The sequence below is a fragment of the Williamsia sp. genome (genome assembly GCF_016462415.1).
In the GTDB taxonomy this organism is placed as follows: domain Bacteria; phylum Actinomycetota; class Actinomycetes; order Mycobacteriales; family Mycobacteriaceae; genus Williamsia_A.
In genome coordinates this window covers 57,672-108,402 of record NZ_JAEMTF010000003.1, presented here as the reverse complement: position 1 = coordinate 108,402, position 50,731 = coordinate 57,672, and the positions used below count along the sequence as shown (strand labels likewise).

The following is a 50,731-nucleotide window of genomic DNA, read 5'->3' as shown; positions in this document are numbered from 1 at the left end:
CGGAGTCCTGACGCTGGTGCCCCCAGTAGGGCTCGAACCTACGACCTGCGGATTAAAAGTCCGTAGCTCTACCAACTGAGCTATAGGGGCATGTGCTCGCGGATCGACCGCGGCACCGCAGAGAAGTTTACAGACGCGTACGCCGTCGGCCGACACGGCTCGACGGCTGTGTCGCGCCGGATGTCAGCGGGTCTGGCAGCGTGCGGCCTGCGCCTGACGGATCTGCGCGTCGGTGAGCGCCGGGGTCGCGAGCGGCTGCCGGTGACCGTCGGCGCGGATGCTGTCGAGCATGAGTTCGAGGTAACGACGCCACGTGCCGGGCGCCGTCGACTGCGTGACGTCGGCGATGGCCGAGAGCATGGTGAAGAACGCGAAGAAGTCGGTGCGCTCGATCTCCGGGCGCAGCACGCCCTCGTCCACCCCGCGCCGGTGTACCTGCTCGATCAGTGAGGTCATCGCCAGCTTGGCGGTCTCGATGGCCGGGGCCGTGTGGTCGATACGCATCATCACCGACGCCAGGCCGCGGTCGCCGGCCATCGATTCGCCGACGTAAGTGAACAGCGTGACCACGCCGTTCCAGGTGTCGGGGGACTCCAGGGCGGCGGTGAGGCGGGTCGTCACGTCGTGCAGATGTTCCACGAAGACGCCCTCGATGAGCTGGTCGCGGTTGTCGAAACGGCGGTAGACCGTGCCTATGCCGACGCCCGCGTGGGCGGCCACATCATCGAGCGTCACCTCGAGTCCACGGCCGGCGAACAGCTCGCGAGCTGCGGCGATGATGCGCAGACGGTTGCGTTCGGCGTCTGCGCGAAGAGGCCGGATCGCGGCCTTCTCGTCAGTCGTATCGGTAGTGGTCATACTCACACCCTATCAACTGGAGCCCAAACCTCCACTTAGTGCTACCGTGATCTTCGTAACCGGAGGTCGTTCCTCCGCTAGATTTCAGAACACGGAGAATCTCATGACCACACTGAGCACAGAGCTCGACCCGCAGGGAGTCGGAGAGAGCGCAGGGGACCGGCACCACCGGCTCCGCTGGGTGATCCTCGGCGTCCTCGCACTCGCACAGCTGATGGTGGTGCTCGACGCCACCATCGTGAACATCGCTCTGCCGCACGCCCAGGCGTCGCTCGGCTTCGACAATGCCGACCGCCAATGGATCGTCACCGCCTACGCACTCGCCTTCGGCAGCCTGCTGCTGCTCGGTGGCCGTCTCTCCGACATCTTCGGTCGGCGCACCACCCTGATGGTCGGTCTCGTCGGCTTCGCCGTGATGTCCGCTGTCGGCGGCGCCGCAGTGAACTTCGAGATGCTGGTGTTCGCTCGTGCCGGCCAGGGCGTCTTCGGCGCGCTGCTCGCACCCGCGGCGCTGTCGCTGCTGACCACCACCTTCACCGACCCCAAGGAGCGCGGTAAGGCGTTCGGCATCTTCGGAGCCATCGCCGGCGGTGGCGGAGCCATCGGCCTGCTGCTCGGCGGGATGCTCACCGAGTGGGCCGACTGGCGCTGGTGCCTCTACGTGAACCTGGCGATCGCCGCGATCGCCCTCGTCGGCGCGCTGCTGTTCATCGGCTCGCAGAAGGCCGCCGTCCGGCCCCGTCTGGACATGCCCGGCGTCGTGACCGTCTCGGCCGCGCTGTTCTCGATCGTCTACGGCTTTTCCAACGCCGAGACCAACGGCTGGGGCGACTGGGCCACGATCACCTGGCTCGTCGCCGGTGCTGCATTGCTCGCGGTGTTCGTCTACCTGCAGTCACGCACCGCACACGCGCTGCTGCCGCTGCGCATCGTCCTCGACCGCACCCGCGGCGGGTCGTACCTGGTGGTGTTCATCGCCGGTATCGGGATGTTCGGGATCTTCCTGTTCCTCACCTACTACCTGCAGCAGAACCTCGGCTTCAGTCCCATCAGCACCGGACTCGCGTTCCTGCCGATGATCGGTGCCCTGGTGCTCACGGCGACCATCTCGACGTCGGTGCTGCTGCCCCGCTTCGGTCCTCGCTGGTTGATGACGGTCGGCATGCTCGTCGCCGCAGCCGGCATGCTCTACCTGACACAGCTCACCGAGACCAGCACCTACGCGGCGCACATCCTGCCCGGCCTGATCGTCATGGGCCTCGGTATCGGTTCGTCGATGGCCCCGGCCATGCAGGGCGCCATCTCCGGTGTGTCCGCCGAGGACGCCGGTGTCGCGTCGGCCACGGTCAACACGATGCAGCAGGTCGGCGGATCCGTCGGTACCGCGTTGCTCAGCACGATCGCCTCGAGTGCCGTCGCGTCGTACATCACCGACCACGCGTCTGAGGTGGCGGCGAACCCGCAGTACGCCGGCCAGCTGGCCGCCGTGCACAGCTACACCACGGCGTTCGGATGGGCCGCGGGGATCTTCGCCATCGGCGGACTGCTCGCAGCCGCACTGGTCCGCAGCGGCAAGCTGCCGGCCACGCCGGAGGACGCGGTCGTCGTCCACGCCTGATCACAGTGGTTCCCGGGGTCGTCGAAGTCGACGGCCCCGGGCCTGTGTCCAGCTGATTTGAGAAATAAACGGGGAGTGTCCTAAGCTCATCTAGCTCCCCACGGAGATACTGGCCCCCTTCGTTTAGCGGCCTAGGACGCCGCCCTTTCAAGGCGGTAGCGCGGGTTCGAATCCCGTAGGGGGTACGCTGACCCGGCGTTCGAGGTGACAACTCGAGATACGCCGGAGCACGTGTTGTACAAGCAAGGCCCTGTGGCGCAGTTGGTTAGCGCGCCGCCCTGTCACGGCGGAGGTCGCGGGTTCGAGTCCCGTCAGGGTCGCTTTGGTCTTCTCTCGAGAAGGCCGCAAGCGGCGAAGTAGCCCCGGTTTGCGGGTTTGCAAGCCGTACGGCCAGGTAGCTCAGTTGGTACGAGCGTCCGCCTGAAAAGCGGAAGGTCGTCGGTTCGATCCCGACTCTGGCCACACACTGTTTCTGCAGGTCAGCGGTTTGCGCTCACCTTCGCTCGCTCCCCCGAGATGCCGCACTAGGCCAAATATGGGGCAGATATGGGGCAAAACCTGATGAGGGTCCGTCGTCAGGCGGAAGGTCGTCGGCATGTGGCGTATCGGGCTTGCTGTCCGCATACCACCTCCCCGCTGTATGCGTGCTCAAAGAAGCTGTCGCAGCCTCGGCGTACTTTGCCGAAATGGACCCCCCGCAATACTTGCTTCAAACGATTGCGTTCTTGGCTCGGGTTCAGGCGGTATCTTGGTCGTCCGTGAGGCGCGTCAGACCTTCGGGAATCTTCGGCTGCTGAAGGCTGGTCTCGACTCCGCAGAGGAGCCGAAGGATGTGCATCGCGTCGCCCTCCGGTCGCAGAGTCCGCAAAATGCTCCCGGCGGCTGGGGCCGACGCACTACCTTGCCGAGGATCGGCCTGCCGCGTTCGAAGGAGTGGTGCAGCAGGTCGGTCCGGGTGTAGCAGCAGAGCGTATGGCGTTACGCGATTTCCTCGAAGAGCAGTTTTCGAGCAAGCGGGGGCGACCTGGTTCGGTGTTGCACTGCTCTTCGTCGGAGTTGTGATTAGCTACGTCGCAAACCTTGTAAACGTTGCTGCGTAGGACGGCGACGCAGCAACGAGAGTTGAACTAACGTCAAGGCGCGCTCCTGAATGACGAGGCGATAAGGGCCATCCGCGTGGAACCACCCGAAGAGACCGAGCAGCACCCATTTTCAGTATATGGCTGTGGCGTGCACTACTCCTTCGTTCTTGACTTTGGGCCAGGATTCGATATCAGGAAGGCCACGCGGCGGCTACTAGGGCGCAACCTCGCGGTCGTCGCGTCTGTTGCTGGATCTGACGAGCTGCGGGTCAACCGTGGGATTGTGAAGATAATCGGTTTTCGAGATTCAACAGATCGACTTGTACGCTTTCTTGCGGAGCTGAACTCCGAAAATCCATCCTGGGCGAATCTTCTTCGGATAGATCCATGGCACACGATGCGGATCATCCTCATATTTTCTAGATCGGTCCTGAGGCGAAAAAGTGGCGATCGGAATGGCATTAGCCCTCCAGGAAGCTCTATGAGCGATATCAAAAATCTGATCGATCACATCCCGGACGATATGAGCCGAGTCGTGATCGACAGGATGATAATGCTAGGTGCTCGGTTGCGGCCTGAAGAAGCGCTTCACTTTCCGTCCTATTTTCGGTCCGAACCGTACATTCGCGTATCGCTTCAGCGCTGCTTTTTCAAGTCAGAGGTCGACGAGGAATGTCACGAGGGCGCAATTGAGGTGTCACTCATGTTGAATCACTCGGGAATCGGTATCCTGACTCTCTCCGTGGACCTTGCGGAGGAGCTCTCTTTCGAAATGGCACAGAAGGCTATGTCTCCGAAATGGCTGCTACTCGGTGACGTGAGCCTGTCACAACCGCTTGTAGAGGCGGGCCTGACCTGGCGGCAGCGGAGGCGTGGCCGGTTCAAATGGGAAGAGTCCTCACGAGCTGAAGGGGTTCTATGGCGAACCTTTGCAGCAGCAGACGGTCAGAATGGGTTCTTTGTTTCTGACGTCTTCAAGACTTATGTTGATGCGGTGTGCGGTGCTGTCGGTCAATCACTCCGCCACGAATGGCATGTTCACCCCATTCTTTCCCTAGGAAAGCCGCTATGCGCGTGCTCAGAAAATGAATTTACGGTCACGCATCGTGACCATTTAACTGCGCTGGTGCGTAGAACTGCGTCGGACGGAAAATACGCTCCAGCGGTGCACGACACCGCTCTGCTAAATGTGCTCCCGACTACTGATGTAGCTTTGTATATATCCTCTGCCACGGCAATTCTTATAGACTACGAAGCGGAGTCCGCGGATTTTATGCGCGATATGGTACACGCTGTGACCCCCATTGAGTCTGCATTATCGCAGCATGCGCAATTACGTCAGATCGATATCTTGACCAACGCGACACAGATTCGCGATCGAAATTTATTTACAGCCCAGCGGCTGTTGACTACAGGCCTTACCGAATATCAACGTGACATATACGCAAACGAGACGATGCAACTCGTTGTAGACGCTGTGTTGGAACGCCGACGCACAGCGCAACTTTATTCGCGGTTGCTTGACCGCGTGCGATCCCTCGAGGCGTTAGTGACCTCAAACTATTCCCGTACGCAAAATCGGCGCTCGCTCGGTCTCTCGATTGCCGGATTCTGCGTGGTGCTCTTGCTACTTTTGCCTCGAATAGCGGAAGCATACGACGCTTTTGGGAGGATGGGCCGTTGGCCGTCCAACGTGGTCAGCGACGTGAACGGCTTCACCGGTGGTCGCGAAGCAACCATCTTGATTTTGTATTTGCTCGTTGCCGTTTCTGCCGTGGCGGCCCTCGCGTCGATCTCGGTTCGATGGCGGCGGCCGCGGAGGCGCCGGAGGTTCGGCCACTCACTAGAGGGCAAATTCTCTCTGGAATTAGCCGACGGTCGTGCAAACCCGCCAACTCGGCGCGATCAGATTGCAAGCCTGGCTGACGGCTCGAATCAGGATCAATAGGTGCCTAGCTGCATCCGAAGCCGTAGGGTTGCGACGTGTTTTCGGCTACGACTCGCGCTTAGGGGTCACCTTCTGATGGAAGGTCATCGAGTGAGTCAAGCGCAGCCGCGACAGAATCGAGCTCGTCATCGTAGAGGTCTGCGTAGGTATGCGCCGTGATGGTGATCGAGGCGTGTCCCATCGTCTTCTGTAGGAGCCGTAAATCTGCACCCGCTCGGCGAGCGAGCGACGCGTAGGTGTGGCGGAGATCGTGAACTCGCATGGTGGGCCGCAAGATCGCGGCGATCGATTCCTTCCAGTGCGCGTCTCGCTTCCAGTTTTCGAGGCTGAGTCGCGAGCCGCGGGGAGCTGTGATCGCCGGCGCGCCGTGCGGCCTACCCTCGATGCGCGCAGCGAGCAGCGGAAGGACGCGCTGTGGGATCGGAACCGAACGCCGACCGGCGGCTGATTTGGTGTTCCCCTCGACGAGCCGACCACCGACCTGCGACATGGAGCGGCGCACTCGGAGACGGCGTGCGGCGAGATCGACGTCCTCAACGTTCAATCCGATGAGTTCGCCGTACCGCAATCCCGTGTAAGCGAGGATGAGGACGATGTCGCCCTGATGGCCGCAGAGTTCTGCCAGTCGGTTCACCTCGGACGACGTGAGGTAGACGTGGGTGGTCGGACGCATCGGCGGGAATCGAGTCTTTGCGGCCGGGTTCTTGCCGATGAGTTGACCAGAGTCGATCGCGTGGTCCAGGCACATCTTCAGCACTGAATGGGTCCAGCGAACGGTGCGAGGTCCAAGCCCTGACTCGGTCATGTCGTTCACCCACTCCTGCAGTGACTCCTGGTCGATCCGGGAGATTGGCCACTCCCCGAACTTGGGCTCGATGCGCAGGCGCCAGTTGTCGGTGTAACCGCGGCGCACCTTCGCGCTCAGATCCGGACGCGAAGCCAGCCACGATTTGTAGACCGCCTTCAATCGCGACTTGCCGCCGCGTGGATCGGTGACCTCGCCGGCAGCGGTACTCGTTGCGACGGTTGCGTCGAACTGCCGAGCCTCCCGCTCGGTACGGAATGTCTTCTTACGCTTGGAACCGTCGGGCAATCGCCATTGGACGTCGAAGCGGACGCCGCCACCGACCTCCCTGCGTTTGATGGTCATTTGTCACTTCCTGCTCGTGTAGTGCCGGAGGATCATTCGGTACGTGGGTTACGAGTGCGCTCGGACTGCGGACTGCAGCGAGGGCAGAAAGCTGCGGTCTCACAACCGCTCTCGTCGACGACCGTCATCGTTCGCGACTGCTCGTCCTCGCAATCACCGCACCACGGGAGACGCCGGGCGGATTCGCGACCACCACTGGGCGGCGAAGGAAGATCCGCGAGCCGCTTCTCCAGGACGCGGACCGGTGATCGCACGCCGTGGGGGTTGCGACTGAGGTGTTCGGTGAGAGCGGAAGCGGTCCAGCCGCTCTCCAATGCACCGTCGATCGCCGGCCCTAGTCGTCTTCGATCAGCCCGACCGACCGTCCACGGGGCTGGGAGCGCATCGAAGAGCTTCGCTGACCGGGTGGAGGGTTCGGATGGTGGTTCTTTTGGGGGGTTCAAGGGGTCCACCTGCGGATCTCCCGGGGGGTGTCGAATTGGGACCCCCTCCGTCCTCCTTCGGGATAGGCCCCGTCCCGATTCGGGACGGGGGAGTGTCGTATCGACACCCTCTGGGGATAACTGCACGTCAGGATGATTTAGGTAGTAGCGAGATGAGCGCTGCGCACCTGATGCGTGGAACTGGGCGCGCCGCGTGATCAGCCCATCCGTTTCCAGCGTCTTCAAGGCCCGCAAGACCGTGCTGCGGCCGGCACCCGATTCGGCCATCAGGGTTCGGACCGATGGGAAGCAGGAGAACTGCTCGTCGGCCTTATTGGCGAGGAGGATGAGGATCAGTTTGAGGACGGGTGATCCGACTTTGGCGTCGGTGGCCCAGTCAACTGCCTTCCAACTCATTGGGTGTGAGTGTCAGACTCGCGTCGAGTCGAGCCACTCGACGACGTCGGAGCGTGTCCAGCGGCGGTGCCTGTCGCTGAGTCGCAGGTGATGCGGCCCCGGCGCTTCGACGCCGCGCTCGCGCTTGGCCGCCCAGTCGTGAAGCGTCGATACGGGGACACCGGTCAGTTCCCGGACCTCGTTGGCCGTAAGCATTTCCCGCTCACCGATCGAATTACGCATGGCACTTCCTGCTTTCCTGTTGAGAGTCGTCGGCAGAGGACTCCACCGACGTAGGTGTAGGGGGAGGGCACGGTGCGGCATCCAGCTGAGTCGGCTCCGCGGCCTTTGCGAGCAGCCGTCCGACCGTCTTGTGGTGGACGCCGAGCTCGACTGCGATTCGGCGGTTTGACCACCCCGAGTCCTTCAAGTTGACGGCGATGTCACCACGGTCGGCCTCGGCCGTGGCCTCCCGCGCCGGCGCATCTTTAGCCGTACGCTCCGGATCGTCTAGATCAATCGACGGCTTTTCACCGCGGGGCGCCGTTTCTGTCGCCGCATCGGTGGCGCTCGCGGTGCTGTCTTCGCCACGTCGCGCCGATCGGAGCAAGAGCGTCAACCCGTGGGTGGCCGCCAGGAGGCTCACCGGGGCGACAGTGGCGACGCCGGCGCCAACGAGTGGCGCGAGGGTCCGGGTGGTGGATACCGCCGCATGCAGGGCGTTTCCGGCGATCGACACGCTTGCGGCGACCGCGAGCACCGTCCAGAAAAACCCGCGCGCCGACCTCGTCTCGGCACTCGGCGCCAGCGCCACGACACTGATGGTTGCTTGGAGAATGGCGCCGTCGACGATCACCGGCCAGATCCAGGCGAGCGTTTTGGGCTGACCGGCCTTCACGGCCAGGTCGCTCAATGCCGCGAAGGACAGCAGGAATGCGCCGCTCGCGATTGCGACTGTGATGCAGATGGCGCACCCGGTCGCCACCTTCAGCGAGCTCGTGATGGCGACATCCTCTTCGTTCACGACTTAGCGCCGCGAACACAGTCCTCGGGCCCATCGACGTAGAGAGCCCCGAGCGCAGTCCGCGCGGCACCGAGGACTGCGCCGACAGCTTGCTCTCGGTGTGCGATGTCTCGAAGAGCGTCGGCCAGGTCGTCTGCGGACTCGGTGGCGCACATACGACTGAGGGCGTCCTCCGCCTCGACGTAGGTGCGGTCGCGAAGCCGGGGCTCGCGTGCCAACCGTGATGCCCAATCAGCCAGCTCACGCAACATCTGTGTCCGCGCCGTGATCTGCTCGATGAAGGTCTGAAGGAGAACAAGCGTGTCGGCTGTCTCCCTCGTGCATCGTTCGCTACAAGTTTCGGTTGGATCGAGTCCGACTCCGCTGAGCGCACGCTGTTCCATTAGTTGTGTACTGGCCGATCGTGTTTCGCTCAACGACTTCTCCTTGGTATCCGCCCGAACCTCCGACGGCGTCTTCTGAGTGGCAGGCCCTGGGCTAGCTGGACCATCCGCCGGTGCTGTACGAAGCATCTCCGCAGCCAGCGGACATTAGAAGGACGTAGGAGGGGACACCAAACGGCCATTGTCGTCCAAATAGGACTTGATCTCGACGGATTGCTCGCTATTATGGGCACATGACGACCACTGGGAACGCTCGTCTGCGTGCCGCCCGGCAAGGCCTTGGCCTGAGGTCACAGACGGCGCTTGCGGACGCGGTCACAGCTGCTGCGCGCGACGCCGGTCTCCGAATTGCTGTTACACCGCGAACGGTTCGGCGATGGGAGTCTGACACGCCTCCGTGGCCGCAGCCCGAACACGCGACAGCACTCGAATTACTGTTTCATCGCCCCGTCGTAGAGCTCGGTTTCACGCCGCCCTGGGGTGATGACCTGCGCGAGCCAGCGCCTGACGAAAATCCCCCTCGGCGCCGCGGAGGCGCGACGCACCCGCGGTCTCGACCATTGGGCCAGCTCCTGCCAGCATCAGTCGCGACCGACTACGCGGCGGCGACGGTTGCTTACCGCCGCCTGTACTGGTCAGTTCCTGCCCCGAAGCTTCATCGCGCAGTGTCTGAGCACGCCGACCTCGGCGTCGATTTGATAGATCAGCTTTCGGGTTCGGCTCGATCACTCCTTGCGGCGGCAGTCGCGGAGTCGAGTTTGCTTTCGGGTCGACTCGAATTCTTCGATCTGCAGAAGGCCGACCTCGCGCAGGCCAGCTACGTCCAGGCGCTTCAGGCCGCTCATGAGGCGCACGACTCGTTACTCGGTGCCGCGGCACTGGCACACATGGCGTTTGCGCCGGCTTTCTCGGGGGACTCATCACGCGCTGAGGAATCGCGTGACCGGGTGCGAGCAGCCCGTGCGTTCGCGCGTCGCGCTGACGCGAACGACCTTGTCACCGCTTGGCTCGATGCCGTCGAAGCAGAAGTCGAGACGCGGTTCGGCGATACGCGGAGAGCGCTGCAGCTCATCCACGAGGCGGAACAGCGCCTCATGGACTCTGACGACGTGGATACGCCAGCGTGGTTCGACTGGTTCTCGCCCGAACGGCTCGCAGGTTTCAAGGGCAACACGCTGATGGCGTCGGGGCAGGGTAGGGAGTCCCGCGAGACGCTGGAAGCTGCTCTGCGAACGCTTCCCGATAACGCAGTCAAGCAACGATCGATCCTGCTGGCGGATCTCGCGGCAACTGCCGTCATCGAGAACGATCCGGAGCGTGCATGCGAGCATCTGTCCGCTGCCCTCGATCAGCTCGGCGAGACCTGGTACGCGACGGCGATGGACCGTGTGAAGGCAGTGAGGCAATCGCTCCGCGAATGGGATTCGCTACCCTCGGTACGCGACCTGGATGGACGCCTTTACGACTGGCGTACGACGGTCAATTCCCTTGTTGGTTAACGGACTTACCCGTTCTCTGCTGAAACGATCTCGGTCAGCTCTGTCAGGCTCTGAATCTTCCAATCCGAAAGCTCAGAAACCTCGGGCTCGTTCCGGTGAATCCAACCCCACGGGCCGCGCTGGATGTACGCGGTCCGCACGCCGGCCTTCTTGGCTGGCGCAATATCGTTGTCGATTCGATCTCCTACGTAAATGATCTCGTTGGCCGGACACGGCGCGGCCTCGATCACATGGTGGAAGAACTCGACCTCGGGCTTCTGGACGCCCCAATCGTCCGACGTCGCAATGAAGTCCGTCGGCAGGTCGAGCCCGCGCAGCAACCCGCCGGCACGCACGGTCTGGTTGCCGGCGATCCCCACCCAGACACCCTGCTCTTGCAGTTGCGTGAGCGCTGGACGGACATCTGAATAGAGGTCCTCTTCGCCGAACCACTCGGGCAGGCCGGCGTCCGCCCGCGCTTGACGCTGGCTCGCGAGGTCGAAACCGGGCTGAAAAACCTGGAAGGTCTCGCGGTAGTCGAGCCCGTTCGCGATGGTTGCGCCGAAGACGGAGACGAACGTATGTCGAGGAACCCCAAGCCAATCGGCCCAGGTCCCGTACTCGCGCGTCTCGTCGACAAGAGTCTCACCAACGTCAAAAACGACAGCTCCGATCATGTCGGTAACCGTACATGTCCGGTGCGACCCTGATCGCGGCGCGATTGGTTGATTCAAGTCAGCCACGATAGATCGCAGCGTCGCACACTCGACACACGTAGACCCTGCAGAGCACGTCACGGGTGTTGTCCCACCCCACGAGGTAGGTGCGCGGTTTGAAGATGTGACCATTGGGACACTGTGCGGGTGGCCGTTCGATCAATGGCGCCATGCGAACTCCTCGGCCCGCGACGAGTAGCGCAACTGTACGAGACGGGGCCGACAGCCTGTGTCCCTCGTCCACTCCGAAGCCGCGCGAGAGGCTCGCACTTAGCTCGACGCTTGGGCGGACTGCTGACGTTCTTCCGCTACTTCGCGTGACGACATTGTCTCGATCATCGTCGGACTCCGACTGGGATTCACGACTCGACGATCGTGTAGGAACGCTAGCTCTAGATGGTGAAACCATCTGTTGTGCAGACGAATATGACTCCAACTGGTTCGATCAGTCCAGTGAGTGCGAGGTTGCTGCTTTGTCTTGCGTAGTCCTACCGACGCTTCCACAATCGGCTGTGGAGCCGTTGGCACGGGCTCGAGTCGTCGTCACGAAAGGGCCTGCATTGGACGGACCGCATCTCACCTCTCGACGTCTCCGCCAGAAGAATGTCGCGGGAGGGCGCGCCGTCATCCACAAGGTCAAGGTGACCCCCGAACAAGAGGCGCGGCTGGCCGCGCGTGCGTCGACGATCCGGGTGACGGTGTCGCGCCTACTTGTCGAATCGGCGCTTGCCGACAAAGGCGAGACTGCAAGCGATCGAGCGCACCTGGCGACGTCCATGTTCGGCGCATACCGAATGCTGGCTGCGCTGAGCAACAACATCAACCAAATCGCACGAGCTACCAACGCCAGCCACGAGGTTCAGAGTGACTGTGCCAGCGCACTTGTCGCGGTGAGGACGTCGGCAGTACGGATTAATGCCCTCTTGGAGAGATACGATGCCCACTGAACAAGGGCAGCCGCGGAATGTCGACGCCGATCTCGCTGCCGACCGAACTGCCAGGCGAACCCTTGCCGAGGCGCGCGAAGCCATTCACGACTCGGTCGAGCTTCGCGCGTCTGACCCCGACCGCAGCCGACAGTGGGCGGCGACAGCTAAGTCGCTGGCGGTCGAGGTCGCTTTGAACTCTGCGGCGCGGCCGACGACACGGGACAAAGCCCGCCTGCTTCTTGACGAAGCTGTTGGGCTGTGCGACTTGGCGAACGAAACACTCCTGGCGGAAGAGTCAAGACCAGGCGCCGGAGACTTCCCTGGACCCGCGTCGAACGCAGTTAGCATGTCGGAAACTGCGACAGTATCGGCGAGGCGGACGCGAGATCCCGCGCAGAAATGCTGGACGGCGGAACGCTTTTAGGGACCGCATGGTCGGGTTGTGGTTTCGGATGGTGTTCAGCAAGTTTCTCAGTTGCGCGCGGGCAACGGCAGTACGGTGCGAGAGTTTTTCGTCAACAACCGACCGCGTCGAGGAGAATCGCTCGAGCCTACTCAACGCCCCCGCACCGTTCGTCGAGCGCTGATCGCCTGCTGTCTGCCCGGTATAGTCCCGGTGATGGCCGACAAGGAAGCGTTGCTGGCGAAGGTCGCTGCGTCGACCGCTGCCCTCGACGCCAAGCAGGCCGAGATCACCGATCTGATTACCGAGCGTGATGACAACATTGTCGCCGCGAAGTCGGCTGGTGCGACCTGGCCCGAATTGCAGGAACAGGCTCACCTTACGCCGGGGGGATTGCGAAAAGTGTTCCAACGCAAAGGGCTACTTCGCAAGTAGATGGAACGGTCAGCCACTTGGCACGAGCGACATTCGTGATTAGGGTTTCTCTTCTCGAGGAGTATTCGGCGGAAGTGTTCGCCTGGCTTTCGTTCGACATGCGGGCGACAGCAAGCGGGAGTTCCTCCGGGCGCGCCTGCCGACGTTTGTCGGGTCCGGTCTGTGCAGATCAGACCTCTTGGTCGTGGTGACCGCGTAAACGCTTTCTGACCTAAGACCCGCGAGTGCTTCCTGCGACCCGCGACGATATCCGCCTCTGATGGATAGGGCCCGCGGTGGCGGCCTCACCAATCGCCACCGGCCACATCAACCTAGTCGCGAAACCAAGTAACGCGCGATGATCGCGAAGGGCCCGGGGCCGCGGCCACTCTGCAGGTATCTGCCGCTGAGGAGGGGCGGGAAACTCACGCTTACGCCACCAATGTCGGGCGGCCTTGGGTTCTCGCTACCGCTTCATTGACGCGCACTCGCTGCCGAACCGCCAACGGAATCACCCGGCAGTGCTACTTCAGCCAGGGCGACCGGCGGGCGCGGTCCGCGTTATCCGATACTCAAAGGAAATGTCGCATTCGTGCCGCGTCGGCGAGGTCGTCACAAGGCTGGCTAAGGACTGCGGGACCGAGGGCGGGCCGGGTGTGGTGAGCAGATGCCGCGTAGGAGAGGAAACAAGCAGCATGGACATCGACGTATCCGCTGTCGTCGCAATCGTAGGTGCGGTGATCGCAGCTGCTGCCCTCTACCTCACCTGGCGCCAGGTACAGCTGTCCAACGAGCAAACCAAACTCCAGCAGCAGCTGCGGCGAGATGCCGCGCAACCTTATGTGTGGGCCGACATTAGGCTCCACGAGCAGCATGGGTGGTCTCTGATGCTCGTACTCAAGAACGAGGGGCCAACTGTCGCCAGCAGCGTGGCGATGACGTTCGATCCGCCACTCCCCGGGGGGTGGCGACAAGGCCGCTCCGTCGGTCCTACCGCTTCGGACCACCCGGGAACGGCACGGTTCGAAGCTCTGCCGCCCGGTCGAGTGATGCAATGGAACCTGGGGGCGAACATGGACGTTTTCGCCCCAAACGATCCGTCTAATCCCGCGCAGTTCACCGTCACGATCGATGCGCACGGCCCTTTCGGACCGGTCGATACTCTGAAATACGTCATCGACGTCGGCGACTATAACGGTGCCGCAGCGACCGTTCCCGGTACGCCGTTGTCGATCGCGAAGGCCATCAAAGACGGAACTGCTGTCCTGAACACGGGTCTGAAGTCCGTCGCCAAGCGGTTACCAGATCCCGCCGGGGAGTAGTCAGAGGTCGTTGGTACGACGCGAGGTCGGTGACCCTCGCCGGTGGTGGTCAGGCGAGGTGAGCCAGCAAGCGTGGATCTAGATGGTGTCCGCGCCACGGCTGATGGAGGTGCCGGAGAGGCGCACGGTGACGTAGCCGTCTGGAGTGGGTCCACTGCCGGGTCGACTTCGCCGTTGGGGTGGGTCATTCGGCCCATGAGCCGGACGACGCGGCGGCGTTCGTACTCGTCCCACACGTGCGGGTCGCACACGATTATGGCGACAAGGTATTTGCAGTCGTCATTGGTTTCCAGGGACCAGCCGTAGGGCATCTGGTGCCCAACCCAGGCGGGGACGTTGTCGCCGTGACCACCCATCAGTGCGCGTGCCCGCCGGTAGGCGCGAGCGAACGCGACTGTTGGATCAGCGGCTTCGAACTGCTCGTCGATGAAGTGGCGGGTGGTGTAGCCGGGAGCCTGGTTGAGGACCAGTCGTACGGTGATCGAGGTTGTGTCAGACATGTCTACTTCTCCTGGGTGTAAGTGGCGTAGTGGGTGTTCAGGGCGCGGTGGCGAGCACGATTGGTTGGGCCATGTCGTATCCGCCGAACGGCGAGCGGCAGGGGACCGAGCGGTTGCCGCCGCCGGGGCGGGGACTGATGATCGGCCAGCCGTTGGGGCGATCGCCGCCGTAGAGGTCAATGACCTTCGCCTGCCATTTCGCGAGAGGTTTCGGGTTCATCGGTTGCGGGTCGAGGACCAGCGGGGACTCGCGCCATCCTGGGAAGGCATGGTCGTGAGCATCGGCGATGGCGTGGTCGCTGTTGAGGTAGTCGGTATCGGCTTCCCAGTCGCAGCCCCGGCACATCGCCCGGTTTAGCCGCAGGTTCACGCACTGGCAGTTCGGGTCTCGGTGGTGGTGGCAGTACAGGTTGGCCGACATGTAGGCCGGTTGGCAGGTGTCGGACGGGTCAAACGGGTCCATGATCCCGGGGTGCCAGGTGTGTGAGACGCGGATGCAGTCGAAGTTGCCCCACGCCTGCTTCCACGCGTCGAGCACCTCGAGGCGGGCCATCAACCCCCGCGCGGGAGTGTTGAACGCTGACGGGATGCCGTAGCGGGCGATGTGGTCCTCACGCTTGCGGAGGATCCGATCGGCATCGGACTCGATGTCGAACAACGCGAACTGATCGAGCTGAGCGGCAACGTTTCCCATACCTAAAGACTATACCCGGTATAGAATCGGATGTCACGAACTGTGTTGCCGTGCAACATGTTTAGCACTTTGAGGGGGCGCAGCGGGAAACGGTCCAGGGCCACGCTGGTGTGTCACCGAGACCGATTGCCGCCGCGCCCTCAGGTCGCAATGATGCCTCAGGAACCGCTACACCGGGTATAGTGCTCGCTGTCGTCGGTGTGTTCGGCGATACTGGTGGATGCACTCGGTATTTGCGGTAGGCGGACTGTGAATCCCGGTTAGGAGCCAGGCGGCTCGTGTGGCGCGTTGTCGTAATGCGCGGGTCGTCTGGTGCATTTACCAGGGAGACACGACCAGTGGCTACATCACGTGATGATGACCAGTTCGATCTATTCGCTCTTGACCAGGAGGAGACCGCCGATGATCCGCGAGCAGATAGTGCAGCGTTACGCCCAAGAGCTGGCCGAGATGGATCGGGCCAGCTTCGAGGATTGGGTGGCCGCGAAGACGCAGGAGCTGGAAGTACAGGCGTCGCAATTCCAGACCGACAACCAGGGACCGACGATCGCGGCCTGGACATCGGCGATGGGTCGAGAACCGGATTACATGGAACGGCTGGGGTTGATCAACCAGACACGGTTGGCGGCGATCGAGTGGGTGACCCATCAGCTGTGGGAGGGCTACCAGGATCCGGACGACGCGGAGCCCGAGCCCTCGAGCGAGACACCGATACCGGTGGCGGCGATGGACCGGTGGACGACCGAGGCCGGGACCGAGCCGGACCGCGAGACCGAGCAGGTGGTGGAGATGGTGTGGCCGGATCGGACGCCGGCCTTTCAGGTGACCGCGGAGCTGCTTCTCGCGGCGCGCGCGGAGGACGGCCTGGCGCTGCCGGTCGGCCCGGACGATCCACTGGCGGGGGAGTTGGCGGTGGCGGTCGAGCAGGAGATGGCCCGCAGCAACGCCGCTCTCGCCGAGCACGGACTCAAGCCGAGCCTCTAGCCGAGCAGGGACTGCTGTTCGAGTCGGTCGACGAGCTGCGTCTGCCGACCGATCCAGCGGTCATCGACCCCGGTGGCACGGTACTGCCGCCGTTGCCTGCCGACCGCGACACTCTGCCGAAGGTCGATCAATCGGAGCGGGGTGTCCCGCTATCGCAGTGGTCGAGCGTGCGCACCACCCCGGCAATCCGCCCGGACGGGTCGATCGTAAACGTCAAGGCCGACAACGTCGTGGCGGGCCTGGAGCCCGACCCGATCGACGACGTCGCTGACGAGTCAACCGCCGCTGCGCACACGGTTGATGTGGCACCGCCGACACCGTTAGCTCCGGTTCCGGCGGTGCCGTTCGTCCATTCGGGGCAGGTACTGGTGCCCTCAGGGGCCAAAGCTCGCGCGCAGGCGAACATGTCGGCGATCGACGTGGTGCTGCGCTGCGACACCCTCAACCGCGCTGCCCTGCCTGATGAGCAGCGGGTGTTGTCCCAGTGGTCGGGGTGGGGCGCGGTGTCCGACATCTTCGATGAGTCCAAGCAGGAGTGGGACACTCCGCGCCGCGCGTTGCGTGAGGAGTACTTGACCGCCGAGCAGTACCGGGATGCGAAAGCATCGACACTCAACGCCCACTACACCGATCCCGCGATCGCGGCCGCGATGTGGGACACCCTCGTCGAGGCAGGGTTCGACGGTGGCTACGTGCTGGAACCGGGTTGTGGCAGCGGCACATTCATGGGGGTGGCGCCCGCCTCGGCGACGATGATCGGCGTCGAGAACGATCCGATGACCGCCCAGATCGCGCACCTGCTCTACCCAAACGCCCAGGTCCGCAACGAGGGGTTCGAGTCGACCCGTGTCCCGGAGAACACGTTTTCGGCGACGATCGGCAACGTCCCGTTCGGCGGGTTCTCGGTGCACGACCCGATCCACAACCCGGCGCAGCACAACATCCACAATCACTTCCTGATCAAGGCGCTCCGGCTGACCGCGCCCGGTGGCTACGTCATGGCCGTCACCACCTCGGGCACCTTGGATGCCGCGAACGATAAAGCGCGCCGCGACATGCACGCGCTCGGCGATCTGGTCGGCGCGGTCCGGTTGCCGTCGAACGCCTTCAGTCGGGTCGCGGGCACCCAGGTCGTCACCGACATCCTGGTGCTGCGCAAACGTGAACTCGGTGCCCCGTTGCCTGAGCAGAACCCGAATTGGTTGCGCACGGTGAAAGTGGAGGTCGCCGATCGTCAGAACGGGGGCACTCGGACGGTGGATGTCAACGGCTACTTCGAGCGCACCCCTCGGCACGTGTTGGGCACGACCGTCGCCGATCACGGCATGTACCGGGGTGGACAGATGCGCGTCGAGGTCGATCCGGACCGCGACACGGCGACTGCGGTGCGGGAATCCCTCGCCTCGATCATCGCGTCGGCACGCAAAGCCGAGGCGATCTCGGAGATGCTCGTGGACCGTCCCACGATCCGGCTGACCTACAGTCCGCACCCTGTGCAGGCCGAGTCTGTCGCGGCGACGCTGGAGGCGGGCGTGGCCACCGCGGCGGGCCTCTACGGCGAGGACGTCCCGATCGGACGCGTGGAGTGGGATGAGGACTCACAGGGGTTCGTGCGCAAGGGAATCGACGGGGTCGACCCGATCAAGGTCCCCAAGACCCGGACCACTGAGACCCGGCATCTGCTGCGGCTGCGCAACCTGACCGAACAGGTCATCGCATCTCAGCGCACCGACGACACCACCGCGGCGCACCGCGAAGGCCTGCGTCGCGACCTGGGCACGACCTACGACGCCTACGTCGCCGCCTACGGACCGATCAATCGGATGAAGTGGTCGGGCGGCAAGGAACGCAGCGAACACGAAGCGATGGCCCGCCTGGCGGTCGCGGAGACGAAGTGGCGCGAGGACAACCGCGACGATGATGGTGTCTCGTTCCTCGGCGAGCTACCGGAAAAGGTTCTCGGCGAGCTGGAAGAGAAGGCGTGGCAGTCCTCGCCGAGAGTGAAACGCCAAACCCACCTCGAGGCGGTCACCAGTGATCCGGGGATCGCCGGGGTGATGGCGCTGGAGCGGTTCGACGAGGAAACCGGGGCGGTGTCGAAGACCGCAGTGTTCGCCCGCGACGTCGTTGTCGCCCCGGTCCCGGTGCTGTCGGCCGACACACCGGAAGACGCGGTCGCGATCTGCATGGGAGAACGCGGCCGCATCGACCTCGACCGAATTGCCAGTCTCTTGGGCCAAGACAGCGACACCACGCGGGAATCGGTGCGCGGGTTGGTGTTCATCGACGTCGACAACCCGAGTGAGTTGCTGCCGTGCTCGACGGCCCTGTCGGGCAATGTGCGCGCCAAACACGCCACGGCCGTCACTCAGGTGCAGGACACCCCGACCCAGGACTGGCGGGAGGTGGAGGCGGCACTGGCCGAGGTGGTGCCGCCACTCAAACAGCCGTCGCAGATGGGTCCGGTGGCGTTGGGTGCGACCTGGATCGCGCCGCATGACTACGCACAGTTCGTCCGCGAGACCTTCGATGCGCAGCAGGCGACGGTGGAACGTGCCGCCGGTACGTGGATGGTGTCGGTGCCCGCGGGTCAGCTCAACACCCAATCGATGCGGGTGGACTACGGCGCCGACAACGCGGACAGCCACAAGTCGATGTCAGCAGTCGAGCTGCTCGACAGGTTGATGAACCAACGCCCCATCGAGGTCCGCAACTCCAAGGGCGCGGTCGAGGAGGGAGCCCCGGCAGTCGACACAAAGGCCACCGTCTACGCCCAGGTCCAGGCGGAGAAGATTGCCGGCGAGTTCCGGACGTGGGTGTGGTCCGACGACGACCGCCGAGAACGGCTGGTGACCGAGTGGAACAACAGGTTCAACACGTGGGTCAAACCGTCACATGACGGCAGCCGCCTGGACCTGCCCGGTCTGTCTCCGGTGTTCACCCCACACCGGTATCAGCGCGATGCGGTGGCCCGGGTGACCGCCGAGCCGACTGTGCTCCTGGACCACGTCGTGGGCGCGGGCAAGACCGGAACAATGTTCATGGCCGCGATGGAACTTAAACGCCGCGGCCTGGTCTCGCAGCCTTGGATTGTCGTGCCGACGCATCTGATCGAGCAGTTCGGCCGGGAGCTCAAGCAGTGGTATCCGGCGGCGAATGTGTTGGTCGGGGCCAAGGGGATGGACGCCGAGGATCGGCGGGTGTTCGCGGCGCAGACCGCGACGTCGGACTGGGACATGGTGATCATCCCGTCGTCGGTGTTCGAAAAGATCCGGGTGCATCCTGATCAGCGGGTCGCCTATATCCGCGCCCAGGTTGCCGAATTGGACGAGGAGATGACGGCAGGGCGTGCGGCCGGCGGGCAGAGTGACGCCACGGTCAAGCGGATCGAGAAGGCGAAGAAGGCGCTGAGCAAGAAGTTGGAGGCGGCGACCGAGCAGGCGAAAAAGGACGCGGGGGTGACGTTCGAGCAGACCGGCGCGGACTACCTGTTCATCGACGAGGCGCACGACTTCAAAAACAAGTCACGGCAGTGCGCGGTGGCGACGTTGGCGTTGCCCAAGGGGTCGGACAAGGCGGAGGACCTGTCCATGAAGCTCGATTATCTGCGCAGCCGACGACAGAACGAAGCCCGCGCTGCGGGCCGGGTGATCACCCCGGGCGCGGAGCGAGTGGCGACGTTCGCGACCGGTACGCCGATCGCGAACTCGTTGGCCGAGGCGTGGGTGATGCAGCAGTACCTGCGTCCTGATGTGTTGGAGGTGGCGGGAGTTCGCTCGATCACCGACTGGGCGGCGTCGTTCACCGCGACGAAGTCGGAGACGGTCACCAACGCGACCGGCACCCGGATCATGGTGGTGTCGAAGGTGGCGGCGTTCTCGAACCCGAAAGAGATGTTCGCGATGGCCGCGCAGTACACCGACGTCGTCACCCGCGACCAGGTGCCCGCGGCGTTGCCGAGTTTCGAAGGCCGCCAGGTCATAACTTCCACTCCGGGGCAGGAGCGTCGCGATTTCATCACCGACCTCGAATACCGGATGTCGAACTTTGATCCGCGGGAGATGGCGACCGACAACATCTTGAAAGTCATCAACGACGGCCGCAACGTCGCGATCGATCCGATGCTGGCCAACCTCGCACCCGATCCGGGCAACACCCGCGCCGACGCCGTCGCCGAGCAGGTCGCGACGATTTATCACGACACCAAAGACAACCGGTACCGCACCGAGGACGGCACTCCGTCGCCGCGCCGTGGCGGGTTGCAGTTGGTGTTTTGCGATCGCGGCACACCGAAACCCGGAGCGCGGTCGGTCTATCAGAACCTCAAGGACATGGTGGTCGATGCCGGGGTCCCCGCCGAGGCGGTCGTGTTCATCCATGACGCGAAATCGCCATCGCAGAAATTGGCGATGCAGGCCGACTGCCGGTCGGGCAAGATTGCGGTCCTGGTCGGGTCGACTCCGAAAATGGGCACCGGGCTCAACGTGCAGGCGCGGATGGTCGCGCTGCACCACATGGACGTGCCTTGGCGCCCGGCGGACCTGGAACAGCGTGAGGGTCGAATGTTGCGCCAGGGCAATCAGAACCCCGAGGTCCAGATCTTCAACTACGTCACCGAGTCGACCACCGACACCGTGATGTGGGCGACGGTGGAGTCGAAAGCGGCGTTCATCCAGCAGGCCAAGACCGGGCAACTCGGCGACGAGGTGACCCAGGTCGCCGACATCGCCGATGACAACCTCGCCGACGCGGCAGCCGCGACGAAGGCAGCCGCGACCGGCGACCCCCGCTACATGCGGATGGCGCAGCTTGACTCCGACGTCGCGAGCCTATCGGCGTTGTCAGATGCGCACACCGACGGCCGCAACCACGCGCGCTCTGTTGTCCGCAACAACGACCGCGAGATCGAGAAGACCGAGGCAATGCAGGGCACCGCTTCGGACTTGGCCGACAAGGTGGCGCAGTGGCTCGACGCCGGCAAGACATTCTCCATCGAAGGGTGTTGCGCACTCGAGCGCAAGGACCGCTCGGCCGACCTGCTCGAGCGAGCGCGAGCCTCTTTCGTGGAGTTGAAGGGCCGGGGTATGTCCATCTCGGTGACTCTCGCGGAGTTCGACACCGGTGTCGTGGCGAAGGCGGCGCGCGCGTCGCTCAACGACGAGCTGTACGTGTGGCTTGACGTTCCGGGCCGTCCTCAGTTCTATGTCACCCGCGAACAGCTGTGGGGCAAGGTCGATGACGCCGGTCAGCGTGCCGATACCGGGCAGTCGAAGGCGGCGCTGGCCAACGGTCTGGCGACGCGGTTGGAGAACTCCCACGAATCACTGATCGATGTGCCGGCGCGTCTGGAGACCAAGCTCAACGGATGGCGACGTGAAGTGGCGCTGCAGGCGCCGCGCATGGATACACCGTTTTCGCGCGCCGATGAGCTGGCGCATATCAAGGTCGAGCTGGCGTCGCTGTGCCTCGAGATTCAGCAGGCCGAGAACTCTGCTGGCGCGGTCGCCAAGCGCGCCGAAGCAGCGGCGCGCATGGGTGAGCAAGGTCGCCAACCCGGGTGGAGCCTGGATCTCAACCCGACCGAGTTCACTGCGGCATCGGAGGGGATGAGCAAAGACGAGTACGTGACCGTTATGCGTCGCAAGCACGAGCACCAGGCGCGGGAATGGGCGGAAGAGCATTCAGAGACTATCGCCCTCGTTGGCGACTTCCCGGCGCCGGCCACCGGCGCACTCACACGCCGTGTTTCCACCGACGAGGGACGCGGACTTGGATGTGGCAAAGACCGGGGTCGGCGCCTCGACGCCGGCCTGGACCGGTAATTCTGCGGGGCGCCACGCGCCGTGTGTTCAGCTCCCGTAGCTCTCGACGACTACGGGGTGATTGGCCTATCGCTGACGTACGCCTGATTCAGCCATGCAGTTGCGCGAGCAGATAGGTCGTCCATTTCTAGTAGCAGTGCTCGGAGGTTGACAGTGTTCCCAGCGACCGACACCTCCCAGGTCGACACGTTGCAGCTCCGCATCGCGGCCGGGGGGGCCGTCCCAAGAGTCCGAGCCGACATAGTGGTCGAGTACGAGGCCGTTGTGTTCGAGGTGGTCCTCGATGCGCTCGTCGAAATGCTCGAAGGCGTTACGCACTTGTCGGCTTCGCAATAATGGGAACTCGTCCTCGTCGAGGGCCAACAGCTCGCGCAGCCGTCGGCCTCGCTCTTTTGACCCCGATGATGTACGCGGGCTCCATAAGCATTTCGATGCCAAGGCGCCGGCGGTCAAGATCGACTGCACGGTGATGAAGCATTGATCTGCTAAATCGGCGTCGTCATCACGATGCTCGAGCATGTCGTCGTGCAGGGCCTCGCCGTCGTCGTCTGCTGCGTCGGCCCGCGCCTGTCGGCGATCAACCGTCTGAATTAGAGAGCTGAGTTCGTCGAGTCGCGCTGAGACGCCGCGCGCTGTGCGGGCTGGGTGCGCAGCTCACGCATGAAAAACGAAATCGCTAGGGAGTCCATCGCCGGCTACGTCTTTTGACCGAGCTCGGGGACGCCTAGCGCTGCGGCCGCCAGGACGGCGAAGCCGAAGTACAGGTGGCCCAGCGAGGCCATTGTTGTGGTGCAACAGAACTTGTAGAAGTTGGCGTGAAGGGATCATTTGTGAGCTCCGCCAGCTGCTCACGTGTGTTGCCCCAGTGCAGAGTGTCGCCGTAGTTGAAGTTCTTGATCAGCTTTCTCCTTGAGCCTGGCGCGCGCTTTCTTCCATGCCTTGAGCGTTTCATGTGCATCTGCGAGAGCAGTCGCATCGAGTCCAGCGTCGTTGAGGGCACGGTTGATGATGTTCCAGACTTTGACGAAGCTGGCCTCCTCGCCATCGTTATGGAGCTGCCGGAACGTTGCAGAGAATCCGGTGAATTCCTGGTGGCTGGGTAGGTCCGCTCGGACCGTAGCGCTACCCCTGCGCTTCCACGAGAGGTGGAAGCCGGGCTTGTCGTTGAGGATGGTGTAGCCGGCCAGGTTTCGACATGTTGTGACGTAGCGGAGGAGGAGCGCTCTCTCCTCGTCAATCAGCGCATCCACGACACTCACGAATGTTGCTGGGTCGTCAAAGTTGAACAGATACGTGAGTTGTTGCCACTGATAATCGAAGCACGTTGGGTCCGTCCCGTCGGACTGCAGCGGTGGGTTGAACTTCATGGGGACCGGGCGAATGGTGTCCTCGACGGGGATGCTTTTGACCGTCAGCGTTTTGCCGCCATCACTCGTGAACGTGCCGGTGATCTTGTTGAAGAAGCACAGGGGGCCGGTGTCCACGGAGATGAATTTGTCCTCTTGCGACGGGATGAATGGGCCCCGCTCCTTGGCTTTCCGGTGTTGGCGTCGTTGGCGCTTGTTGCCTTTGGTCACGGGTCCTCCTGTCGTAGAGCCTTGCGCGCGAAGCGCGTGCATAACGGAGTTCGCAACGCTCACACTGAATTGGACAGTATCCCGCTATGCCGAGGGAGCAAGCTATGGACTTAGGTGCCCTAAGTCGAGATGCCACTTGCGCTGCGCTGGGGCATCTTTCACACTTTTGGTGTGAGTCCCCACGATGTGGGGTCGCTGCGCTGGGCCGAAGAGGGGACGAGGATGGCACCGATCGACGTCCACCCACCGCCAGCGAGCGCACGGCGCCGAGTAGCCAATCGGATCGCCGCGCAATGATCCCGAACGTGACGCGTGGCGCAACGATGGCCGGCTTACTGCGCTACCTCGTCGGACCGGGCAAGGCCAACGAACACGAGACTCCGCACCTCGTTGGCGGTGATCCCGCGATCATGGCGTGGCACGACGACGCAGAACTCTCGGCGCTCGAGGCTCGCGACATCGCGCGGAAGTTGGAACATCCTCGACGCGTTTTCGGCACCGAGGTGACCGTGCCGAAACGAGTTATGGGCGACGACTTAAAGTGGCTCACCGATGGCGTGCGAGATGCACACGTGTGGCACTGCTCGTTGTCCCTGAGAGCCGACGACCGGGTTGTTTCCGATACCGAGTGGGGCGAGATCGCTACCGACTTCATGCGCGAGATGGGCTTCGCCGAGGAAGGGCTGTCGCCCGCGCGGTGGGTTGCGATTCATCACGGAAAGTCGGCCGCCGGGAATGACCACATCCACATCGCCGCGACCTGTGTGCGTGAGGATGGCACCAAGGTGGCGCTGTGGAACGACTGGAAGAAGACTCAGTCAGTCGCGGCGGAGTTGGAACTCAAGTACGGCCTGACGATCACCGAGGGCCGCGCAGCCGGAATCGTTTCGCGTGGCTTCTCCCGCGCGGATGCGGAGAAGGCCGCCCGCGTGGCGACTACCGAAGGCCGCAACGACAGCGAGCCGTCGCGGGTCGCGTTGGCTCGCAGTGTGCGGGCGTGCGCGACGTCCGCGCGAACCGAGGTCGACTTTGTGCGCCGGGTGCGCGCCGAAGGCCTGTTAATCCGGCCGCGGTACGCCGCCGGTCGCGAAGACGTCGTCACTGGCTACTCCGTTGCCCAGGCCCCAAGGAACAGTGACGGGTCGCGCGACTTCGACGCCAAACCCATCTGGTTTGGTGGAGGACAGCTCGGTAAGGATCTGTCGCTGCCGCGTCTGCGCGCCGAGTGGGACGATACCCCGCAGCAGTCGCTGGAGGCCGCAGCCGAGTGGCGGCGCGCGAAGCGCGGACGACCGGCGATGCGCGGCGCGAACCGGCGCAAGGGCACCCAACCCGATCTGCTGCGCGCCGCGCACGCCGACCTGGAGAAGTGGACCGCGTACCTGCGGACCATCCCCGCCGACGATCGCGCCGCGTGGGCACGCGCTGCCGGACAGACCGCCGGGGTATTCGCCGCATGGTCGGCGCGCACCGAGCCGGTACCCGGCCCGCTCGCGGCCGCGTCAGACGCGCTGTCGCGGTCGGCGGGCATCCAGGCGCACCGTGCGTTGCCGAAGAAGGCAGGCCGGGTCTCGGCCGGTGGGGTCGCGATGATCCTGATGACCGCCACCGCCCACGCCAACAGCACCCTGGCCTACACCGTCCTGATCCGTCAGCTCCTCGCCGCAGTCGACGCCATCGCAGCGTCCCACAGCGCGGCCGGCGACCTCCAGCGCGCGCAAGCACTGACGGCAATGGCGCGGTCGGAACTGGACCGCGTCAACGCGATCCCCGCCGTCGCAGCCACACCTGTCTCGGCGCAACAGTCCCCGGTCGAGCGCGCTCGTGGAGACTTCCCGATCGCTCCGACCGCGCCGCGCCGCGAACCCGGATCGGCGGTATCCAACACACTCACCCCCGCCGAACCAGCCCGCCGCCGTGGCGGCACCGAACGCGAGATCGGACCGCGCTCATGAGCCCGTTCGGTGGGGGCTCGGAGCTCGGCAACCATCTGCACTCGCATCTCAACACTGCGATTACTGAGGTCGATCGAATGGACCCAGATGCACTCCTGGCAGAAGACGCGGACGTGCTCGTGTCGAGGTTGCTCGACGAGCACATGCCCGTCGAGGTCTCGTTCGACTGGGGGAACGCGACCAGGAGTCCGACGAAGGAAACCACCCTCCATCTGCCCGACCGACATACGCGAGAGATGCGCCAAGTGCGGGCCAGCCAGTTCGTTGTCTCGTATCCGATCCTCGGCACCGTCTCGCTACTGACACACCGCGCGCGGACCATCGACTTCTCGGGCGAGCCTCAGATCGGCACCGTCAACGGGCGCGAGTTCGATGTTCGGGTAGTCGCACCGATACTCACGAGCGAGATCATTACTGACCGCCTCAAAGATGCGCGGGCCGACATGATCCGACGAGCTGAGTGGGCAAACAGCGAGCTGCGGGACTTCCTAAGGCTCGCCGATACACGCCTCCGTGAGGTCGTTGCCGCTCGCCGCTCGCGCATTGAGAACGACCGGGCGGTCGTCGCAGACTTGAATATCCCCGTACGGAAGCTGGACGCACCGCGGCCACCATCCGTACCGGCGAAACGTAAACATGTCTCCCTCAAAGAGCGGAGCGAACAGGCCGGAGTGGTGGCCGAGCCCGTCCTGGAAGAAGCGGTGTACCGAGACACGCTGGACGCCGTGCGGTCGTGGGCAAACACCATTGAGCGGTCCCCGGCCACCACACGGAAACTGGATGAGGAGGGGTTACGCGATCTGCTGCTGGGGACTCTCAACAGCTACTGGCAAGGAGCTGCTGGCGGCGAACTGTTCAACGGGGAGGGCAAGACCGACATCCTCATCCGCCATGAGGACCGCAACGCCTTCATCGCGGAGCTGAAGATCTGGCGCGGCCAAAAGACCGCCACCGATGCTCTCACACAGCTGCTCGGTTACCTGGTCTGGCGCGACAGCAAAGCGGCGCTGGTGATGTTCATCGGCGCCGCCGACCCGGTCGCCATCATCGACAAGCTGCACTCCGCGGCAGAAGCGCACCCCAAGTACGTAGAGACCGTCGAAGGTGGCGACCCGGCGCGGCTGGTGGACTACGTCTTCACCGCCGACGCAGAAGGGCGGCGCGTCTCGCTGGCAATACTTCCCGTCGTTATCACCAAGCCCTCGACTTCCGCATGACCCGCTCGCTGCTCGGTCACTGACCGAGTACCAGCGTCGCACCCTGCACGTCACGTCCACTCCGACCTCTGCCCGCCGAACCCCGAAAGCGGTCAACGTCGCCCGGTTCGGTGAGACCATGGGCGATCTCGCCGGTGTCTGAAGTGGATGGCACCCTTGATTCGTGGCGAACCCTGATTTCACTCATCTGCCGAGAGGGCAGATGGGATGGACCACGCTCATCGAGCACCTGGTGGCCACCGATGATCGTGCCGAACGGCACTTCCTCGAGCTCAAGTCAGACATTGAGCTGACGCAGAAGAGTGGGCGGGTCAAGGTCGCGAAGTTCATTCTCGGCGCATCGAACCGCGATCCGGCCGTGGCTGCGCCGTGGCTGGACGGGCACGCGATCATGGTTCTCGGTATCGCGCCGAACGCTGTGGTGGGGGTGCAGCCCTTCGAGATGCACCAGCTCGCCGATGCGGTGCGAGCCGCTATTGGCGATAACGGGCCGCATTGGGATGTGCAGCGAGTGCAGCTTGACGGGAAAGATGTCGTTGTCATCGTTGTCGCCCCTCCGGAGCCGACAGTCATAGCGACGTGCCATAGCGATGGGGCCGATGGGTTGGTCGACGGCGACATCTACATTCGGACTGACGGAGCAACACGTCGTGCGAAGGGTGGCGAAATCCGGGCGCTCATTGCCCGGACGCGCAAGACACCGCTCGATGCGAGCATCGCTGTGACGGGCGACGGCGACGCCCTTCACTGCGGCTACGACGACGCTGCGCTCACCATGTATGTCGACCGAACCGCCGCGCAGCTCAGGCGTGCACTTCCCGATGCGTCGGCTCAAACTTCCTACCGCGGCATGGCCGGAAGCAACATCTTCACGCCGGCCAACATCGCGGCGCTCTCACAAGAGCCGGATCCTCGAAGCCGAGACGAGTATCTCGGCGAGGTCGCCGAATGGGCCACGGCCGCAAAGAACGCCATCCCGGACGTAATCGAACACATCCTGGCCTGCTGGCAGCCATTCCGCCTACGCATCGCGAACCTCAATGACACGTTTCTGGAGGGAGTTCGGGTATCAGTGCGGTTCAACGAGCCCGTAATAGCTCATAGGGCTCAAGGATCGGTCAGCAACGCCGCAAAACTGATCCCCACCCCGCCGAGGGCTTACGGTCCGAGACCGTTCTCAATCCCCATTCCGAATTACGCAATCACTAAGCGTCCTGAAGCAGCGCGGATCCCTGTACTGCCGCCGACCCCCGGTGGTCTCCGCATCAACGGACCGGCCGAACTCGCGATCTCGCTAAACGAGCTTCGACCACGCGACGTAGTGACCTCGCCAAACGGCGAGGTTGTTTTGCTAGTGCCTAGAGACTGCGACGCGACCGCCATCACCGGAACATGGTCGGCCACTGCACGTGATCACCACGGCGTCTACGAAGGAACGATCGACGGTATCGCCGTCTGCGACGCCGCCTGGATCAACCGTGCGATCCACGGAGTTGTCCGAGCGCTGCACTAGGCGGGTTTCGAGTGCCGCGCCAGCGCCGTCTTCATATTCGATGCGTTTCGCGCATGGAGTGAATCTGGCGGTGGGCCAAGTCAATTGCGTGGCGGGCTGGGGAGAGTTCGGTCAGCTCGCGCTTGGGGAGGACAGCGATGCCCCGATTTGGTCGGCCACCTCGGTGACGGCAGGTCGCGTGCGTAGCGTGACCAGTCGGCCGGGATGGCTCGGGTGATGACGTCGGCGACGAGTTCGTATGTCTCACCATCGCTGCTGGATTGGTTGATTGCGGCCTGGTCGTAGTTCGCTCGGGCGATCTGCTGAAGCATTTCGATCAGGCCGGCTGCACTCAGCGGCGGGCGCGGCTCGGGGGCGGTCACGGTGGTCCTTTCACCGTTCGTGCCCATGTGACCGGTAGGCTCCACCGCGTTGCTTGGCCGCTTTCTCGGTGCTGGTGGTGTCGAGGTTGAGTACCGATGTGGCCGGTGCGGGAAAGCCGCTACGGCGGCGGGCGGTGTCGGCGATTGCTTGGTCGATCCGTGCCGCGCCCTGCTCGGGCGGCAACTCGGCGAGATCGTCGACGTTGACGCCGTAGTCCTGCAGGAGTCGCCCGATGTGCTCTGCCAACGGTTCTGCCGCCACCGATGAGTCGGTGGCCGCTCGACTCGATTGGTAGGCGTCGAGGACCTCGGCGCCGCCGACAGCGGTGAGCCAGGTGCGGTTGTGGCCGGCCAGTAGGCCAGCGACGTCGGGTGCAGTGGGCTCGGAAGCGCGGTCGTTGTGCGGGCTGGTGTCGAGGTTCAGCAGATGCGCGGCGGCGAACCCGGTACCCGGATGGGCGATCGACGGACCGCCGCCACCGCGGCTCGCGCCGCGTACCGGGGTGACACCGAACTGGTCGGCACGGTCGGTCATCTGCCCGATCTCGGTGCCGATCCACTCCTTGAGTCGGCGTACCTCTTCCTCGAGAGCGGCGATCTGATGGCCTTGTCGGCGAGTGACGTCGGCCAGCTCGTCGTTGCTGAGTTCACTCATGAGGGTGTGCCTGTCCCTCGGTGTCACGCAGCCACGGCGGGATGTACTGCCGCAGTTCCTCGACCTGACTCAGCAGCTCGGCGATCCGCGCCTTCTGTGCAAGGTCGAGGGCTTCGAGTTCGGCTCGGGTGGGCCTCGGTATTGCGCTGCCGGACCCACGCGCCGTTGGCGGTGCGGACGCCGGGGGCGGCGTTTTGCGTCGCGGATTCAGTCTCACCGGCCCTGCTCCCGCTGACGGTTGTGGTTGGAGCCGGGTCGGCCCTTACGGGCCTTGGGGGCGCGCTGAGGGCCGTTGGCGACGGCTTGGGTGGCGGGGTGAGCCTGGTCCTGATCGGCCGACATCCGCGCGGCGACCGCCTCTGTGCCGATGCCCTGGGCGAGTAGTGCTCGGGCGGTGCCCGCGCGACGCTGCGTGGAGTCGTAGCCGACGTCGGCGGCGACCCGATCGGCGCTGGCCTGATCGAGGTGGGCTCCTGCTTCGGGTGTCTGGGCGGGGTCGTTGTTGTCGAGCAGGGCGTCGTAGTTGGCGATCTGCTCCTGGACGTAGGCGACCTCCTGGTCGCTGGGCGGGGGTATCCCGTCGTCGAGTCCCCACCCGGCGAGCTGATCTTCGAGCTCGACGCGATGCTGCGCCCACTCGGCGGGGTCCTCACGCTCTGCGGCGCGGTCTTCGCGGTCGGCGTCGGCGAGCAGGGCGCGCACAGCGGCGGCCTCCCTGTCGGAGCTCTGCTGGTTCGTCGACGCGCCGTCACGGTCTTTCTGGGCATCGTTGAGTAGCTGTTCGATGTGGTTGTGCTCGTCGTAGAGGGCACGCACCTCGAGGTTGTAGCGGTCCTTGAACTGTGACTCCATGTGGTCGCGGGCAGTTGAGGCCACCGGGGAGCGGTCGCTCCATTCCCGGCTTGCGCGGTAGGCGTTGGCGAACTTCAGCGGGTCGGCGTCGTTCCACCACTGCTCTTGGAACACCTGACGCAGCGACGCCTCGGCCATCCGCTGCTGGGAGTCGATGCGGGCCGTTGTCTCGCGGCGCTGCTGCTCGCTGCGGGCGGTCGCGTCGCGCAGCTGTTGTTCACGGCGGCGGGCGCGGACCTCAGCGAACCGCGATGCCGCCGCGGTCAGTGTGCGCAGCACGGTGGCGATCTCGTTGAGGATTTCATCGTGCTCGGCGGGCTGGCTCATGACGGAGTTTCCTTGCTGGTGGGGTTAGCGCTCGATGCCGCCGGCACGGGCCGGGGCGTGGATAACGCGGCGGAAATGCGCCGCTGCGGCCGGAGTCGACTGGGGCCGTGAATTGGTGGGGAAGTCGTTGGCGACGCGCTGAATCGCGGTCACTTCGCTGGCCCGATCGCCGTATCGGCGGCGTTGCAGCTCGGCGAAGCTTGGGCCGGTAGGGCGGCCACGTAGTTCTGCGGCCACGGCGTCATTGGCTTGCCCGATCGCCTCGCGGTAGTCGGCGTTGAGGCTGTCGAGTTCGGTGCGCACCCGCGTGGGCAGTGCGTGGCGGGCGCGGACCTCGCTCGCGGCGGCGGCCATCACCGCTCCGAGCTTGCGGGGGTCGTTGTTCGACATCTCCACCCACTGCGGGCTGCCCAGCTCGGGCACTTGACCCGCCGATCGCGCCGCGTCGAGGCTGATGGCCATCCAAGCTTCGACTGCGGACAGGTCGGGTTGGGTGTACTCAGGGATCTCGAGTCCACCGATGATCCGAACCCCCTCCCGCGACGGTGTCGGCGGATCAGGCGCCGGTGTGTCGACCTGGCGGACCTCAGCGGTAACGCCTTTGATCCGGTCGGGCCGGTATCCGCACCAGTGCTCGTCGCCGGCCACGACGACCGGAGCCTGGGTGTAGCCCAACTCGTCGCGGAGCCGCGTCCTCGCGACGTCATCGGTCGCTAGATCGACCGACACGTGAGGGATTTCGAGCTTGTCCAGCGCGCGATAGGTCGCCTTGCACTGCACGCAGTTCGGGGTGGAGTAGACGGTGACAGTCATCGCATCGTCGCCAACTCATCGTCGATGTCGCCGGTCCCGCTCGTGTCGATGGTGAACAGTGGCGAGGGTTCATCGGCCATCGGCAGGGCGGGGACAAAGCTGATCGAGTCGGGAACCGCGTGCCCCTCGCGTACCGAGCACGCCTTGAACGGGCCTTCGGGATCGAACAGCTTTTCCATGTGGTGATCGGCGTGATCGCGCCACCACACACTCATCCCGGTGGCCGGGTCCAGGCGCAGGTGTTCCCACGCCCGCCACAGCGCCTCGAGGCGGGAGTTGGCCTCCTCGTGTCGCCACCACTCCGGGCACCAGCGCCGGTCGATGCCTTCGGTGACCTCGCGGCGATAGCTGTAGGCGATCTTGTCGTGTACGAACGTACCGAGGTCGGGATAGACGAGCTCGGGGACGTCCTCGACGGTGTCGGTATCGTCACCGGGTTGCATCGGGTCGAGGGTGGCTGAGGCGAGTTGATCGAGGACCATGTCGCTCGCTGCTTGTTGAAGCTGGAAGTTAGTTTCGGCGTCGATGTGTTCGGAGAACGCGGCTTCGACCATTCCGGTGATCTCGGTCGCGAGACGTTTGCGGACTTGTTCGACCAGGACGTGTTGGGCCTGATCGTTGATGAACGCTGCCCCGGCAGCGCCGGCGAGTAGTCCTGCGATCGCATTGGTGGGCTCGGTCATGACGCTCTCGTTTTCGTTGTGTCGACTGCTGATTGGAGGGGAACGGCGGTCAGGCCGTGGCGCAGGTCGCCCAGGGTTGTGTCGGCGGTGGGATCGTTTGCCTTGATCGACGTTTCGATTGCCCTCGCGTGGGGGCCCGCCATCCACGGCTCGGGTTTGATCACCGTTGCCCGGTTGCCGGAGGAGAACACCAGCGCGCGGCCGCGGGGCCACTCGTTGAGGTGGGCCGCGGTGAGGATCCGCCCGGATGCGGCCTGACGGCTGACTGAGCCGCTGCTGCCGTTGCCTGATCCCGACGACGTCGACGAGCCGATGTAGTCGTAGTCGCCGACCAGCTCGGACATGCTGCGCAGGAACTCCAATTCGGACACGCCGCCGCCGTAAACCTTCACGTTCGCCGCTGACCACAGCTTCTTCATGCCCGCTTCGCCCCAGCACTCCACGCCCTGTGACCAGGACTGGAGCATGGTCATCAGCATGATTCCGCGCGACCCGTAGTGGCTGTAAAGGTTCGGAAGTTGTGGCCAGCGCACGATGTTCGCGGCCTCGTCGAGTGCGGCCAGCAGTGGTGTGGCAAGGCGTCCACCGCGCGAGAGAGATCCTTGGCGTTCGGCTTCTTCGATGATCGCCACGGTGAGACCGGCGACCAACGGTCCACCGGTTCCGGCCCCTTCCTTCGACAGCAGGTGCAGGGTGTCGCCGTTGCGCACGAACTGTTCGACGTCGAGGTGCGGTCGGTGTCCGCCGGTCTGGGTGACCCACGGCTGAAAGCCCCGAAGTCGCAGGCAGCCGGCCGTCTTCTTGGCGGTGCCGAAGACACCCGCTTTTTGCTTTTCGGGGGAGCTAATGTGTGCGGCGAGCGCGTCACCCATCAGGTCGTAGCCGTTGCGCCGCAACACGACGGCCGCCTCCATGCTGGGTGTGGTCACCCAGCTGTAGACCTGGGTGACCGGGCGCCCGTCCAGCGCGGCGGCGAGCAGAGTAGCCGCAAGGACGTCTTTGCCCTCCGGGTCGAAGAACGCGTCAGTCTTCGCTCCCGGGTCGGAAGATCCGGCGGCGAACAGGTCGGCGAGCTTGATCGCCGAGACGTCGTCGACGACGTAGGACAGCGGGTTCCACCACCACGTCGGTACTTCGCCAACCATGTCCTGCGGGTCGAACACCCACGGCTTGGAGCCGAGTTGCGCGCGCGGATCTCGGGTGGCGTCGACGAGGTCGCGTTTGTTGCTCGTCGCGATAACCGCGCCGGGGGCGTCCATGATCGCCGGGATGATCCGCGAGGTGGACTTGCCGGTGCGTGGTCCCCAGATGTCGAGCTGGGTGTCCTCCCAGGAGGCGTACAACCGCTCACCGCGGCCGTGGACCATTCGGCCGAGCAGAATGCCCGGACCCGCGTCGGAAACGACGTACAGGCTCTTGGCCTTGGCGGTCGCGGCACGCGCGGTCAACGAGCTCACCGAATCGCCGTGGCCAAGCTTGGAGGCAATGGTGTCGACCCGGCTGCGTCGGCGGCGGCGACCCGCCAGAAGGACCACGACACCGACAATGACCGCGAGGGCTAGAGCGAACATGACCGCCGCGGCCACCGTCGTTCCGGTCGACCACGCAAGTTCTCCGGTGATCAGATGGAGGACCGCGACGGGTGGGAACCACGGGACCGTCTGGTCGGTGCCCAGCTGCAATGCGAGGTCAATCGCCCCGCACACCGCCAGGACGATCACAAGGAGACCAAACAACAGCTCAACTTCGGCAGTGCTCTTGGGCTGCTTGGGTTTTCCGGGAGTGGTCATGGATGCTCCTGTCGGGACATGAGGTCGTTGTCGACCAGGTGGGCGCCGAGGAGGTCGTTTGCAGCACGCCCTACCCGGGCGAGTGAGGCGTGCTGGGGCAGATTCAGCTTCCGCAGCACCGCAGCCAGCTCGTGCCGGACCGCGCTGTCGGGATGGGTGAATGCCCCGTCGCTGACCGCGGAGCGGGCCAGGGGCGCGTCATCCCCGCATGTCGCGAGGATCCGGGCGAGCAGTTCGGCGACCTTGCGGTGCACTGTCTGGCCCTGACCGCTGCCCTGGGAGCGCTGGTGGTGTGTCGAAATGCGCTGAAGCAGAACCACCCTGTCGCAGTTCATTGCGCAGCCAGGCGAGTAACGAGCTGATGTCCTGCCTCTGCTCTATCAAGCGGAGACTGCATGGCGTCCACCCCCGTTTCCGTTGGTGGTCGAGTCGGCGACAGGAGTCACGTTCTTGGTGTCTCCGGTAAAGCGGCTGTTGGTGTCGTGGTAGCCAAGGTCGCGTTCGGTCGCGGTGAGGAACGTCTGGAACGGAATGCCTGGGGTGTTGTCGGTGCCCACCTTGAGTAGGAACCGTCCTCGCCCAGGTGGCGGGAGCTTCTTCTTGCTATGCGCGTCGAACGAAGCCGGTGTGGCCCACGACGTCACCATGTCGATCTCGGGGTTGGTGAACGGCACGATGTCGCAGAGCTTCACCATTTCCTGCCTTGGCAGTCCGCCGACGATGACTGCCCCTGCGCGTTCGATGAAGCCCTTGGCCTTCTTGATGTCGAACTCTGCCTCGAGGGATTCTAAATCTTTGACGGTGTGGGTGATCTCGACGAGCCCGGTTCCCAGGGTGCGGGTCAGGCGGGTCATCTTGTCGACACGCGAGACCATGCCGGGGCCGGCCCCGAGCACGCGCCACAGCTCGTCGAGGAACACCAGGAAGTGGCGCTGCGGGCGCAGCCCGCAGTCAGCGAGGGTGTGTGCGGCTTCGATGGCACCGAATCCGTCTTCCCAGCACGCCAGGAGTACCGCGCCTTCCAGGGCGCTGTCTGCGGTGTCGATCGCCGAGACGTCAACGCAGACAGCAACCGGCGGGTTGTCGCCGGACAGGTCGAGAGGCTCGCAGGTCTGCCGGGAGAACACCTCGCCAAGGGGGCCGTCGAGCAAACTAGTCAGCGTGGACAGCAGCCGGTCCGTCTTCGCTTCGTATTCCTCGGTGGTACGCGCCAGCACGTGCCCGCGCAGGTCGAGGGGGCCGGCCTGGATGGTGTCGAACAGGTCCTGAATCAGTGGCGGGGTGGTGGGGGAGAATCGTGGGTCGTCTTCGAGGATCCGCAATGTCTTCGACAGCAGGTTGTTCTCATGCTCCACGAGCGGACCGCGACGGACCAGCTCCAATAACCCCTGCATCAACCGGAATCGGCGAGACAACACCTGGGCACGGACGCGACGCTGTTCCTCGGGGAACTCGTCGAGGAGCGGGATGATCGAGCCGAGCGCGCCCACGGCGAGGGGGTTGAAGTGGCCCAGGCCGTGGCCGATCCGGATCACGTGCCCGCCCATCGCTTCGACGAGCAGCGCGTAGTCGGGTTTGAGGTCGGCCAGTATGAGCGGGATCTGGCCCTGGGCGATCGCGCCGTTGCACAGCTTGCGACCGAGAGTCGACTTGCCGAGCGAAGGCAATCCGAGCAGGAACAGCGACGGTGTGTTCATCAGCGGTGTGCGGTACACCCAGGAGATCGGGTCGAACATCACGTCGAGGGCGTGATCGAGGTGCCGTCCGATCGGGGTCCCGACCTGCGGGACGCCCCCAGCGACCGCCCACGGCCAGATGCCGCACAGCTGTGGGGTGGTCGCCCGGAACTCGGGGATCTGGTCGACGACTCCCATCTTTCCGCCACCACGACCGTCGAAACCGTGAGCGGTGACCACCGGAGAGTGGCGCCAGGCCGGTTCGTATTTGTGCCACGCCAGCTTCTGGCGTTCCTCCCGCAACCGGGTGCGTTCGGCGGCGTCGGCGGTCTTACGGGCGTCGATCTTGCGCAACCGGGCGTCACGCTCAGGATCGCGTACCGCACGGCGGCGGCGGGCCCGATCGGTCAGGCGCTGCTCGAATCGATCACCGAACGCCGCGGCAGTCCGCGATATCACTGTCCATGCCATGAGTGGGTGTCCTTGTCTGCGAGATTTCATTTGGGTGCCATAGGGGACTGAGTCCGTCTACGGGTTATCCGCCGAGAGCCTTCGGGGCGGTGATGTGATCGGGCAGGAGGACTCCGACACCGAGACCGGCGGCGAATGTCGCTGCCTGCGTGCGGAAAGCGACGCGCATCTTCATGCGTGTTTGGGCCATGAGGTCGGTGGCTGTGGGCACCATCAGGTCAAGTTCGTCCTCATCGAGGCCGGTGACGGTGACGATGATCGCGAATCGGCTCAACCCATGGCCCTGTGCTTCTTCCTCGCGGGCTTTCGCGGTCGCTGCGACGCCGATCTTCGCGGCCGGGGCCACCGGGCCACGCGACTGCGATGCCTTGGCGAGTGCCGATTTGTAGTCGCGGTCGATGATTCGCGAGGCATCCGCGGCGGTGTGCGGGCGGTAGATGATCGCCACGCGCTTGCGCCGGATATCGCCGCGAGGGGCCAACAGCGGCTTGAGGACTCGTTCGCTGATCGTGCCGGCGGGCGGTACCCGCATCACCCAGGACCGCGACACACCGCTGTCGTGGTGATACGTCTTCTTCGTCTCGTCAACTGCGATCGGACCGGCGTCCTCCCACACCATCGACTTGTCGCGGGCGGCCATTGACGCTTCGACGTCTTCCTGGGCTTCGGGGTCATAGGCGATACGGGTGACGCCAGCAATTTCCTGGTCGAGCATCGGCTCGCACGCGACACCGCATCGCGCCATGTGGTGATACAGCGCAGGGAGTCGGGTGCCGATCTCTAGGGCCATCTTCATCGGATCGCGTCGGCGTTCGGGGGTGCGGGCACGAAACGTCAGCGCCATCCGTGCTGAGATTCGCTGGCCACCGTGGTCGACCTGGGGGACGTGTTCGCGGATGACTCGCTTCGCCAGCTCGGGGGCATTGCCGTTGCTGCAAAGGCTTTCGACCTCGGTGCGCACCGCCGCGCCGGTATCGGGTAGCGATTCGACGACCACGACGCAGCCGTCGATGTCAGATGACTGTCCTAGTGCGGCGAGGAAATAGCCCCACGACCCGACCCACTCGTCGATGGTGTCCTGCTCGATGTTGCGGTCACCCTGGGGTGTGCAGCGCAACAGGACGGTGTACTGCGAGGTGGCGCGCATCCGGATCATCCCGAACTCGTTGCCCATCGTGTCCTTCGACCACCACATCTCGGTGGCCGCCGATACCCCGGGGAGGCGGCACCGACCACCGGGCTGGTTCGACAACGGACCTGCCCGCAAGATGTTCTGCCCGCGGGACTTCTGTCGACTCCATTGACGCATCGAAACCACTTCCTCATAGATCGTTCGGCCGTTGATGGAAATAGCCAGCGGCGCAACGAATACCGACGACACGACGAGCACGATCAGGCCCTGAATCGCACCGACGGCAAACATCACGACGAACATCGCGATGACCGCGGTCGCCGCGACAGCGGCGGCGAGTTTGGTGAAACCGAACGCGAACGTCGACTTCATCGAGATCCAGCCGCCGTAGGTGGGGCGTTGGCGGCGATCGGGGATGACGACGGTGGTGGTCATTGGCTATCTCCTGTCTGAGCAGACCTGCGCCGAGCGGCGCGGTAGAACACGGCAGCGACCGTGACGTTCATTCGGCACGCCCGCCCTGTGCGCCGCCGTCGTTGCCGGGCGGGCCACCGCCTGCGGTGTCGTCGACAGCTGACCCGGTTGCTTGGACTGCGGCACCGATCTGTTCACCGAGCTGACCGGCCATGCCTGAGCCGCCGGCCCCCGACGAGCTGCCGCCCATCGCCTCGGAGCCGCCAATCGCACCGGACGCCCCGCCGGATGCGCCACCGGCTGCGCTGGCACCGCCGGTCGCTGCGGCGGCGGCACCGGACATCGCCATCTCGCCCATGCCGCCGCTACTGCCGCCACTGGAATTGCCGGTCGGAGCCTCCGACGAGGACTGTCCGCCGTCGGCCGATCCGCCGCCGCTACCGCCGCCCATCATTCCGGCGATTGCCTGCCCGCCCACTGCGCCGCTGGCGGCGAGGCCACCGGCAACCAGCGCACTCGCACCGCTGCCACCGACTTCAGCGACAGCGGGAACGACCAGGCGCATCAAAGCGAACAGTGCGAACCCGGAGAACGCGAGCATGATCATCCCGAGCAGGCGTCCCATCGGGGTCGAGCCGTTCGCCGCCCACAGCGCGAGGGCGATCATCGACGCCGCGACGGGTTTGTACAGGACGAACGCGATGCCCCAGCCCTTGATCTTCTCCCACGCCTGGGCCCCGGCTTTGGTCCCTGATGCGGCCGCGACGATGGGGGCGAAACCGATGACGGGCATCAGCAGCAGGATCTGCATGACGACGCACACCGCTTGGACCAGTGCGCCGATGATCCCGAATATCGCCATGATGATGATCAGGAACGGCCCCAGACCGGGGATGGGGCCGACGACGAGCAGGTTCTTGACCGCGCCGAGGGTGCCGCCATCGGTGTTTCCGGCTTGCTTGATCAGGTAGTCGGCGAGAGCGTCGCCCAGAGCGCGACCCAGCAGAAGGAACGGCCCAAATGACCAGGCGGCGAACGCTGCCCGGGTGATCATCTTCGCTGTTTCCTCGGCGACCTCAGCGCGGGCGTGCGCGCGTGCCCAGGCCAATCGCAGACCGGCGATCGCCATCGACAGGGCGAGCAGCGACACCTGGATGTAATAGGTTGCGTCGTTGAGCTGCTTCGGTGCAGTGGTCTCGAACTCTTGTGGGATCGGGATGTGCAGCCACCACGTCATCATCAGCGTCAACCCGTCGCCCCAGGAGCTGATCGCGGCCTGCGCGAGCTTGCCGACGCTGGAGTCCCACAACGCACTCGCCGCATCGCCGGGGTGGGTGGCGGCGTTGGTGGCCTGGCATGCCTGGTTCGCGACGCCGCCGAGGCTCTCGCCGCCGGGGATCACTGCCTTGGCCAGCGCGCCCAGAACGCCTCCGGCGGTGTTGCATTCCTTTGCGTAACCGTAGAGCGAGCTATCGCCGCCACCTTGTTGACCGGTCGCCCCGGTGCCCGGGGTCGCTGTCGCATCCGGTTGTGCTGGGGACGCGGGAGCACCGGGCGGTACCGCTGAGGAGGGCGGCGAGGTGGCCGGGGGTGACGTGTCCGGGGCTGCGGCGGCAATGGCCGCGCCGCCGAACAGCAGCAGGAATACCGCCCCGCACATCGCGATCAGCGCGAGTTTCAGGGTGTGTGACGGTGTCACCATGTGGTCCACCCCAGAAGTGAGTTGGTTTGTGGGAGTTGCGGATCAGGGTCGCCGATTTTGAGGGTCCAGTTACCGCCGGACCAGACGAGCTGCTCCTGAACCACCCCCCACGACGTGACGGCGTCCTGACCGCCGAACCCGATCGGGACGGCGTACTGGGTGACCGCGAAATCGGGGGCGTAGCTGATGACCCGAAACGCGTCAGGGCGCAGCAGCAACCGCGGTTTGACTGCCGGGGCCCCCGGAGTGATCGCCTCATCGATGTAGCGCTTGTGCGCGGCATCATCGCCCGCCAGGGTCTGTCCCTGGGCGACAGCACGGCGTGCGTCCTGGCTGCCTTGGAGTTGACGGCCGAAGATCTGATAGCCGGCCAGAGCTGCACCCTGCGGGGTGTGGGCGAACCCCGACACCAGCGGCCCGTCCAGGATAGTCGGACCGTCCGAGGTCGAGTACGGCAGAGCGAGACCGAAGAAGTACTCCCACTTCATCCCGGTCGGGACGGGCAGCGGTAAAGCGGCATCGAACGCGCTGGACGATGAGCGCGACGACTGCTCGAGTGGCTGGCCGTAGACGTTGATCGGGACGTCGACGCGCCGGTTGTTGTAGTCGATGCTCGGGGCACCGAACTCGCCTGCGGGGGAGGACCCGCTCGGTGAGACCGTCGTCGAGGCCGGCGGGGGCGCAGACACCTCAGGAGCGAAGCTCTTCGCCGAGTCGTTCGACCCGCCGAACGCAACGACGACCACCGCCCCGACAACTGCGGCGAGCAACACAATCACCGAGAGCCACAACGTGATCGGTGAGCGCATCATCCAGCTGCGTTCGTCGGCGTCGAGCGATTCTGGGAGGTCGGGGATCCGGTAGCCGCCCCCCTCGTCGTCGGGGGTGGTCGTCTTCTTGCCGCCCAGTTTCATGGCTGCGCTCCTTCGTCGAAGTCGTCGGATGGGTCAGTTGCCGGGGGCGGCGAACGCAACGACGTCGCGGGCGACGCCGTCTTGAACCATCTGCGGTGCAGGGGGATTGCTCGCCGGGTCGGGCAGTAGCAACTTCCAGTCATCGCCGCGCCAGATCGCGGTGGTCGGTGTGGCGGTCGAGACACCCGTCGCGTCGCGGGTGACGACAACCGCGTCAGCACGCTCGGGGGTATAGGTGGTGAACGTGTAGCCCACGTACTGCTGTGCCTTGGTGGCCTTCGAGCCGGAGGTGATCGAGGCGAAGACCCGGGTCGAGGCGAACGCATCACGACCGGGGCCGGGAGCGGTGACAGCGTTGAGAACCTGCGGCCAGGCACCGTCCGGGGTCAGACTCAGCCGCGCCTGAGCCTGTTCGATGGTCAGGATCGCGCCCTGGGGTGTGTGGCTGTATCCGCTCGGCACCCCGCCGACGCTGGTCTCGTTGGGTCCATCGACCCTTGAGGTCGGCACCTGCACGCCAGAGAAGTCCGACCAGTGGACCTGGGTGGGGGCGCGGCCCGGTTCGGCTGGGGCCGAGGACGGGGAGCCCGAACCGGTGTCGGTGCCGCTACACCCGGCGAGGACCGCGGTGATGGCGATTGCCGCGGCGAGCGTGTTGAGCAGGGTGCGTGCAGACATGACAGGGCCTTTCGAACGTCAAGATTGGACGATGATGAAATTGGCGGTCGCGCCGCCGGTCGAGATGAGCAGGCACGCCACACAGATCCAGATCAGATGGGCGCTGGCCTTGTCGTGGCCGTCGCCGTCGAGGTAGGCCTTGGCGTAGCGAACGCCGGCGAATACCCCGGCCAACGCGGTGAATCCGATGATCAGCCACAGAGCCTGGCCGAACAGCTGGTCGGTGCGGGCGCGGACTTCGGTGTCGTCGGCAGCAAGGAGGAACATTGTCGACCCGCTCAGCCCAGGGCCAGTGAGTTGACCAGTGCTACAGCGGTACCGGTGAACACCGCTCCGACGCAGACGCCGCCAAGGATCATCATGCGTTCGCGGGTGGACTCACCGGAGACGTACGAGGCGGCGAACTTGACGCCAGCGAACACGCCGATCAGCGCGAGCACCGCGACTGCGGCCCACAACCCCATGTTGAGTAGCGACTGCCACTTGTCGCCGCCGGTCGGGGTCTGCGGGCTGCTGGGACCGATGTCGGCCAGGACGGTGGCCGTCGAGGCGAGAACCGTTGAGATCATTGCCGTTTCCTTCTATCGTCGGGTGAACTGGTTGGTGTCCAAGTGGAGTTACCGGGTGGTGATGGCTGTGCGGGCCGCGGCCAGCAGGTTGGCTTGCAGGTCGCGGATCGGTTCGGGCGGTGTGATCGAGAAGTCGCGGCGGTCCCTCTTGTCCTCGGGCAGCGGTTGTCCGGGTGCCAGTGACGGCAGCTGGTCGGGGGTCATCGATCGCCACGGTTCGATCCACCCGACGTGCCAGTGCGCGGGAGCAGCCGCCTCGAGCACGGCGAGCTCGGTGCGGACCTCGGGCCGCAGGGGGCGATCGGAATCGGCGACGGTGATGACTCCGAGAAGTTGGCCATAGGCCCCGGTTCCGCCCGCGTGGTACTGCGAAATCAGGTCATAGGCGCGTCGAAGACCCGATAAATGGGTGCGCGCGACGATGACTACCAGCGGTGAATCACCGGTCTCGGGTGCGGCATCGGGCCAGGTCCGGTCGCAGTCCCCGGCCGGGGCGATCGAGGCCGTCAGGACGCTGACCCCGGCACCGCCGTGGGCACCGAGCAGCCATAGCAAGGGTTGTTCGGCGGAGAACTCACCGCGCCCGACCGGGCCTTCCCAGACCTGGGCGCACCGGTTGGGCGGTGGCATCCGGGCACCGGGCACCGCGCGACTCGACGGCGACCCGCCGTCGTCGACCCCGGAGTGGCAGTCCCGGTCGTCACCGGTGGTGTGGTCGTAGTCGCTGTTGCGGGATGGATAGGCCATGTCGCTCACCTGACCTGGATTTGAGAGAGACGGAATCCGCCGGAGGAGACGCGGGTGGTCAACGCTGTTACTGAGAAGTCGTTGACGGTGCGACCGGAGCGGCCGGCGGGACCTGGGGTGGGCTTTTTCCCGGGGGACGCCGTGAGTATCTGGTGCACCAGGTAGATGACGTGGCCGTCTTCGCGGGCGACGCTGACCTGTGCGGTGGTCGCCCACCCGGCGTCGCGCTGGGCCAGCCAGTCCGCGCCGGGGTTGATCGACCCGGGCCCTTGCGGTCCTTGTTCGGTGGCGGTGTGTAGCTCGCCGGTCATCAGGGGCAGCGCACGCGCCGATGCGGAGTGCGGGTTGGTGTCGGTAGCCGGATCCCAGGAGAACATCACCGTCAACGCGGTGGTGATGAGCTGGGTCTGATCGCAGGTGTTTGCGGTGCCGAAGGCGGTGTTCGACAATGGATCAGAGCAGGAGCGTGACGTCGAGGCCGGTGGCACGGTGTCCTCGCCGATGCCGCATCCGGTGAGCGCGAGTAACGCTGCCCCCAGGATCGCAATCGCGATCGCGGAGGCGCGGATCCGGGTATTCACAGGACTTGCACCCCGTGGCCGTCGCGGACCTTCGATACTTTGAGGACGTCCCCGGATTCGGGGGCTTCGATCATTGTTCCGTCGCCGCGGGCCAGGCCCACGTGTTCGTCACCGTTCATCAAGATGAGGTCACCCGCCTTTAGGTCGCTCATGGGTACAGCTCGCCCATCGCCGCTCTGGGCATGTGTGTTGCGGCCCAATCGGACTCGTCCGTTGGTTCCCTGAAAGAGTGCGTACTGCGTCGCGCCTGAGCAGTCGAAGCCGACCTTGTTGTAGTCACCGTGTGCATCGGCCACGCCGCCGTCGTGGATGCCTTTGGTCGGGCCGTTGAAATCGCCGCCGCCCCAGGCGTAGGTGATGCCGAGGTACTGCATCAACGCCGCGACGGTCTGCTGGCCCTCGTCGACACCGGGCCGGTAGGTGTACTTGCCGCCCTTGCCCACGCCCGGACCACCGAAGGTCGACCCGGGCTGGGTGTATCTGGCCATCTTCGACTTGATGGACTTCGCATAGGCGATGGTCTCGGCGTAGGGGGGCTCGCCGCCGTACTGCACCACCGCACCCTCGCCGGCGTTGTAAGACCAGCTGATGACGTCGAGGACGTCGCCTTTGACCGCACCGGAGGCGATCTTGGCCTTCATGTTCTTTGCGATCGTGCAGTCGTAGCGGCCTTGCGCAGCAATCGAGGCAATCGGATCGAACGGATCGCTCAGTCCATACGCTGCAGCGGTTCCGGGCATGAACTGGGCGATGCCCTGCGCACCGGCCGGGGACACCGCTCTGGGGTTGAACCCCGATTCCTGCTCGAGCTGGGCGGCGATGAACGGTGCCGGTACCTCCGGGCACACCGAGCCCGCGGCGGTGATCGCGGCCTCGAACTCCGGCGGTACCGTTCCGGGCTTGAGCTTCGCCGACGACAACCCGGTCTGGCCGGTGGTCTGGCTGTCGGAGTCGACCTGGACCAGCCACACCACCAGCAGCATCACCACAGCCATGACAGCCGCGACGAGAGCCAGACCGGCTTTCTTCGTGGTGTTCATGGGTTCCCCTCGTGGGTGGTGTGGCTACTGGCGGTGTGGTCGGAGCTCGCGGGGCTCAGCGCTGGCGGGCCTGCGCGGCGGTGCGGCCGGAAGGCCGGCCGAAGTCGTCAGCGATGACTCCGGCCAGCACCCGCCACGCCTCGCGGGTCTTCTTCGCCAACCGCGCCGGGTCGACCAGCGCACCCTCGGACAGGTGCGGATCGAACGGGATCTCGACGACCGCGCGGACACGGTTGGCGAAATACTCTCGGCACGAGGCCATATCGATTTCCGGGCGACCGGGCCGCTGGTGGGACACCACGACGACCGCGGCGGACACCAGATGGCGGTAGGGGAAGATGTCGCGGCCGGAATGGTCGGTCACGCGCTCCCCGGTGTCGGGATCGATCAGCGGCGAGTTGTAGAGCCAGTCCAGCGTCTTGGTCGCCGCGTCCGCGGAGTCGACCTTCGCTGCCATCGGCACCACCACCGTCGAGGCCGACGCCAGCACCGCATTGAGTGCGTCGTGCTTCACGCCAGTGCCGTTGTCAGACAGGATCACTGCGTAGTGCTCGCGCAGGATCTGATAGACGCGGCCGTAGTCGGCGGCACTGAACGATTCGCTGACCGCGGGATCGAGCGGGGATGCGAGTACCTCGAGGCGGGCCGGGGACTCGTTGGTGTGCCGGCAGATGTCGCGGCGACCCAGTACCTGCGTGTCGGCGAGCAGATCGCGTATCGAGGAATCGGTGCGGCGGGTGATCCGGTCGGCGAGGTTGCCGCAGTCGGGGTTGACGTCAACGGCGATCACACCGTCGCCCACGGACCTCGGCGAACGCATTACCCAGGGCGATCGTGGTGGTCGTCTTCGCCGATCCGCCCTTGATCGACAGGACCGCGATCGAGTAGTCGCGGTCCTCGACCGGTTGACGGAGCCGCGCATCGAGCTCACGGCCACGCACGTCAAGCGGGTTCTCACCCGGGTTGATCAGGTGCCCGGTCGTCACGTAGAGCGCTCTGCGCCACCCCGAGGCGGGCGTGGCGCGGACAGTCGCTCGGTTCCACCCGGCTGCGCCTGCGGTCATGTTCTGGCGCGTCAGGACCGGCTCAGCGGGATGCGACCAGGCTTGCGGATCGAAACCCACCTCAGGTCCCCGGACGTCTGACGCGCCCCTTGGGATTCCATGGACCGGGCGCAGGGTCGGCATCGGCCGCGTCTCGTCGGCAGCGTCGTCGACCTCGCTGGAGGCGGTTGCCTGCGGTGCCGGATCGCCGCTACGCAGCCACTGCATGTAATCGTCTGTCGGTTCACTCATGGTGTCGCTCCCTACTGCCCTGAGGTGGTCGTTGTTGTGGTGACCGGCGTCGAGGTGGTTCGCGGGTCGTCGGCTCCATTTCCGATCGACGCAGGCGCGAGATCGGGACTGCTGGCTGGCAGGGCAGTAGAGCTGGTCGTCGTCGTCGTGGTGTCGGTCGTCGACGGTGAATCTGTCGATCCGCCCAATGAGGTATTGTCGGCGAGGTCCTTGACGGCTGATTCGAGCCACTGCGCGACGAAGCCGGTCGGGGCCTTGCCGGTCGGGGTGACCGGGGTCGAGGCGTAGGAGCCGTGCAGGCGCACGGTGTTCCAGTACCTGACGTCGGTGGCCATGTTCACCAGGGACTTGTTGTCGGTGATGTCCTGGCTGATCTCGTTGAAGAAAATGCTCTGGATTTGGTCGACCCCGATCGGCGGCAACATCTCCAGCGCTGCCGAGCCGAGCTTCTGACCAAAAAGGATCAGCGCGGCAGCAGGATTGGCCAGACCGACAGTTGCCAGCTCGGCGATATTGCCCGGGGTGATGATCTTCTTCGCGATCGCGACGCCGGTGTTGAAAGCGATCGTCCCGACCTTGACCATCGCCCCGACGACATCGGCGCTGCCCTGCGGGTCGCTGCCATCGGCGACGCGGGAAAGCAACGTCTTCTGCGGGGTGTACTGCAATCCGGCGGTGGTGCCATCGCCGGTCTGGACGTCGTCGTTGACAATCGTTGCTGTGGAACGGATCGCGGTACCGCCCAACGCCAACGCCACGTCGATCAGCGTCTGCTGGGGGTCTTGCTGGTCGAGGTGGAGCTGCCCGGAGATGTTGGTGGCGAGCTTGACGACAGGGGAGTCACTCGCCGAGCACGCCAGGTCGCCGGTCTGGCAGAAGCTGGTGACACGACCCGACACTCCACCGAAGCCCTGGGTGTCGGTCTCCCCGGGCTGGACCGGGGCGATACCGCCTCCGGTGGAGGGCACCTGGGCGTCGGCGGCTACTTTGGTCACCGCTGCACCGGTGGTGCCCGGGACAGCGGCCGGGCTGATCTGATTGGGGGCACCTGGGAACAGTGATGCGCCTTGCTGGCGCACGGGGTCGGAAAACAGCGCACCGGCGGCGAACATGTCGGCGGGGATAGGGCCCTTGCCGGCCCCGATGTTGGCGATGACGTTGTGCGCGACGTGCGCACCCTGGGAATAGCCCATGATCGCCACCCGTGTCGACGGGCAGCTGGAGTGCACTGAGCTGATCAGCTTGTTGGTGTTGGCGATTCCGGTCTCGACACTCTGGGTGTAGGTGTCGGTCGACTTGTCACCGGCGCGTCCACCGAAGCTGGCCGGATACGGAACGTAGTCGCGATCAATGAGCGTCTTGTTCGATCGCAGCGCGTTGTCGACGGGAATCAGGACCTGCGAGAGCATCCCGGAGTCGACCTTAGAGTTCGTGGTCGTCGATGACTCGGTGGTGCCCTGCAACGCGAACACGTGAAGCAGTGGGCACGATGACGCTGCGCTCGCCGTCTGCGGCACCACGGCCCCGGCGGTGATGATCGCGGCCGACACACTCACAGCGGTCAGCCCCAGGCGTACGCGGCGACGGGGTGCTCGCAGCCGCAGGGTGGGCGGTAGATTCATCGGGTTTTCCTCCAGGACAGTGGTGTTGAGTTGGGGGGAAAGACGGCGGCCACCAGAGACGACGCCAAGGCGGTGGCATCCTCATCTGGTGGCCGACGAGTCAACCCGCGCTGTGGTGCGCTGATTGACGTGTGTGAGCGCCCCCGCCTGGGCGCATCACGGCTGAGCTATCTGTTCAGCACGTGATCCGTTGGGAATAGATTGGTGGTCGGGCCCAGCTGGCCACCAGCGCAGCTCTTTTCGGACCGGATCGGCATGGTCACTTCCCTTCGATTGGGTCTTTGGCCACCGATGTGATGACGGTCTTATCGCCCACATCCGCGGTCTTGGCGAGTTGGTAGAAGAGGTTCGGGGGCTGACCGGGGACCATCTCGTTGACGGTGACCGCCCACAGCCCCGCGCCGCGATCGGTGATCGCCACGCAGTGAGTGGTGCCGACGGGGACGGCGTTGATGAAGCCCTGGAGCTTGGTGACCGTGGTCCTTCGGGCGGACGGTGCTTGAAACGCCTGTGCCGCGGCCGCGGAGCGGGTGACGTAATAGGCGAACTGAAACGCTTTGATGACCTCGACCCCGCCGCGCGGACCGCCGGCATCGTTCCCGGAGGACACCGGGCCATCGGCCAGCGTCGGACATCCTGGCACCAGCGCAGACGGTGCGACCGCCGGAGCGGTGGCGGGGGAAGTGATAGGACTCGCCGCGATCGAGGCAGAGGTGTCAGCAGATGGAATGGCGATCGCGGTATTGACGGACCGAGAACCGAGCATCGGCGAGATCAGCCCCGCTGAAGCGATGATCCCGATCACGACGAGGACCAGCAGGCTGCCCAGCGATACCGATAGTGCGCGTCTATTGCGCCGCCGTGACGCCCCCTGCGCACGACTCGCAGCGGGAGCCGCTATCGGTGCGGTGGACATCTCGACAGGCTCAGCAGACGGTGACAGCAGCGGGGGCACAACAGGAGTCACGGTGACTGGTCTGAGTACCTCCCTCGGCGGTGCAGCTGGCCGCTGAGGAGCCGAACCTGGTACGGCCCCAACGACTGCCACCCGCCGCCGAGGCAACGCCTCGCCAGCAGGAGTGGCTCGTCGTCGCGCGGGGCGGCGACCATTGTCGGTGGAGCCATAAGCCATGAGTGATCAGCCCCTACCGATGCGCCGCAGAATGGCGGGGGTTCACAGCGTGACGGGGTGCGACGAACTGCGGGAACTCCACGTGGACCCCGGCAAGCGAATTCGCCGCGTCACTTATTCGTTTCGTGGCGTCGTCGATCGCATGACGGGCCTGCGCCTCAGCTCCGCCGAGGGCCTTCAATGGGGCCTCGGCCTGGGCCTTTGTCAACCCGACGTGGAAGTCACGACCACCGATCGTGGCCGTGAGATCGACCGCGCCGTTGGTTTCAACGACGTAGCTGACCTTGCCTCTCCCGGGGAGGCCCGCCTCATCACCGACCGTCAGCTGATATCGGTTCGCACCAGGGTTGAGCAATGGCGCAGCCTTACGCAGCGGCGCCGGCGGCCGAGCCGGGTCGTGACCCGGCAGCGTCGGATGGGCCCTGGGGTCACCGGCACCGAGTATGTAGCCAATGACACCGCCGATGGTCCCGCCGATACCGGCACCAGCCGCGGCGCCCCCGAGTCCGAGCACTACGGCACCGGACCCTGCGCCGATCAGCGCACCTGGACCGGCGTTGAACGGTGTGGGCGGAACCAACGCGCCGATACCGGCACCGATCGCCGCACCACCCAGGCCACCGACAACGGCCAGCGGGATACCCAGTGTGGCCGCGCCGACACCGCCGCCGACGACGACACCGATGATCGTGGACGCAGCCTGCCGGTCCGCCTCACGCGGTGACACACCAACCGCGATCAGCGACTGCGCGATCTTGGCCTCGCCATAGGCCGCGTACCGGTTGATCGAGTTGACCTGCGCGTGCGACAGCGGACCGGTGTCCTTGGTGATGAACCGGCCGACCCGCAAGTACCCCTTCGGGGGAAGGATCGGCCGAACCGGTCCACCGGGACGAATCTTGGGAGACGGGGTGGGCTGGGTCGTCGCCCGCGGTGCCGGCGACTGGTTGATGGCCGGTTCGGTGTTGTAGCCGGGGTCGGTGTAGGTGGGGCCGCTGTAGACCGGCCCGTCGTCAATCGGAATGGGCCGGTACGGGGCCTCTCGCGGGGGATCGGGAATCGCGCCGGGCCCGGTGTCGGGTGCGCCCGTCACACCGGCTTGGTCTCCGCCCGAGACGGACGGTGAGGTGACACCGCCCTGGTCGTCTTCGGGAGCGCCAGCAGCCGTTCCCGCACCGGCCAATCCAAGCCCGAGAGCGGCGACAACGCTCGCCACCAACAGCTTCTGTGTGAAGTGCGTGTCATGCGTGATGGCAAATCCGACTAGCGGCAACTTCACCTTTTGTGAGCGGGTGCTCTGCAACACAGTGATTCCTCTCAAGGGTTCATTGGGTAACCCGGTCGCGTAGCTCGTAGCTCGTAGCTCGTGCGCCGAGCAGTCGCCGACTTCTCAGTGGACGTCGTAAGACCTTCACGGGAACGCTAACACGTCACAGAGACATCACAAGTGCAAGGACGAAGACTGGCGAAGGTCATATGCAGGTGAAAGAGGCGTCACGAACGATTATGATGGTTTTATGACGGTTAGAGGACCCACAAGCTTCGGTGACTCAAGACGCGTGGCTCGGGGCGATAAACTCAGGCCCGTGCCCGATCAGATACCGCCGCAGCTGGCATTCCTCGCTGATGCGGTCGTTGAGCGGCGACGGACTCTTGGTCTCACCAGGGATGCTCTACGCCGAGCAGGCGGCCCATCGGATTCGACCATGGCGCGAATCGAGAGCCCGACCGCGTCGACCGCGTTCCCTCGACCGAGCACTCTGGAGCGCTTAGACACGGCCTTACAGTGGCAGCGCGGTTCTGCTGCAGGCTGTCTTGACCTCCGGCCCCCGGTACCGTCAGGACCGCTCGGCTCGTCGTCAGACTCTGAATCCGTGATCGCAAGTGACGACGTCGGGCGTGCGAGTCAGTCCGTGACGCCGCCTGATGCGCTTGACTTTAATTATGTTGAGGTTCCCGCTGATGTGCTGCGCGAAGGCTTGGCCCTCATCCAGAGACTGACGCCCAGCGCCGCGGTAGATGCTGACGTCGCGACCGCACTGATTCGGTTCGCGCACAAGCTCAGCGCCGCCCATGCGACTGAGGTGCTGGAACGTTTCGGGGGGCCGGGTCGGACCGTTCCCGGATTCCTGCAAACGGCGTTCGGGCCGTACCTGCTAGATGAAGTGCCGTTCGATGATGCGACAGTGCAACAACGCGATGACCAGAGATATCGCCGTTGGCTAATCGGAATTGCAGAAGACACAGATGGGCGATTTTCGAATCGGTTCGACCGGAAGATGCGCGCTATCAGCGTGGCGACGCACTAGGGTCTGCAGATGACGTCTATGGATCAACTCGACGCCGCCGGCAGATCTGAATCGCTGAGTTCGCGCCTTCGAATCATGATCGCACTCGCCCCTGGGATCTCGGATGACTATCCGGGTGCGATTGCCGAGCGCCTTCGCGGGTTAGGTTTCGAGGTCAAATCCGAAGTGGTGCAATCGCATCTCGATGGGGCGTCGATACCTAGCGCACGTGAGCGGCGGGCCTACGCGGACGCGTGTCAGTGGCACGACGACACGTCGATGTTGTCAGATGATCCCGAGGCTTACCTGCTGCCTCTGGTCCAGGCAGAGATTCTCTTGTCCATTCGGAACATGGGGATGCCGCATGCACGTGGTGGAAATGGGTTGCCGGTGTTTGCCCTGATGTCAGTAGTTGAGCTTCGCGACTATCGTGCCTATCTGTTCTCGTCGGGACGGCTTTCGCTCCTCGCCTCATGAGGTTCGTCCCGCGCTCAACACGTGAGCGCACAGGCGAGGGGCGAGTAACGAACGCCACGCCGATGGCCGTTGCGGAGGCGCTGGTTCGAGAAGTCGCGCCTGGTCC

General features: G+C 64.9%; 44 protein-coding genes, 4 tRNA genes and 1 pseudogene (1 of these 49 running past the window's edge). 18 read left to right on the top strand and 31 right to left on the bottom strand.

Going from position 1 to position 50,731, the window contains the following annotated elements; all coding sequences use genetic code 11:
- Window positions 1-14 precede the first annotated feature (14 nt).
- Window positions 15-90 (bottom strand) — tRNA-Lys (locus tag JHC79_RS01665).
- A 93-nt stretch (window positions 91-183) separates the two neighbouring features.
- Window positions 184-858 (bottom strand): TetR/AcrR family transcriptional regulator, encoded by a 675-nt coding sequence (locus tag JHC79_RS01660; RefSeq protein WP_296388129.1) that lies wholly within the window; start codon window positions 856-858, stop codon window positions 184-186.
- A 103-nt stretch (window positions 859-961) separates the two neighbouring features.
- On the opposite strand from JHC79_RS01660, the gene JHC79_RS01655 reads away from it, so the two are divergent.
- The 5 genes from JHC79_RS01655 (at window position 962) to JHC79_RS01635 (ending at window position 5,506) form a co-directional block, all read left to right on the top strand.
- Window positions 962-2,476, top strand: a complete 1,515-nt coding sequence (locus JHC79_RS01655) for a DHA2 family efflux MFS transporter permease subunit (RefSeq protein WP_296388128.1) — start codon at window positions 962-964, stop codon at window positions 2,474-2,476.
- Window positions 2,477-2,588: 112 nt separating this feature from the next.
- Window positions 2,589-2,661: transfer RNA gene (locus JHC79_RS01650), tRNA-Glu, on the top strand.
- Between the two features lie 61 nt (window positions 2,662-2,722).
- Window positions 2,723-2,796 (top strand) — tRNA-Asp (locus JHC79_RS01645).
- Between the two features lie 68 nt (window positions 2,797-2,864).
- Window positions 2,865-2,938 (top strand) — tRNA-Phe (locus JHC79_RS01640).
- A gap of 1,101 nt (window positions 2,939-4,039) precedes the next feature.
- On the top strand, window positions 4,040-5,506 hold the full coding sequence (locus tag JHC79_RS01635) for a hypothetical protein (RefSeq protein ID WP_296388127.1): 1,467 nt from the start codon (window positions 4,040-4,042) through the stop codon (window positions 5,504-5,506).
- A 58-nt stretch (window positions 5,507-5,564) separates the two neighbouring features.
- Here the strand turns inward: JHC79_RS01635 and JHC79_RS01630 are convergent, their stop codons facing one another.
- From JHC79_RS01630 to JHC79_RS01615, 4 genes are read right to left on the bottom strand one after another with little or no spacing between them, the layout of a single operon-like run.
- Window positions 5,565-6,656, bottom strand: a complete 1,092-nt coding sequence (locus tag JHC79_RS01630) for a site-specific integrase (protein ID WP_296388126.1) — start codon at window positions 6,654-6,656, stop codon at window positions 5,565-5,567.
- Between the two features lie 32 nt (window positions 6,657-6,688).
- Window positions 6,689-7,495, bottom strand: coding sequence for a helix-turn-helix domain-containing protein (locus JHC79_RS01625; RefSeq protein WP_296388125.1), 807 nt, complete (start codon window positions 7,493-7,495; stop codon window positions 6,689-6,691).
- Window positions 7,496-7,507: 12 nt separating this feature from the next.
- A complete protein-coding gene (locus JHC79_RS01620; protein WP_296388124.1) occupies window positions 7,508-7,717 on the bottom strand; it encodes a helix-turn-helix domain-containing protein in 210 nt (69 codons plus the stop codon).
- Entirely contained in the window at window positions 7,710-8,498 is a 789-nt protein-coding gene (locus tag JHC79_RS01615) for a DUF2637 domain-containing protein (protein ID WP_296388123.1), read from the bottom strand. Before JHC79_RS01615 ends, JHC79_RS01620 begins: the two co-directional genes overlap by 8 nt.
- A 1,048-nt stretch (window positions 8,499-9,546) precedes the next feature.
- Between JHC79_RS01615 and JHC79_RS01610 the strand changes: the two genes are divergently transcribed.
- Entirely contained in the window at window positions 9,547-10,380 is an 834-nt protein-coding gene (locus tag JHC79_RS01610; RefSeq protein WP_296388122.1) for a hypothetical protein, read from the top strand.
- Between the two features lie 5 nt (window positions 10,381-10,385).
- Here JHC79_RS01610 and JHC79_RS01605 read toward each other — a convergent pair whose 3' ends face one another.
- On the bottom strand, window positions 10,386-11,036 hold the full coding sequence (locus tag JHC79_RS01605) for an HAD family hydrolase (RefSeq protein WP_296388121.1): 651 nt from the start codon (window positions 11,034-11,036) through the stop codon (window positions 10,386-10,388).
- A 680-nt stretch (window positions 11,037-11,716) separates the two neighbouring features.
- Here JHC79_RS01605 and mobC point away from each other — a divergent pair.
- The 3 genes from mobC to JHC79_RS01590 all read left to right on the top strand — a co-directional run bounded on the left by mobC (window position 11,717) and on the right by JHC79_RS01590 (window position 14,143).
- Window positions 11,717-12,022, top strand: a complete 306-nt coding sequence (mobC, locus tag JHC79_RS01600) for a plasmid mobilization relaxosome protein MobC (RefSeq protein ID WP_296388120.1) — start codon at window positions 11,717-11,719, stop codon at window positions 12,020-12,022.
- A 601-nt stretch (window positions 12,023-12,623) separates the two neighbouring features.
- Window positions 12,624-12,842 carry a hypothetical protein gene (locus JHC79_RS01595; protein WP_296388119.1) on the top strand — a complete coding sequence of 73 codons (219 nt, stop codon included), beginning with the start codon at window positions 12,624-12,626 and terminating at the stop codon, window positions 12,840-12,842.
- A 674-nt stretch (window positions 12,843-13,516) separates the two neighbouring features.
- Window positions 13,517-14,143 (top strand): hypothetical protein, encoded by a 627-nt coding sequence (locus tag JHC79_RS01590; protein WP_296388118.1) that lies wholly within the window; start codon window positions 13,517-13,519, stop codon window positions 14,141-14,143.
- Between the two features lie 537 nt (window positions 14,144-14,680).
- On the opposite strand, the gene JHC79_RS01585 is transcribed toward JHC79_RS01590, so the two are convergent.
- A complete protein-coding gene (locus JHC79_RS01585; protein ID WP_296388117.1) occupies window positions 14,681-15,337 on the bottom strand; it encodes a DUF6349 family protein in 657 nt (218 codons plus the stop codon).
- A 402-nt stretch (window positions 15,338-15,739) separates the two neighbouring features.
- On the opposite strand from JHC79_RS01585, the gene JHC79_RS01580 reads away from it, so the two are divergent.
- Both JHC79_RS01580 and JHC79_RS01575 read left to right on the top strand, forming a co-directional pair.
- Window positions 15,740-16,321 carry a hypothetical protein gene (locus tag JHC79_RS01580; RefSeq protein WP_296388116.1) on the top strand — a complete coding sequence of 194 codons (582 nt, stop codon included), beginning with the start codon at window positions 15,740-15,742 and terminating at the stop codon, window positions 16,319-16,321.
- Between the two features lie 338 nt (window positions 16,322-16,659).
- Complete coding sequence (locus JHC79_RS01575; protein ID WP_296388115.1) at window positions 16,660-22,143, top strand: DEAD/DEAH box helicase family protein; 5,484 nt, start codon at window positions 16,660-16,662, stop codon at window positions 22,141-22,143.
- A gap of 848 nt (window positions 22,144-22,991) precedes the next feature.
- Here JHC79_RS01575 and JHC79_RS01570 read toward each other — a convergent pair.
- Complete coding sequence (locus JHC79_RS01570) at window positions 22,992-23,720, bottom strand: hypothetical protein (RefSeq protein WP_296388114.1); 729 nt, start codon at window positions 23,718-23,720, stop codon at window positions 22,992-22,994.
- Between the two features lie 410 nt (window positions 23,721-24,130).
- Here JHC79_RS01570 and JHC79_RS01565 point away from each other — a divergent pair, with 410 nt between their 5' ends.
- The 3 genes from JHC79_RS01565 (at window position 24,131) to JHC79_RS01555 (ending at window position 28,405) form a co-directional block, all read left to right on the top strand.
- Entirely contained in the window at window positions 24,131-25,675 is a 1,545-nt protein-coding gene (locus tag JHC79_RS01565; protein ID WP_296388113.1) for a hypothetical protein, read from the top strand.
- Window positions 25,672-26,892, top strand: a complete 1,221-nt coding sequence (locus tag JHC79_RS01560) for a hypothetical protein (RefSeq protein ID WP_296388112.1) — start codon at window positions 25,672-25,674, stop codon at window positions 26,890-26,892. The genes JHC79_RS01565 and JHC79_RS01560 overlap by 4 nt, the downstream gene beginning before the upstream one ends.
- A gap of 163 nt (window positions 26,893-27,055) precedes the next feature.
- Window positions 27,056-28,405, top strand: coding sequence for a hypothetical protein (locus JHC79_RS01555; protein WP_296388111.1), 1,350 nt, complete (start codon window positions 27,056-27,058; stop codon window positions 28,403-28,405).
- Window positions 28,406-28,485: 80 nt separating this feature from the next.
- Here JHC79_RS01555 and JHC79_RS01550 read toward each other — a convergent pair whose 3' ends face one another.
- The 8 genes and pseudogenes from JHC79_RS01550 to JHC79_RS01515 all read right to left on the bottom strand — a co-directional run bounded on the left by JHC79_RS01550 (window position 28,486) and on the right by JHC79_RS01515 (window position 35,623).
- Complete coding sequence (locus JHC79_RS01550) at window positions 28,486-28,767, bottom strand: hypothetical protein (RefSeq protein ID WP_296388110.1); 282 nt, start codon at window positions 28,765-28,767, stop codon at window positions 28,486-28,488.
- A 10-nt stretch (window positions 28,768-28,777) separates the two neighbouring features.
- Window positions 28,778-29,422: a hypothetical protein gene (locus tag JHC79_RS01545; RefSeq protein WP_296388109.1), complete on the bottom strand. Its 645-nt coding sequence runs from the start codon at window positions 29,420-29,422 to the stop codon at window positions 28,778-28,780.
- A 213-nt stretch (window positions 29,423-29,635) separates the two neighbouring features.
- Complete coding sequence (locus tag JHC79_RS01540; protein ID WP_296388108.1) at window positions 29,636-30,601, bottom strand: hypothetical protein; 966 nt, start codon at window positions 30,599-30,601, stop codon at window positions 29,636-29,638.
- A 588-nt stretch (window positions 30,602-31,189) separates the two neighbouring features.
- Window positions 31,190-31,414: pseudogene (locus tag JHC79_RS01535) on the bottom strand (glutaredoxin domain-containing protein); the annotation flags it as partial.
- On the bottom strand, window positions 31,411-32,097 hold the full coding sequence (locus tag JHC79_RS01530) for a DUF4913 domain-containing protein (RefSeq protein ID WP_296388107.1): 687 nt from the start codon (window positions 32,095-32,097) through the stop codon (window positions 31,411-31,413). The pseudogene JHC79_RS01535 and the gene JHC79_RS01530, both read right to left, overlap by 4 nt.
- Complete coding sequence (locus JHC79_RS01525) at window positions 32,094-33,464, bottom strand: type IV secretory system conjugative DNA transfer family protein (RefSeq protein ID WP_296388133.1); 1,371 nt, start codon at window positions 33,462-33,464, stop codon at window positions 32,094-32,096. The genes JHC79_RS01530 and JHC79_RS01525 overlap by 4 nt, the downstream gene beginning before the upstream one ends.
- 419 nt (window positions 33,465-33,883) lie before the next feature.
- Entirely contained in the window at window positions 33,884-34,207 is a 324-nt protein-coding gene (locus JHC79_RS01520; RefSeq protein ID WP_296388106.1) for a hypothetical protein, read from the bottom strand.
- Between the two features lie 60 nt (window positions 34,208-34,267).
- The gene (locus tag JHC79_RS01515) at window positions 34,268-35,623 is read right to left on the bottom strand and encodes an ATP/GTP-binding protein (protein WP_296388105.1); all 1,356 of its coding nucleotides are present in this window, start codon (window positions 35,621-35,623) and stop codon (window positions 34,268-34,270) included.
- Window positions 35,624-35,635: 12 nt separating this feature from the next.
- Between JHC79_RS01515 and JHC79_RS01510 the strand changes: the two genes are divergently transcribed.
- On the top strand, window positions 35,636-36,085 hold the full coding sequence (locus tag JHC79_RS01510) for a hypothetical protein (protein ID WP_296388104.1): 450 nt from the start codon (window positions 35,636-35,638) through the stop codon (window positions 36,083-36,085).
- 13 nt (window positions 36,086-36,098) lie between these two features.
- Here the strand turns inward: JHC79_RS01510 and JHC79_RS01505 are convergent, their stop codons facing one another.
- From JHC79_RS01505 to JHC79_RS01440, 14 genes are all read right to left on the bottom strand, one after another.
- Entirely contained in the window at window positions 36,099-37,601 is a 1,503-nt protein-coding gene (locus JHC79_RS01505; protein WP_366782108.1) for an SCO6880 family protein, read from the bottom strand.
- A gap of 67 nt (window positions 37,602-37,668) precedes the next feature.
- Window positions 37,669-39,282 (bottom strand): hypothetical protein, encoded by a 1,614-nt coding sequence (locus JHC79_RS01500; RefSeq protein ID WP_296388102.1) that lies wholly within the window; start codon window positions 39,280-39,282, stop codon window positions 37,669-37,671.
- Window positions 39,276-40,196, bottom strand: coding sequence for a hypothetical protein (locus tag JHC79_RS01495; protein WP_296388101.1), 921 nt, complete (start codon window positions 40,194-40,196; stop codon window positions 39,276-39,278). The genes JHC79_RS01500 and JHC79_RS01495 overlap by 7 nt, the downstream gene beginning before the upstream one ends.
- A 33-nt stretch (window positions 40,197-40,229) precedes the next feature.
- Entirely contained in the window at window positions 40,230-40,874 is a 645-nt protein-coding gene (locus JHC79_RS01490) for a hypothetical protein (RefSeq protein WP_296388100.1), read from the bottom strand.
- Between the two features lie 18 nt (window positions 40,875-40,892).
- A complete protein-coding gene (locus JHC79_RS01485) occupies window positions 40,893-41,141 on the bottom strand; it encodes a hypothetical protein (RefSeq protein ID WP_296388099.1) in 249 nt (82 codons plus the stop codon).
- 11 nt (window positions 41,142-41,152) lie between these two features.
- Window positions 41,153-41,443, bottom strand: coding sequence for a hypothetical protein (locus JHC79_RS01480; RefSeq protein ID WP_296388098.1), 291 nt, complete (start codon window positions 41,441-41,443; stop codon window positions 41,153-41,155).
- A gap of 48 nt (window positions 41,444-41,491) precedes the next feature.
- Window positions 41,492-42,190 carry a hypothetical protein gene (locus JHC79_RS01475; protein WP_296388097.1) on the bottom strand — a complete coding sequence of 233 codons (699 nt, stop codon included), beginning with the start codon at window positions 42,188-42,190 and terminating at the stop codon, window positions 41,492-41,494.
- Between the two features lie 5 nt (window positions 42,191-42,195).
- A complete protein-coding gene (locus JHC79_RS01470) occupies window positions 42,196-42,771 on the bottom strand; it encodes a hypothetical protein (RefSeq protein WP_296388096.1) in 576 nt (191 codons plus the stop codon).
- Window positions 42,768-43,811 carry a transglycosylase SLT domain-containing protein gene (locus JHC79_RS01465; RefSeq protein WP_296388095.1) on the bottom strand — a complete coding sequence of 348 codons (1,044 nt, stop codon included), beginning with the start codon at window positions 43,809-43,811 and terminating at the stop codon, window positions 42,768-42,770. Before JHC79_RS01465 ends, JHC79_RS01470 begins: the two co-directional genes overlap by 4 nt.
- Window positions 43,812-43,866: 55 nt before the next feature.
- Complete coding sequence (locus tag JHC79_RS01460) at window positions 43,867-44,601, bottom strand: hypothetical protein (protein WP_296388094.1); 735 nt, start codon at window positions 44,599-44,601, stop codon at window positions 43,867-43,869.
- Window positions 44,588-45,106, bottom strand: a complete 519-nt coding sequence (locus JHC79_RS01455; protein WP_296388093.1) for a hypothetical protein — start codon at window positions 45,104-45,106, stop codon at window positions 44,588-44,590. The genes JHC79_RS01460 and JHC79_RS01455 overlap by 14 nt, the downstream gene beginning before the upstream one ends.
- Before the next feature lie 11 nt (window positions 45,107-45,117).
- Window positions 45,118-46,728, bottom strand: coding sequence for a cutinase family protein (locus tag JHC79_RS01450; protein WP_296388092.1), 1,611 nt, complete (start codon window positions 46,726-46,728; stop codon window positions 45,118-45,120).
- A 259-nt stretch (window positions 46,729-46,987) separates the two neighbouring features.
- Window positions 46,988-47,644, bottom strand: coding sequence for a hypothetical protein (locus JHC79_RS01445; protein ID WP_296388091.1), 657 nt, complete (start codon window positions 47,642-47,644; stop codon window positions 46,988-46,990).
- A 229-nt stretch (window positions 47,645-47,873) separates the two neighbouring features.
- Complete coding sequence (locus JHC79_RS01440) at window positions 47,874-48,953, bottom strand: hypothetical protein (RefSeq protein WP_296388090.1); 1,080 nt, start codon at window positions 48,951-48,953, stop codon at window positions 47,874-47,876.
- Between the two features lie 781 nt (window positions 48,954-49,734).
- Here JHC79_RS01440 and JHC79_RS01435 point away from each other — a divergent pair.
- The 3 genes from JHC79_RS01435 to JHC79_RS01425 all read left to right on the top strand — a co-directional run.
- Window positions 49,735-50,169, top strand: a complete 435-nt coding sequence (locus tag JHC79_RS01435; protein WP_296388089.1) for a hypothetical protein — start codon at window positions 49,735-49,737, stop codon at window positions 50,167-50,169.
- Between the two features lie 9 nt (window positions 50,170-50,178).
- A complete protein-coding gene (locus JHC79_RS01430) occupies window positions 50,179-50,625 on the top strand; it encodes a hypothetical protein (protein WP_296388088.1) in 447 nt (148 codons plus the stop codon).
- Between the two features lie 62 nt (window positions 50,626-50,687).
- Window positions 50,688-50,731, top strand: the start of a protein-coding gene (locus JHC79_RS01425) for an ImmA/IrrE family metallo-endopeptidase (RefSeq protein ID WP_296388087.1). The gene runs 526 nt beyond the window's last position; the window shows 44 of its 570 coding nt (coding positions 1-44); its start codon is at window positions 50,688-50,690; its stop codon lies off the right edge, out of view.

What these genes read in the sequence shown, in the direction of transcription:
- JHC79_RS01630 (WP_296388126.1), bottom strand. Translation starts at nt 6,656, where the DNA reads ATGACCATCAAACGCAGGGAGGTCGGTGGCGGCGTCCGCTTCGACGTC.
- JHC79_RS01495 (WP_296388101.1), bottom strand. Translation starts at nt 40,196, where the DNA reads ATGAAACTGGGCGGCAAGAAGACGACCACCCCCGACGACGAGGGGGGC.
- JHC79_RS01475 (WP_296388097.1), bottom strand. Translation starts at nt 42,190, where the DNA reads ATGGCCTATCCATCCCGCAACAGCGACTACGACCACACCACCGGTGAC.
- JHC79_RS01545 (WP_296388109.1), bottom strand. Translation starts at nt 29,422, where the DNA reads ATGAGTGAACTCAGCAACGACGAGCTGGCCGACGTCACTCGCCGACAA.
- JHC79_RS01500 (WP_296388102.1), bottom strand. Translation starts at nt 39,282, where the DNA reads ATGGTGACACCGTCACACACCCTGAAACTCGCGCTGATCGCGATGTGC.
- JHC79_RS01585 (WP_296388117.1), bottom strand. Translation starts at nt 15,337, where the DNA reads ATGGGAAACGTTGCCGCTCAGCTCGATCAGTTCGCGTTGTTCGACATC.
- JHC79_RS01515 (WP_296388105.1), bottom strand. Translation starts at nt 35,623, where the DNA reads ATGTTCGACCCGATCTCCTGGGTGTACCGCACACCGCTGATGAACACA.
- JHC79_RS01595 (WP_296388119.1), top strand. Translation starts at nt 12,624, where the DNA reads ATGGCCGACAAGGAAGCGTTGCTGGCGAAGGTCGCTGCGTCGACCGCT.
- JHC79_RS01660 (WP_296388129.1), bottom strand. Translation starts at nt 858, where the DNA reads ATGACCACTACCGATACGACTGACGAGAAGGCCGCGATCCGGCCTCTT.
- JHC79_RS01455 (WP_296388093.1), bottom strand. Translation starts at nt 45,106, where the DNA reads ATGAGTGAACCGACAGACGATTACATGCAGTGGCTGCGTAGCGGCGAT.
- JHC79_RS01625 (WP_296388125.1), bottom strand. Translation starts at nt 7,495, where the DNA reads ATGAGTTGGAAGGCAGTTGACTGGGCCACCGACGCCAAAGTCGGATCA.
- JHC79_RS01530 (WP_296388107.1), bottom strand. Translation starts at nt 32,097, where the DNA reads ATGACCGAGCCCACCAATGCGATCGCAGGACTACTCGCCGGCGCTGCC.
- JHC79_RS01430 (WP_296388088.1), top strand. Translation starts at nt 50,179, where the DNA reads ATGACGTCTATGGATCAACTCGACGCCGCCGGCAGATCTGAATCGCTG.
- JHC79_RS01450 (WP_296388092.1), bottom strand. Translation starts at nt 46,728, where the DNA reads ATGAATCTACCGCCCACCCTGCGGCTGCGAGCACCCCGTCGCCGCGTA.
- JHC79_RS01445 (WP_296388091.1), bottom strand. Translation starts at nt 47,644, where the DNA reads ATGTCCACCGCACCGATAGCGGCTCCCGCTGCGAGTCGTGCGCAGGGG.
- JHC79_RS01655 (WP_296388128.1), top strand. Translation starts at nt 962, where the DNA reads ATGACCACACTGAGCACAGAGCTCGACCCGCAGGGAGTCGGAGAGAGC.
- JHC79_RS01590 (WP_296388118.1), top strand. Translation starts at nt 13,517, where the DNA reads ATGGACATCGACGTATCCGCTGTCGTCGCAATCGTAGGTGCGGTGATC.
- JHC79_RS01540 (WP_296388108.1), bottom strand. Translation starts at nt 30,601, where the DNA reads ATGAGCCAGCCCGCCGAGCACGATGAAATCCTCAACGAGATCGCCACC.
- JHC79_RS01490 (WP_296388100.1), bottom strand. Translation starts at nt 40,874, where the DNA reads ATGTCTGCACGCACCCTGCTCAACACGCTCGCCGCGGCAATCGCCATC.
- JHC79_RS01525 (WP_296388133.1), bottom strand. Translation starts at nt 33,464, where the DNA reads ATGGTCCACGGCCGCGGTGAGCGGTTGTACGCCTCCTGGGAGGACACC.
- JHC79_RS01465 (WP_296388095.1), bottom strand. Translation starts at nt 43,811, where the DNA reads ATGAACACCACGAAGAAAGCCGGTCTGGCTCTCGTCGCGGCTGTCATG.
- JHC79_RS01505 (WP_366782108.1), bottom strand. Translation starts at nt 37,601, where the DNA reads ATGACCACCACCGTCGTCATCCCCGATCGCCGCCAACGCCCCACCTAC.
- JHC79_RS01635 (WP_296388127.1), top strand. Translation starts at nt 4,040, where the DNA reads ATGAGCGATATCAAAAATCTGATCGATCACATCCCGGACGATATGAGC.
- JHC79_RS01565 (WP_296388113.1), top strand. Translation starts at nt 24,131, where the DNA reads ATGGCGTGGCACGACGACGCAGAACTCTCGGCGCTCGAGGCTCGCGAC.
- JHC79_RS01480 (WP_296388098.1), bottom strand. Translation starts at nt 41,443, where the DNA reads ATGATCTCAACGGTTCTCGCCTCGACGGCCACCGTCCTGGCCGACATC.
- JHC79_RS01485 (WP_296388099.1), bottom strand. Translation starts at nt 41,141, where the DNA reads ATGTTCCTCCTTGCTGCCGACGACACCGAAGTCCGCGCCCGCACCGAC.
- JHC79_RS01620 (WP_296388124.1), bottom strand. Translation starts at nt 7,717, where the DNA reads ATGCGTAATTCGATCGGTGAGCGGGAAATGCTTACGGCCAACGAGGTC.
- JHC79_RS01605 (WP_296388121.1), bottom strand. Translation starts at nt 11,036, where the DNA reads ATGATCGGAGCTGTCGTTTTTGACGTTGGTGAGACTCTTGTCGACGAG.
- JHC79_RS01560 (WP_296388112.1), top strand. Translation starts at nt 25,672, where the DNA reads ATGAGCCCGTTCGGTGGGGGCTCGGAGCTCGGCAACCATCTGCACTCG.
- JHC79_RS01580 (WP_296388116.1), top strand. Translation starts at nt 15,740, where the DNA reads ATGATCCGCGAGCAGATAGTGCAGCGTTACGCCCAAGAGCTGGCCGAG.